Annotated in this window: 51 protein-coding genes and 1 other RNA gene (1 of these 52 running past the window's edge); 30 read left to right on the top strand and 22 right to left on the bottom strand. The window is 48.7% G+C overall.

Translation table 11 applies throughout. From position 1 onward, the window contains the following. The 9 genes from LX59_RS14685 to LX59_RS14645 all read right to left on the bottom strand — a co-directional run. Positions 1-160, bottom strand: the 5' portion of a protein-coding gene (locus LX59_RS14685) for a type I restriction endonuclease subunit R (protein ID WP_144573222.1). Its footprint begins 3,104 nt before the window's first position; only the first 160 of its 3,264 coding nucleotides appear in the window; its start codon is at positions 158-160; its stop codon lies off the left edge, out of view. Between the two features lie 9 nt (positions 161-169). Next, positions 170-1,246, bottom strand: coding sequence for a type II toxin-antitoxin system antitoxin DNA ADP-ribosyl glycohydrolase DarG (gene darG, locus LX59_RS14680; protein WP_144573220.1), 1,077 nt, complete (start codon positions 1,244-1,246; stop codon positions 170-172). Continuing rightward, a complete protein-coding gene (gene darT / locus LX59_RS14675) occupies positions 1,246-1,896 on the bottom strand; it encodes a type II toxin-antitoxin system toxin DNA ADP-ribosyl transferase DarT (protein WP_144573218.1) in 651 nt (216 codons plus the stop codon). The genes darG and darT overlap by 1 nt, the downstream gene beginning before the upstream one ends. Beyond that, the gene (locus LX59_RS14670; protein WP_144573216.1) at positions 1,889-3,157 is read right to left on the bottom strand and encodes a restriction endonuclease subunit S; all 1,269 of its coding nucleotides are present in this window, start codon (positions 3,155-3,157) and stop codon (positions 1,889-1,891) included. The genes darT and LX59_RS14670 overlap by 8 nt, the downstream gene beginning before the upstream one ends. Further along, entirely contained in the window at positions 3,150-5,951 is a 2,802-nt protein-coding gene (locus tag LX59_RS14665; RefSeq protein ID WP_144573215.1) for a type I restriction-modification system subunit M, read from the bottom strand. The genes LX59_RS14670 and LX59_RS14665 overlap by 8 nt, the downstream gene beginning before the upstream one ends. A 184-nt stretch (positions 5,952-6,135) precedes the next feature. Beyond that, positions 6,136-6,515, bottom strand: a transfer-messenger RNA (tmRNA) gene (gene ssrA, locus LX59_RS14660). Positions 6,516-6,658: 143 nt separating this feature from the next. Beyond that, positions 6,659-9,466, bottom strand: coding sequence for an FAD-binding and (Fe-S)-binding domain-containing protein (locus tag LX59_RS14655; protein WP_144573213.1), 2,808 nt, complete (start codon positions 9,464-9,466; stop codon positions 6,659-6,661). Between the two features lie 82 nt (positions 9,467-9,548). Next, the gene (gene lldD / locus LX59_RS14650) at positions 9,549-10,691 is read right to left on the bottom strand and encodes an FMN-dependent L-lactate dehydrogenase LldD (protein ID WP_144573211.1); all 1,143 of its coding nucleotides are present in this window, start codon (positions 10,689-10,691) and stop codon (positions 9,549-9,551) included. A 76-nt stretch (positions 10,692-10,767) separates the two neighbouring features. Next, the gene (locus LX59_RS14645) at positions 10,768-12,435 is read right to left on the bottom strand and encodes a lactate permease LctP family transporter (RefSeq protein ID WP_144573208.1); all 1,668 of its coding nucleotides are present in this window, start codon (positions 12,433-12,435) and stop codon (positions 10,768-10,770) included. A gap of 271 nt (positions 12,436-12,706) precedes the next feature. Here LX59_RS14645 and LX59_RS14640 point away from each other — a divergent pair, with 271 nt between their 5' ends. Continuing rightward, positions 12,707-13,507 (top strand): FCD domain-containing protein, encoded by an 801-nt coding sequence (locus LX59_RS14640; RefSeq protein ID WP_144573206.1) that lies wholly within the window; start codon positions 12,707-12,709, stop codon positions 13,505-13,507. Here the strand turns inward: LX59_RS14640 and smpB are convergent. After that, a complete protein-coding gene (gene smpB, locus LX59_RS14635) occupies positions 13,504-13,986 on the bottom strand; it encodes an SsrA-binding protein SmpB (protein WP_144573204.1) in 483 nt (160 codons plus the stop codon). The genes LX59_RS14640 and smpB overlap by 4 nt on opposite strands. Positions 13,987-14,138: 152 nt before the next feature. On the opposite strand from smpB, the gene LX59_RS14630 reads away from it, so the two are divergent. Genes LX59_RS14630 through sbcB form a run of 3 tightly spaced genes read left to right on the top strand, consistent with a single transcriptional unit; the run spans position 14,139 to position 16,349 of the window. Next, positions 14,139-14,573: a type II toxin-antitoxin system RatA family toxin gene (locus tag LX59_RS14630; RefSeq protein WP_144573202.1), complete on the top strand. Its 435-nt coding sequence runs from the start codon at positions 14,139-14,141 to the stop codon at positions 14,571-14,573. Next, positions 14,566-14,889, top strand: coding sequence for an RnfH family protein (locus LX59_RS14625; protein WP_144573200.1), 324 nt, complete (start codon positions 14,566-14,568; stop codon positions 14,887-14,889). The genes LX59_RS14630 and LX59_RS14625 overlap by 8 nt, the downstream gene beginning before the upstream one ends. Before the next feature lie 11 nt (positions 14,890-14,900). Beyond that, complete coding sequence (sbcB, locus tag LX59_RS14620) at positions 14,901-16,349, top strand: exodeoxyribonuclease I (RefSeq protein WP_144573198.1); 1,449 nt, start codon at positions 14,901-14,903, stop codon at positions 16,347-16,349. A 64-nt stretch (positions 16,350-16,413) separates the two neighbouring features. Here the strand turns inward: sbcB and mvaT are convergent, their stop codons facing one another. Beyond that, on the bottom strand, positions 16,414-16,794 hold the full coding sequence (gene mvaT, locus LX59_RS14615) for a histone-like nucleoid-structuring protein MvaT (RefSeq protein WP_144573196.1): 381 nt from the start codon (positions 16,792-16,794) through the stop codon (positions 16,414-16,416). 286 nt (positions 16,795-17,080) lie between these two features. Between mvaT and purU the strand changes: the two genes are divergently transcribed. Next, the gene (purU, locus tag LX59_RS14610) at positions 17,081-17,932 is read left to right on the top strand and encodes a formyltetrahydrofolate deformylase (protein WP_144573195.1); all 852 of its coding nucleotides are present in this window, start codon (positions 17,081-17,083) and stop codon (positions 17,930-17,932) included. A gap of 109 nt (positions 17,933-18,041) precedes the next feature. Here the strand turns inward: purU and LX59_RS14605 are convergent, their stop codons facing one another. Then, entirely contained in the window at positions 18,042-18,257 is a 216-nt protein-coding gene (locus LX59_RS14605) for a hypothetical protein (protein ID WP_144573193.1), read from the bottom strand. Between the two features lie 485 nt (positions 18,258-18,742). Between LX59_RS14605 and LX59_RS14600 the strand changes: the two genes are divergently transcribed. From LX59_RS14600 to LX59_RS14555, 10 genes are read left to right on the top strand one after another with little or no spacing between them, the layout of a single operon-like run. Beyond that, positions 18,743-19,117 carry a hypothetical protein gene (locus LX59_RS14600; RefSeq protein WP_144573191.1) on the top strand — a complete coding sequence of 125 codons (375 nt, stop codon included), beginning with the start codon at positions 18,743-18,745 and terminating at the stop codon, positions 19,115-19,117. Further along, positions 19,104-19,799, top strand: coding sequence for a ferritin-like domain-containing protein (locus LX59_RS14595; protein ID WP_144573189.1), 696 nt, complete (start codon positions 19,104-19,106; stop codon positions 19,797-19,799). The genes LX59_RS14600 and LX59_RS14595 overlap by 14 nt, the downstream gene beginning before the upstream one ends. A gap of 1 nt (position 19,800) precedes the next feature. Next, positions 19,801-20,091: a hypothetical protein gene (locus LX59_RS14590; RefSeq protein ID WP_144573187.1), complete on the top strand. Its 291-nt coding sequence runs from the start codon at positions 19,801-19,803 to the stop codon at positions 20,089-20,091. A gap of 5 nt (positions 20,092-20,096) precedes the next feature. After that, on the top strand, positions 20,097-20,441 hold the full coding sequence (locus tag LX59_RS14585) for a hypothetical protein (protein ID WP_144573185.1): 345 nt from the start codon (positions 20,097-20,099) through the stop codon (positions 20,439-20,441). Next, positions 20,425-20,958 (top strand): YtxH domain-containing protein, encoded by a 534-nt coding sequence (locus LX59_RS14580; protein ID WP_246118779.1) that lies wholly within the window; start codon positions 20,425-20,427, stop codon positions 20,956-20,958. The genes LX59_RS14585 and LX59_RS14580 overlap by 17 nt, the downstream gene beginning before the upstream one ends. A gap of 2 nt (positions 20,959-20,960) precedes the next feature. Further along, a complete protein-coding gene (locus LX59_RS14575; protein ID WP_144573183.1) occupies positions 20,961-23,075 on the top strand; it encodes a heavy metal translocating P-type ATPase in 2,115 nt (704 codons plus the stop codon). A 19-nt stretch (positions 23,076-23,094) separates the two neighbouring features. Next, entirely contained in the window at positions 23,095-23,343 is a 249-nt protein-coding gene (locus LX59_RS14570; RefSeq protein ID WP_144573181.1) for a FeoA family protein, read from the top strand. Between the two features lie 50 nt (positions 23,344-23,393). Further along, positions 23,394-23,618 (top strand): FeoA family protein, encoded by a 225-nt coding sequence (locus LX59_RS14565; RefSeq protein WP_144573179.1) that lies wholly within the window; start codon positions 23,394-23,396, stop codon positions 23,616-23,618. Next, entirely contained in the window at positions 23,618-25,924 is a 2,307-nt protein-coding gene (gene feoB / locus LX59_RS14560; protein WP_144573177.1) for a Fe(2+) transporter permease subunit FeoB, read from the top strand. The genes LX59_RS14565 and feoB overlap by 1 nt, the downstream gene beginning before the upstream one ends. Continuing rightward, positions 25,924-26,157, top strand: a complete 234-nt coding sequence (locus LX59_RS14555) for a FeoC-like transcriptional regulator (RefSeq protein ID WP_246118778.1) — start codon at positions 25,924-25,926, stop codon at positions 26,155-26,157. The genes feoB and LX59_RS14555 overlap by 1 nt, the downstream gene beginning before the upstream one ends. Before the next feature lie 184 nt (positions 26,158-26,341). Here LX59_RS14555 and LX59_RS14550 read toward each other — a convergent pair whose 3' ends face one another. Beyond that, positions 26,342-26,836 carry an SgcJ/EcaC family oxidoreductase gene (locus tag LX59_RS14550; RefSeq protein ID WP_144573175.1) on the bottom strand — a complete coding sequence of 165 codons (495 nt, stop codon included), beginning with the start codon at positions 26,834-26,836 and terminating at the stop codon, positions 26,342-26,344. Positions 26,837-26,986: 150 nt separating this feature from the next. Continuing rightward, entirely contained in the window at positions 26,987-28,972 is a 1,986-nt protein-coding gene (locus LX59_RS14545; RefSeq protein WP_246118777.1) for a metallophosphoesterase family protein, read from the bottom strand. 144 nt (positions 28,973-29,116) lie between these two features. Between LX59_RS14545 and pbpG the strand changes: the two genes are divergently transcribed. Beyond that, on the top strand, positions 29,117-30,046 hold the full coding sequence (pbpG, locus tag LX59_RS14540) for a D-alanyl-D-alanine endopeptidase (RefSeq protein WP_144573171.1): 930 nt from the start codon (positions 29,117-29,119) through the stop codon (positions 30,044-30,046). Between the two features lie 4 nt (positions 30,047-30,050). Here the strand turns inward: pbpG and LX59_RS14535 are convergent, their stop codons facing one another. Both LX59_RS14535 and LX59_RS14530 read right to left on the bottom strand, forming a co-directional pair. Further along, positions 30,051-32,015, bottom strand: coding sequence for a diguanylate cyclase domain-containing protein (locus LX59_RS14535; protein WP_144573169.1), 1,965 nt, complete (start codon positions 32,013-32,015; stop codon positions 30,051-30,053). Between the two features lie 157 nt (positions 32,016-32,172). After that, positions 32,173-32,733, bottom strand: coding sequence for a peptidylprolyl isomerase (locus tag LX59_RS14530; protein ID WP_144573167.1), 561 nt, complete (start codon positions 32,731-32,733; stop codon positions 32,173-32,175). Between the two features lie 227 nt (positions 32,734-32,960). Here LX59_RS14530 and LX59_RS14525 point away from each other — a divergent pair, with 227 nt between their 5' ends. Then, complete coding sequence (locus LX59_RS14525) at positions 32,961-34,277, top strand: DEAD/DEAH box helicase (protein ID WP_144573165.1); 1,317 nt, start codon at positions 32,961-32,963, stop codon at positions 34,275-34,277. Here the strand turns inward: LX59_RS14525 and LX59_RS14520 are convergent. Next, complete coding sequence (locus tag LX59_RS14520; protein WP_144573163.1) at positions 34,274-35,197, bottom strand: LysR family transcriptional regulator; 924 nt, start codon at positions 35,195-35,197, stop codon at positions 34,274-34,276. The genes LX59_RS14525 and LX59_RS14520 overlap by 4 nt on opposite strands. A gap of 145 nt (positions 35,198-35,342) precedes the next feature. On the opposite strand from LX59_RS14520, the gene LX59_RS14515 reads away from it, so the two are divergent. Continuing rightward, positions 35,343-36,551, top strand: coding sequence for an MFS transporter (locus LX59_RS14515; protein ID WP_144573161.1), 1,209 nt, complete (start codon positions 35,343-35,345; stop codon positions 36,549-36,551). Positions 36,552-36,556: 5 nt separating this feature from the next. Here LX59_RS14515 and yaaA read toward each other — a convergent pair whose 3' ends face one another. After that, on the bottom strand, positions 36,557-37,324 hold the full coding sequence (gene yaaA / locus LX59_RS14510; protein WP_144573159.1) for a peroxide stress protein YaaA: 768 nt from the start codon (positions 37,322-37,324) through the stop codon (positions 36,557-36,559). A gap of 266 nt (positions 37,325-37,590) precedes the next feature. Between yaaA and LX59_RS14505 the strand changes: the two genes are divergently transcribed. The 12 genes from LX59_RS14505 to rfbC all read left to right on the top strand — a co-directional run bounded on the left by LX59_RS14505 (position 37,591) and on the right by rfbC (position 52,447). Continuing rightward, positions 37,591-38,982, top strand: a complete 1,392-nt coding sequence (locus LX59_RS14505) for a PhoH family protein (protein ID WP_144573158.1) — start codon at positions 37,591-37,593, stop codon at positions 38,980-38,982. Between the two features lie 219 nt (positions 38,983-39,201). Then, entirely contained in the window at positions 39,202-40,272 is a 1,071-nt protein-coding gene (locus LX59_RS14500; RefSeq protein WP_144573156.1) for an HAD family hydrolase, read from the top strand. Positions 40,273-40,302: 30 nt separating this feature from the next. Further along, positions 40,303-42,186, top strand: a complete 1,884-nt coding sequence (locus tag LX59_RS14495; protein ID WP_144573154.1) for a rhamnan synthesis F family protein — start codon at positions 40,303-40,305, stop codon at positions 42,184-42,186. A gap of 55 nt (positions 42,187-42,241) precedes the next feature. After that, positions 42,242-44,155 carry a hypothetical protein gene (locus LX59_RS14490; RefSeq protein WP_144573152.1) on the top strand — a complete coding sequence of 638 codons (1,914 nt, stop codon included), beginning with the start codon at positions 42,242-42,244 and terminating at the stop codon, positions 44,153-44,155. 66 nt (positions 44,156-44,221) lie between these two features. Beyond that, the gene (locus tag LX59_RS14485; protein WP_170234388.1) at positions 44,222-44,869 is read left to right on the top strand and encodes an inositol monophosphatase family protein; all 648 of its coding nucleotides are present in this window, start codon (positions 44,222-44,224) and stop codon (positions 44,867-44,869) included. Further along, entirely contained in the window at positions 44,799-46,331 is a 1,533-nt protein-coding gene (locus LX59_RS14480) for an N-acetylneuraminate synthase family protein (protein ID WP_144573148.1), read from the top strand. Before LX59_RS14485 ends, LX59_RS14480 begins: the two co-directional genes overlap by 71 nt. 19 nt (positions 46,332-46,350) lie before the next feature. Next, entirely contained in the window at positions 46,351-47,001 is a 651-nt protein-coding gene (locus LX59_RS14475; protein ID WP_144573146.1) for an acylneuraminate cytidylyltransferase family protein, read from the top strand. Positions 47,002-47,104: 103 nt separating this feature from the next. Then, the gene (locus tag LX59_RS14470) at positions 47,105-49,012 is read left to right on the top strand and encodes a type 1 periplasmic-binding domain-containing protein (protein ID WP_144573144.1); all 1,908 of its coding nucleotides are present in this window, start codon (positions 47,105-47,107) and stop codon (positions 49,010-49,012) included. A gap of 30 nt (positions 49,013-49,042) precedes the next feature. Further along, positions 49,043-50,104 (top strand): dTDP-glucose 4,6-dehydratase, encoded by a 1,062-nt coding sequence (gene rfbB, locus LX59_RS14465; RefSeq protein ID WP_144573142.1) that lies wholly within the window; start codon positions 49,043-49,045, stop codon positions 50,102-50,104. A gap of 3 nt (positions 50,105-50,107) precedes the next feature. Further along, positions 50,108-50,998, top strand: coding sequence for a dTDP-4-dehydrorhamnose reductase (gene rfbD / locus LX59_RS14460; protein WP_144573140.1), 891 nt, complete (start codon positions 50,108-50,110; stop codon positions 50,996-50,998). Between the two features lie 18 nt (positions 50,999-51,016). Further along, the gene (rfbA, locus tag LX59_RS14455) at positions 51,017-51,898 is read left to right on the top strand and encodes a glucose-1-phosphate thymidylyltransferase RfbA (RefSeq protein WP_144573138.1); all 882 of its coding nucleotides are present in this window, start codon (positions 51,017-51,019) and stop codon (positions 51,896-51,898) included. After that, the gene (gene rfbC / locus LX59_RS14450) at positions 51,899-52,447 is read left to right on the top strand and encodes a dTDP-4-dehydrorhamnose 3,5-epimerase (RefSeq protein WP_144573136.1); all 549 of its coding nucleotides are present in this window, start codon (positions 51,899-51,901) and stop codon (positions 52,445-52,447) included. A 355-nt stretch (positions 52,448-52,802) separates the two neighbouring features. On the opposite strand, the gene fdxA is transcribed toward rfbC, so the two are convergent. From fdxA to LX59_RS14430, 4 genes are all read right to left on the bottom strand, one after another. Next, positions 52,803-53,126 carry a ferredoxin FdxA gene (gene fdxA / locus LX59_RS14445; protein WP_144573134.1) on the bottom strand — a complete coding sequence of 108 codons (324 nt, stop codon included), beginning with the start codon at positions 53,124-53,126 and terminating at the stop codon, positions 52,803-52,805. A gap of 127 nt (positions 53,127-53,253) precedes the next feature. Further along, the gene (gene mutS / locus LX59_RS14440; protein WP_144573132.1) at positions 53,254-55,845 is read right to left on the bottom strand and encodes a DNA mismatch repair protein MutS; all 2,592 of its coding nucleotides are present in this window, start codon (positions 55,843-55,845) and stop codon (positions 53,254-53,256) included. A 415-nt stretch (positions 55,846-56,260) separates the two neighbouring features. Continuing rightward, positions 56,261-56,758, bottom strand: coding sequence for a hypothetical protein (locus LX59_RS14435; protein WP_144573130.1), 498 nt, complete (start codon positions 56,756-56,758; stop codon positions 56,261-56,263). A 68-nt stretch (positions 56,759-56,826) separates the two neighbouring features. After that, entirely contained in the window at positions 56,827-57,576 is a 750-nt protein-coding gene (locus tag LX59_RS14430) for an IS5 family transposase (RefSeq protein WP_144571718.1), read from the bottom strand. Positions 57,577-57,671 lie beyond the last annotated feature (95 nt).

The raw sequence follows: 57,671 nt of genomic DNA, 5'->3' as shown, positions 1-57,671 counted from the left end.
CGGCGTTGTCGAATACGTCCGGCAGCAGCCACTGACGAAAGTTGCCGCGCAGACTGGGTGCAGCATCTTGTGGGATACCTGCGCTCTGGTCGATAACCGTCCAGCCCAGCTCGGCCAGTTGTTGCAAAAAGGGGCGCTCGACCTCCGTGTATTCGCTCACATTGCCCTCTTATGCCAGCACTGTGGCTGGCTGTGTCAGGCGCTCCAAGGCAATGCCCAGCGCCCGGTCATCAAACAGGCGATCCTTGCGCGCAGCGGCGTCCGCGCCGCCGCGCCAGTGGCGCAGCCCTTTACGCAAGGCAGGCACGGTGGGCGCTACGCCTTCACGAACCAGCAGCCAATCCACGGTGGCGAGCAGCTCCATGCCGAAGGGCGATTCAAAGCCATCAATGAGCGCGGCGGTGGATTCCAGTGCTTGCGTGTAAGCCTTGGCCTCGCTCTTGAGATAGGTCTGGATGAAAGCCTTACGCTCGTCGTCGAACCAGATTACGTCCAGTGGGTCCGCGTCGCTGATGCGCTTTTCGGAGTGCAGGTAGCTGCCATCCAGATTGTTCAGCAGATGATCGAGCCGGTTGGCGTAGGGGCCGTACTTATGCGGCGCGAACTGTAGATTCAGCGGGTTGTCGCCGGGGTTGTAGCGTTCGATGGCCCGCTCCAGAAACCACGCCAGCTTCTGGATCTCCAGCAGACTGCACTCCATGCCCAACACCCAGTAGCGGCGCACCAGTTCGGCAATCAGCGCACGGGCGGGAGTCAGTTTCTCGACACCACCGCGTTTGGCCACGTTCTGGTACTGCGTGGTGGGCTCGAACACCAGGATGTCGATGTCCAGATCACCCAGAGCCCGCTCGATCTGTTCGCGCACCTCGGCCCATTCCAGGCCACCATTGCCCGCACCAAGCGGCGGGATGGCGATGGACTTGACCTGTTGCTCGATCAGAAAGCGTCGCAAGTCATGCAGGCCCTCGACCACCCATTCCATGCGCGACGGCGAGCGCCAGTGTTGCTTGGTGGGAAAGTTAACGATCCATCGTGGGCCGTCGAGTTCATGCACTGGAGTGACGAACATCTTGCCGGTCTGCATTTCCTTGGCCTTGCAGGCAGCGGCGTAACGGCGGAAGTTTTCGTCGAAGCGTTCTTTGAACATCAGCGCGATGCCTTTGCCCATCACCCCGACGGTGTTGACCGTGTTGACCAGCGCCTCGGCGCGTGCCTCCAGCAAATTGCCTTGAGTGAATGTAATCATCAGAAATACCACCCTGTCCGGGCATAAACCGGCAGACTCAGATTGCGGGCCTGAATCTCCTGTTCAATGCGCTGTTTCAATGCTTCCGTATAGCACACGATGCCGAGAAGTCCGCCGACCGGCAAGTGCTGATGAATCAACGCTTCGGCCTGATAGCGCTCGAATTTTGCCGGGTCTTCCGGGTCCCGCTTGAAGTCCCGAGCTTGCAATAGTGGCCAGTCAATCTTGTCGAGATCGACCAATTCAGCGTAAAAGTCCGCCCACTGGTAATAAGCGTGGCAATCGGTGAACAGAAACGGCAAGCCTAGCCCGGCAATATGGTGCAGGCTGGACACCAGAATCACGATTTCCTCATTCGGCCGCCTCTGAATGCCGCCCCAGCCAGTGTGGATGTTGCGTAGCATTGGAGAAAACGGCGTGAAGTAGAACGGCACATAGTCGTTCAGCAAGCCGCCCGGCGGCAGTGGCACCGGGTGATTGGCCCGCTTGTCGATCAATTCCGGGTTGCCGATGTTTATCCAGTTCGGCGCCTTCACCGCACTGTTGCCGCAGTACAGGCCGTTGTCCAGAATCCATGGCAGATTGTCAAGGTGGACAATACGCCAGATCAGCGCTTTCTCCGGGTTGAGGTTGGGATAGTGGTTAGCCATCGACCACCTCGGGTTCTTCGACCTTGACGGGCACTTTGCCGGTGAGCAGGTCGTGCATCAGGCCGAATTTCTGAGATTTGAGATTTTCAACGATTGATTGTTGCGTTCGAATTGCCGCCTGAGCGGACTCAAACATTGAAATAAAAGCTACTTGCTCAGTCAGTTCTGGAACGCACACAACCAAGCGCTTCAGATTGCCAGTGTTGATTCGTGGTCTGGTAACACCTTGTTCATATCGACGGATTTGCTGGCGAGCCAACTCGCTATTCAGGAAAAGCATCAAAAACTTGTTGTGCATTAGCTCTGCGATGCATCGTGCACGAAAGCAGTCAGCCTTGTTAATTGCGGGAGGCAGATTCTCTGGATATGTGCAAGCGCGGCCAACTGGATAGCGCTCTTCGCCCAAGCCAGCGATCAACACATCGCCACCTACAATCTTGTTTCTGATTAGATAGGCGGCATGCCGATCGGATACGAAGGCTCGATCAGTATCGTTGTACTGGTACTCAGTGACATTCTGTAAACGAACAACGCGAACCCCTGGGTCGACGACGTAGTGCTCGGTCTTTAGATTCGAACCGAACGGCCCGTCTGCAATTGAATCGAGCACAGCCGAACAATCTAGGATGCGCCACTCCCTCGGAATCCACCCAATCGCCGTTTCCTGATACAGCTTAGGGGCCTGATCGCGGGGCGGGCGCAGTTGGCCGTTGGGCAGCACGCCACGGGTGAACAGGTCGTGCATCAGGCCGGCCTTGATCTGCTGGTATTTGGCGATCAGGGCTTCGGTTTTTTCGATGGCGGAGTCGATGCCGGAGAGGATGGTGGCGATTCGCTGTTGATCCGTTCGCTGCTTTGGATAGCGCAGCTTCAGCAGCCGCCCCAGATCCTTTGGAACGTGGGGAACACCGGTGCCTGTACGGCGGTGCTGAATCCAATCGAACCGTTCGGAGAGTGCGTAGTACAGATACTTGGGCTCAACCTTGTCGCTCGGCGAGAGCTTGGAAACCGTCGAGGCCACCACCCCTTGGCGACCATAGCCCACCAAGCCAGAACGCTCACCGTCCCACAGCATCAAGGTGTCAGTGCTTTTTGCGATGACCGCGAGTCGGGTAGCGGCAAAGCCATCGTCACCGCCCTCTAGGCCCGATGCACCCAGGTAAGGGGCGTACCCATCACCATTGAACGGTGATGTGTCAACTTTCCGACCTTTTTGAAAGGTCGCCAGTTGGGATAAGGGCGATTCAACCCACTCACTCATACCCCAACTCCACTAGGAAATCCTGCAACGCCTTGGCCGCGTGATCCCGCGCGGTCTCAATCTGCTTGGCCGTAACGGCGTACTTGCCCCACAGGTTTTCGATGGCGGCGATGCAAGCGCGTTGATCCGCCCGCAGATATTGGCGGTAGCTCTCGAACAGCAGCTTGCCCAAGCGCTCGATGATGACCTGCCGAGCCTCGTCCTTGCTGATCTTGAGGCGGGCCTGCTCCACCAATTCGTCCTTCTTGGCCTCGGTGGACTTGATGGCAGCTCTCAGGGTTTTGGCTTCGTCTTCCAGTGCTTTGTGTGTGGTCAGCTTGGCTTCGATGCGTTCGGCAGTGGCCTTGGCCTGCTGGCCAGCGGCCATGGCGGCTTGGATCACTGACGTGAAAGTGGAGGCGTGGCCCACGGAGGCGGCGAGATCGAGCACGCGCTGGCCGTTGGCGAACTGGGCCTCCTTGGCGGTAAAGCCATCGCTGCAGTGGTGCGCCTTATCCGTGCCCTTGGGCAAACGCCCCGCCACCTTGATCTCGGTGAACAGATCGCCCACAGCGCCTTTGAGCATCTTGAGCTGGGCCTTCCATCCGGCGTTGGCTTCCTTGAGTTCGTCCTTGAGGGTTTTCACCTCATCGGCAGGCAGCACGCCGGTGTCATCGGTATCTTCAAAGTCCTCTTCACTGGCGGCGGCGAACAGGGCTTGCAGCTCGGCGAGGCGGGCGTGCTGTTGTTCCAGTTCTGCCAATACCTCGGGGAACTGGCTTTGCAGAATGTCTTCATCAGGAATCAGCTCCGGCCCCCAGCCGCTGGCAGCGATGGATTTGAAATCAGACGCCAGCCCCTTGTAGTAGTTGGCGAAAGCGCCGCGTACCTGATAGCGGTTCAGCAGATGCTGGCCTGAAAACGTGCGCTCGATACTGTCCAGCAGCGTGGCGCGCACGGCGTACACGTTGCGGCCCACCCCTTGATGGGCTGCGTGCTGGTTGTCGGCATCCGGGGCCAGCGCCTCGATAACAGGCAAGTGCTGTTGCCACCAAGCGGCCAGATCGGCCATGAACTGGGCGTGGCGCTGGGTGACGCTGGCGTGGCTGTTGATGTGCGGGGCAATGTCGCGCTTGTCAATCAGGGTAGCGGCGAAATCGGCATACCAGATGCCATGCGTGGCCGTGGTACGGGGCACAAAGATGCTTTCGCGCAGGCCGGTATAGTTCTGCCAAAAATGGCACAGGGCATCGACCTCGCTGACCGGCACGCCACCGTGCAGATGAGCACGCACGTCGTGCGGCTCCGGCGGCGGAGCGTTGTCCACATAGCGGCGGATGTTGCAGTTGTAGTCTTCAGCCTTGATGTCGGCCACCGGCACGCGCTTGGCGTAGCCGTCGATGTTCTGCCCGGCACGGTAGGCGTGCACGATCTTGTCGATGTCTTCGGGGCGCAAGTGGTTCTGTGCCTTGCCTTCGCGGTATTCGCGGTCGGCATTGATGAACAGCACATGGTCGCGCTTAGTTGTTCCGTCGTCATTTCTTGCGCTGTCTTTGTTCAGCACTAGAATGCAGGCCGGAATGCCTGTGCCGTAGAACAGGTTGCTCGGCAGGCCAATCACGGCCTCTAGGTAGCCGCGCTCAATGAAGTACTGGCGCGCCTCGCGCTCTTCACCGCCCCGGAACAGCACGCCGTGCGGCATCACGGTGGCCATGCGGCCATTGCTCTTGAGCACGGCCAGCATGTGCTGCACAAACATCAGGTCGGCTTTTTTGCCCTTTTCCGGCATCCAGACGTGGAAGCGGCCGGGGTAGGCGATGGGCTCTTTCTTCTTCGCGCCGCTGCCGTCGTCCTTGGATTTGGTCTTGGCGTAGTTCTGGCTGAAGGGCGGATTGGCCAGCACGCGGTCAAAGCGGCGTAGCTCGTTGTTTTCGTCTTTGTGCTGCGGGTCTGCCAGGGTGTCGGCGTTGCGGATATCGGCGTGCGAGATGCCGTGCAGCAGCATGTTCATCTTGCAGATGGACCAGGTGGTGCCCATCTTTTCCTGCCCGTTGAGCGACAACTCGGCCGCATCGGCCCCGCATTCCCGCAGGTAGTCGCGGGCTTGAATCAACATGCCTCCCGAGCCAACGGTGGGGTCGTACACGCTCATGCCCTCCTTGGGGTCGCAGATTTCGACGCAGATGCGCACGACCTCGGCCGGCGTATAGAACTCGCCTGCTTTCTTGCCCGCCGAATCGGCAAAGTGCTTGATCAGCCATTCATAGGCGGCACCGAGCAGATCCGGGAATTCGAAATCGTCGTCCCGCAGCGGGATCTTTTCGAAGTTCTGGATGAAGTCGACCAGGGTGTCGTCATCCAGCGTGTTCTGACCGATCTTGCGGTTGAAGTTGATGGTGCCCTTGAGCACATCCTGCAAGGCATCGGCGTTTTCTTCTTCCAGGGCTTCCAGCGCCTTGTTGAGCGTGGAGCCGACGTTTTCCTTGACGTGCTTGAGCGCAGGCTGCCGGTTGCCTGCATCGTCTACCCACGGGTCATTCCAGCGGGCTCGTGGCGGCACGTAGAAATACTTGCCCGAGTACTGATCCGGGTCTTCGAGGTTGAGGGCGATATCGGCCTCTGACAGACCCGCCGCCTTGCCTTCCCGCTTGATCTCTTCCCGACGCTGATCGAACAGATCGCTGGCGCGCTTGAGGAACAGCATGCCAAAGATGTATTCCTTGTACTCGCTGGCATCCATGTTGCCGCGCAGGTCATCGCATGCCGTGAGCAGCAGGCTTTCCAGACGGGCAAGTGTGAGTTTGGCGGATGGCATCGTTCAGTCTGTTCCTCAGAGGTATGGCAACAACAGCAACACGTTAAAAGTGAAATCCATTTTTAACTACTGAAGCGAGCGGCGTGTGCAAAATATCGCTAAGCAGCCAGAAACAAGAAAGCCCGCACTAGGCGGGCCTCTTGGGGTGTTTCCAGTCATGTGTGAACATGTGGAAACTTGCATTTGGTGGAGCCGGGGGGATTTGAACCCCCGTCCGCCAGCTCTCCGCTATCGGTTCTACATGCGTATCCCAGTCTACTACGTTAACCCGTTGCCGCCCGACGGGCAGGGTGCTCAGGGCGAGCTGTATAAGTTTTAGTCGTTACGTCTACAGCGAACTTGGCGACGATCCTGTTCTATCTGACGGTCATTTCGGGTTTACAGGCATCCCCTAGTGACCGCTGGCGCCGAAGCGACCAGAGTGAAGGTTAGGCGGCTAGCGCGTATCCTTCGAAGTTGTCGTCGTTGGCAACTATAAGTTTGCAACAGTGGATTTACGAGTTCTGTTACCCACTCGGCACGCCCCTCAAGTTTTGTTACCGGCGTCGAATCCTAATCGGCCCCGTCAGCACCCGGGTAAGGGCGCTGAATGGTAGGCAGTGTACGCCAAATGGTGCATGGTGTCATTGCCTTATGTAAGAGATGGGGGATGATCCATGCTCTTTCAAGGGGACAAGTACCTTTTTTAAAGGATGTCCCCAAAAGCCTTAGTTTTTAGGGCGGCTAACGCGATCGACTAAGTACACCAAGCCGTGGTAGTCGATGCCGCTTTCACGGGTCAAACCAATCTCACAGGTACGGCTGGTGGAAATGCCCTCAGTGCAACCCTGTACGCTGTCCTTCAACGTGCGCAGGGCATGGCGGTTCAGCTCTGGTGTGGTGAAGCCCTTGTCACCGGCAAAGCCGCAGCAGTGGATGTTTTCCGGCACGCTGACAGTTTTGGCACAGCGCTTGGCAATCTCGATCAAGGCTTCCGCTTGGCCTAAATGCTGGGTGCTACAGGTGGCATGCACGGCAATCGGGGTTTCTTGCGGCGTAATCTCCAAACGATCCAGAACATGACTGCGGATAAAGCGCACCGGCTCATAGATGTCCAGCGGGCTGTTGCTCAGGTCTTTCACCAAGCGCAGGGTGCAGGGGCTGGTATCGCAGTAGATGGGGTCTTGTCCACCACGGCTGGCTTTAAGCAGGGCTTCCAGCACCTCTTGGCGCTTAAGGTCAGCCTGTTCGGCATAGCCTTTGGAAGCCCAAGGCTGACCGCAGCAGAGTTTGTTCAGGTTATCGGGGAAGACCACTTGATAGCCGGCCTTCTCCAGCAGGGCGCGGGTTTTATCGATCAGCGGCGTTTGCTCTTGATCGGTGGCACTGGGGCCCATGGCGCGGGAAACGCAGGAAGCCAGATAGACGACTCGTGGCTTTTCAGAAGCATTCGTGCTGCTGAGATTGACCACTGAAATGGGCTGCGGCATGGCGCGCGTCCAGCGTGGCAATTTTTCCCGACTGATGCAGCTCAGAATGGCTGAGGTTTTTTCCAGCGCACGCTGGCCGATCAGTTTGCGTGCGGCATTGGTCAAATTGAGCATCAACACCGAACCTTTGAGGGCGGTGTCGAAGTGCTCAGCCAGCCAGCGGGCTAGGCGAGGGCTTTGGGTTTGGGTGCTGCGCAGTTTGCGTACCAGATCGCCGGTATTGATGCCCACGGGACAACGCTGGGCGCACAGTCCGGTAGCGGCACAGCTGTCGATGCCTCGGTATTGATAATCGGCTTTGAGGGCTTGGTTGTCGGTTTGGCTGCGCTCTTTGGCTTGAATATCACGCCACATCACGATGCGTTGGCGCGGGGTGAGGGTCAAACCATTGGACGGGCAAACCGGCTCACAGAAACCACATTCGATGCACTTGTCGACCAGTTCATCGGCGGCAGGCATGGGTTTGAGGTTTTTCAGATGGATTTGCGGGTCTTCAGACAGCACCACATCGGGGTTCAGAATGCCTTTGGGGTCGAGTAGGCGCTTGATCTGCCACATCAGCTGATAGGCGTCTTTGCCCCACTCCAGCTCGACGAAGGGCGCCATGTTGCGGCCGGTACCGTGTTCGGCTTTCAGTGAGCCACCAAACTCCACGGTGACCAGCTGCGCCACGTCCTGCATAAAGGCATCGTAACGCGCCACTTGGGCAGGATCGTCAAAACCTTGGGTGAAGACGAAGTGCAGGTTGCCTTCCAGCGCATGGCCGAAAATGATGGCTTCGTCGTAGCGGTGTTTGTCCAGCAGCTCCAGCAAACGGTTCACGCCTTCGGCTAATTGCTCGACGGGGAAGGTCACGTCTTCGATGATGACTGTCGTGCCTGTGGGACGCACTGCGCCGACGGCGGGGAAGGTGCCTTTACGAATGGCCCAGAGCTGGTTGTAGACCTTGGGGTCTTCGCTGAAGTCCACTTGCTGTTCGACGGGGTATTCCGCCAAAGCCGTGCGGACTTGGCCCAGTTGCTCGTGGAGCAGGCTTTGGGTCGCTGCGCGGGATTCGATCAATAGGGCGCACGCGCCTTCAGAGAGGCCGCGTACCCAATCGGGCATGCCGGGTTTATTTTCTACGGAACGCAAACTGCGGCGATCCAGCAGCTCTACGGCAGAAACGGGCTGGGTTTTCAGCACTGTGACTGCGCGGCAGCAAATATCAACGCTGGGGAAGACGATCAGGGCGCTGGCTTTGTGTGGATGCTCCGGCACGGTGTCGTAGGTCACGGCGCTGATAAAGCCGAGCGTACCTTCGGAGCCGACCATCAGATGGGTCAGGATATCCAGCGGATCGTCGTAGTCCACCAGAGCATTCAGCGACAAGCCGGTGGTGTTTTTCAGCCGGTATTTGTGGCGAATGCGCGCGGCTAATTCAGTATTAGCACGGGTTTGGCTGCCCAGTTCGGCCAGCTGTGCTAACAGAGGGGCTTGGATTTGACGGAAGATGGCCACGCTCTGGGGGTCTTCAGTATCCAATAAAGTACCGTCAGCCAGTACTAAGCGCATACCCGCTAAGGTGTGATAAGTATTGTGCGCCGTACCGCAGCACATGCCGCTGGAGTTGTTGGCGACGATGCCGCCAATTTTGGCCGCGCCAATAGAAGCCGGATCAGGGCCGATCTTGCGGCCTAAGGGAGCCAGTACCGCATTGGCCTGTGCGCCGATTACCCCCGGTTGTAGGCGGATTTGTGCCCCTTTATGCCGAACTTCGCGGCCATTCCAATGCTCGCCAAGGACGATCAATACCGAGTCGGTGACGGCTTGACCGGACAGGCTGGTACCGGCAGCGCGGAAGGTGATGGGCACCTGTTCAGCTTGAGCCAGTTTAATCAGGGCGATTACTTCGGCTTCGGATTCTACTCGGATTACCAGTTTGGGAATCAGGCGGTAGAAGCTGGCATCGGTGCCAAAGGCGAGGGTAGACAGGGGGTCATCAAAGCGGCGCTCGGCAGGAATTAGGCGCTGCACTTCGGTAAGGAACGCGGCGGGCAGGCTCATGGGCAGGCTCCATCATCAGTAGTCGCGGGCTGCCTTGGGACAGCCCGTCAGGTTTTTATGTAAAAACTAAGGGTCGATCAGGTCAGATGCCGGCGCGTACTAATGAGTCGCGGGTAATGTCGCTGATGGTTTTGGCACCGGTCAGCACCATAGCCACACGCATTTCTTTCTCGATCAAATCCAGCAGGTGGCTCACGCCAGCTCCACCGGCGGCGGCCAGTGCGTAGACAAAAGCTCGGCCCAGCATCACGGTATCCGCACCTAGGGCTAACATGCGTACCACGTCTAACCCGTTGCGAATGCCGGAGTCAGCGAGGATTTTCAGGTCGCCTTTTACCGCATCGGCAATGGCGGGCAGGGCACGGGCGCTGGAGAGTACGCCATCTAGCTGGCGGCCGCCGTGGTTAGAAACCACGATGCCATCGGCTCCAAATTTCACCGCATCTTTAGCATCTTCAGGATCAAGGATGCCTTTGATCACCATGGGGCCATCCCAGAAATCACGAATCCACTCCAAATCCTTCCAAGAAATGGAGGGATCGAAGTTATTGGTCAGCCAACCGATGTAGTCCGCCAAGCCGGTGGGATTGCCGCGATAGGTGGAAATATTGCCCAGATCGTGGGGTTTGCCGAGCAGGCCTACATCCCACGCCCAGAAGGGATGGGTCATGGCTTGCAGAATACGCCGCGCCGGTGCGTAAGGGCCGCTCATACCGGAGTGGGCATCCCGATAGCGAGCGCCGGGGGTAGGCATGTCTACGGTGAACACCAGTGTGGTGACACCGGCGGCCTTGGCGCGCTCCAAGGCATTTTTCATAAAACCACGATCTTTCAGCACATACAGCTGAAACCACATGGGGCGGTCGATCGCAGGCGCTACTTCCTCAATCGGACACACGGAAACGGTGGACAGCGTAAAGGGCACGCCTTTAGCCGCTGCTGCTTTGGCTGCCTGTACTTCACCCCGACGCGCATACATGCCAGTCAGACCGACAGGGGCTAAAGCGATAGGTAAGGACAGACGCTCATTAAAGAGCTGGGTTTCCAGATTCAGCTCAGACATATCCCGCAGCACGCGCTGGCGTAGGGCGATTTCGGACAGGTCTTCGACGTTGCGCTTGAGGGTGTATTCGGCGTAAGCGCCGCCGTCGATGTAGTGAAATAGGAAGGGCGGCAGTCGGCGTTGAGCGGCGGCGCGGTAATCAGTAGATGCAGAAATAATCATGGAATTTCAGACCTCGACGGGAGGATGAGGCTGGAAAGGCCCTTAAGAGCCTTCCCATCCAAGACACTTAAAGCGATCAGTGCACCAACATGCCAGTGAACACATAGGCTTGTGCCAAGGTGATCAAGCCGGCCATGGTGGCGAAGATTAGACTGTGCTTCAGGGTGAAGCGGAATAGATCCGACTCTTTACCCACCATACCGGTCGCCGCGCAAGCTACAGCGATGGATTGGGGCGAAATCATCTTGCCGGTCACGCCGCCGCTGGTATTGGCTGCCACCAACAGAGTGTCGCTCACGCCAATTTGATGCGCGGTCGTGGCTTGCAGAGAACCAAAGAGCGCGTTCGCCGAAGTATCGGAACCGGTGAGGAACACACCCAACCAACCCAAGAAGGGCGAGAAGAAGGGGAAAGCCGCGCCCGTACCGGCCAGTACCAGAGCCAGTGTGGTAGACATGCCCGAGTAGTTGGTGACAAAGGCGAAGGCTAACACCATACCAATGGACAGAATCGGCCATCTCAGCTCGATGAATACATCCTTTAAAGTGGTAATACCAGTTTTAAAATTGATGCGCAGTACCATCATGGAAATCAGCGCCGAGATGAAAATCGCGGTGCCAGTCGCTGATAGCGGATCAAATTTAAATACTGCCGAAATAGGCGTTGGATCGGTGACGATAGGTGCGACTTTTACCACCAGTTTATCCAGATTAGGAATTGGAATCTGGAGAACGAGGTCGCTTAAAGCACCGCCTGCAGCAAATAGGGCTTTAAAGGGTTTCAGCGTCCAGATGGTGACCAGTGCAGTCAAAATCAGGAAGGGTGACCAAGCTTTAAAGATTTGACCGGCCGAGTAAGGGCAAGGCTCGGTCGTGCTGGGCTTCAGGCTGGCTGTACCGTCAGCATTGGGCACCAGATCCACTTCGCGGGTAGGTTTCCAGACTTTCAGGAACAGCGTCAGGCAGACCAAGCTGACCAGTGCTGAGGTGATGTCCGGCAGTTCTGGGCCAATGTAGTTAGAGGTGTAGTACTGGGTAATGGCAAAGCTGACACCGGCTACCAGAGCGGCAGGCCAAGTCTCTTTCACACCACGCCAGCCATCCATCATCACTACCAGCCAGAACGGCACGATGACCGATAGGATAGGCAGTTGACGACCGGTCATAGCCCCGATTTTAAAGGCATCAATACCTGTAACCTGTCCAGCGACAATGATCGGGATACCCAGTGCACCGAAGGCTACCGGTGCGGTGTTAGCGATCAAGCACAGGCCAGCGGCATACAGCGGATTAAAGCCCAAACCGACCAGCAGTGCGGCTGTAATAGCCACCGGCGCACCGAAGCCGGCCGCACCTTCCAGAAAGGCTCCAAAGGAGAAGCCAATCAGCAGCACCTGCAAGCGCTGGTCATCGGTAATGGACAGTACCGAGCTGCGAATGACTTCAAACTGACCGCTTTTTACGGTGAGTTTGTAGAGAAATACCGCCGCCACAATGATCCAAGCAATGGGCCACAGGCCATAGGCAAAGCCATAGCCTGCCGCCGCCGCCGCCATTTCCACCGGCATACCAAAAGCCAAGATGGCCACGGCTAGAGACAACGCCAGAGTAATGGTGCCAGCCACATGACCTTTCAGGCGAAATACAGCCAAAGCCAAGAAGAAAAACACAATGGGAATTAAAGCAACTAATGCGGACAGCCAAAGACTGCCGAGCGGGGTATAGAGCTGTTGCCAGGTTTGCATTGGGGTGGCTCCCTGATTGTTGTTGGAGTGAGTAGGCCGGAATTATGGCGGTCTTGAAAAAATTGGTAAGACCAATTTACAATCCGGGTAGCCCAGAGTAAAAGCCTAGAGACTTTTCTGTCAAACCTCTTTTGGCCAGACCTTGGTCGAGTATCCGAAGAAGGAGGAAGTTCATGGCACAATGCAGCGTCCCCATTGTTTCAGGGGAGCGTTCGACAAAAAGGCGTGTTAGACCCTAACAGCAGCCAAAAACTTAAAGAGGATGAACGAAATGGGGTTTGGACAGATCCGGCAGCACCGTTTGTCGGATGATATCGTGGCTCAATTAGAGGCTATGATTTTGGAAGGCTCATTTAAGGCGGGTGATCGCCTGCCCGCCGAGCGCGCCTTGGCCGAACAATTTGGTGTATCTCGCCCCTCATTGCGTGAGGCAATTCAGAAGCTAGTGGCTAAGGGGTTACTGGTCAGCCGTCAAGGGGGCGGTAACTTTGTATCTGAGGTACTGGGCTCGACCTTTAGCGATCCATTGTTGCATCTACTGGAAAAAAACCCCGAGGCCCAGCGTGACCTGTTGGAGTTTCGCCATACTTTAGAGGGCTCTTGTGCCTACTATGCAGCGCAGCGAGCCACCGAGGTGGATCTCCAGCGTCTGACAGAAGCCTTTGAGCGTTTGCAAGATTGTTATGCTCAGCACTTGAACATCTGTCGCACCGAAGAAGGAGCCGCCGATGCTCGCTTTCACTTAGCGATTGCAGAAGCCAGCCATAACGCGGTGTTGCTGCATACGATTCGAGGCTTATTTGACCTATTAAAGCGCAATGTAACCACCAACATCGGAGGGATGTATGCCTTGCGTGAAGAAACTCGGGATATGCTGATGCGACAGCACAAAGCTCTTTATCAGGCCATTATGGAGCGTGATCCAGAGCGGGCGCGGGAGGTTTCCAATCAGCATATTGACTACGTTAAGGAAGTTCTCGCTGAAGGCATTGAAGAAGCGCATCGTTTGGCCCGCGCCCAGCGTCGTCAGACAACGGGAGGGCGCTTAGCCAAAGGAGGGCGGGAGCTTTAGTCTTCCTTTCCCTTATTGCGTATGGCTCGCTGAATCTCACGGGCCGAATCGCGCTCACGCTCAGAGTCACGCTTGTCGAATTCTTTCTTGCCCTTAGCCAGTGCAATTTCGCACTTAATCAGGTGTTTTTTCCAGTACAGGGATAGGGCCACACAGGTGTAGCCCTTTTGTTGTACTGCACCAAACAGCTTACCTAACTCACGTTTATGCAGCAGCAGTTTGCGGGTACGCGTTGGGTCAGCGATCACATGGGTCGAGGCGGTAGTCAGTGGTGTGATATGACTCCCCAGTAGCCAAGCTTCGCCGTCTTTGAGTAAAACGTAAGAGTCTACTAACTGCGCTTTGCCAGCCCTTAGGCTTTTTACTTCCCAGCCAGCCAGTGCAAGACCTGCCTCGAACTTCTGCTCAATGAAGTAATCATGCAGTGCTTTTTTATTGAGAGCGATGGTTCCTGAAGGGTGTTTCTTTTGTTTAGCCATAAAAATCTGTCTTGGAGAATAAAGGGCTTGAGCTACCTAGGCGGAAGGATGCTTGAGAGGCAGGGAAGAATCCCGGACAATATCGGCATCGGGTGCTGATGGCTCTGCCGTGGGTGCTGAGATTAACCGGCCTGCAACAAAGTGATCCATAGATGACAACCCATATTCACCGTTCTGCCTTGCTGCCTTATCCAGCACAAGCTTTGTTTGACATGGTCAATGATGTGGCCAGCTATCCCAAGTTTTTACCTTGGTGTTCTGCCAGTGAAGTTCTTCTGCAAACGCCAACTCAGATGCGTGCCAGTATGACCGTGGGCAAGGCGGGTTTAAGTCAGCGCTTTGTGACCTCTAATACCCTTATCCCCGGTCAACGCATTGAGATGAAGCTTGAGGAAGGGCCCTTCCGTCAGTTACAAGGCATTTGGGAGTTTAAACCCTTAAACGATCAAGCCTGCAAAATTAGCTTGGATTTAACCTTCGATTATGCCGGGCCTTTGGTCAAAGTAACACTAGGGCCTTTATTTAACCATGCGGCCAATACGCTGGTAGATGCTTTTTGTGAGCGGGCCAAGCAGCTCTATGGATAACCCCGTTCACATTGAAGTGGTGTATGCCCTTCCAGAACAGCAATGGCTGTGTGCTTTGCGTCTTTCTTCAGGCACTACGGCTTTGGAGGCTGTGCATCTATCACAGGTGGTGCAACACCTTCCTAATCAAAGTCTGGAGGGCTGTGCTTTTGGGGTCTTTGGTCGTCTGATTAAGCCTGAGCATTATTGCGTTCAAGATGGAGACCGCCTTGAGCTGTATCGCCCGTTACGGGTTGATCCTAAAGAAATTCGTAAGCAGCGAGCAGTTCGTAATCCTATTTTGAAAAAGCGCCCCGTAGGCCCACAAGCTGTGTAGGAAAATCCTCAATGAATACCCTATTTTGGTATGACTTCGAGACTACAGGTATACAACCGAGTCGTGATCGCCCTATGCAGGTTGCAGGCGTGCGCACCAATGAAGCTTTAGAGGAAATAGAGCCTCCTTTAAACCTGTACTGCCAGCTATCAGACGACATCTTACCTCATCCAGCGGCGTGTTTGATTACAGGTATCACGCCCGAACGGCTCAAGACTCAGGGATTGCCTGAGGCTGAGTTTATGGCCCGTTTGCACGATGAGTTAATCAGACCGGGTACCTGTAGCCTGGGCTATAACAGCCTGCGTTTTGATGATGAAGTAGTGCGTTATAGTCTATACCGCAATCTATACGATCCCTATGCCCGTGAGTGGCAAGGAGGTAATAGCCGCTGGGATTTGATTGACTTAGTGCGGGCAGCTTGTGCGCTGCGTCCCGAGGGCATTCAGTGGCCGGAAGTGGAAGGGCGCGTTAGTTTAAAGCTGGAACATCTGAGTGCAGCCAATGGCCTAGAACATGACCAAGCCCATGATGCCTTATCCGATGTGCGTGCTACTTTGGCCTTGGCGCGTTTAATTCGTGCGCGCCAGCCTAAGCTTTATGCCTATTACTACGCTTTACGCCATAAAGCGCAGGTTGCTAAACAGATTAGTCTACTTACGCCGCTAGTACATACATCGGGGCGATTTTCTGCGGAGCGCCGCTACCTGTCCTTAGTGTTACCTTTAGCTTGGCATCCGACGAATCGTAATGCAGTTATTTTGTGCGACTTAATGAAGGATCCCCAGCCTTTATTGGAGGAGTCTGTTGAGGTTTTAAAGCAGCGGTTATACCAACGCTACAGTGATTTAGAGGCAGAAGAGTTACCCGTACCTTTAAAGTTAGCTTACATCAACCGCTGTCCCATGTTAGCCCCCTTATCTGTACTGAGTAACGAGCGCGCTATAGAGTTAGGGGTTGATCTAAAGCTTTGCATGCAGCGAGCGCAGGCCGTGCGAGAGGCTGCTTCGGTATGGCAACCCAAGTTAGCAGAGCTTTATATCGGAGACTCCATCCTAGAGTCTGTTTCCGATCCTGAACAAAAACTTTATTCGGGTTTTTTAGGCTCTGCAGACCGACGGTTATGTGATCAAATCCGTCGGGGAGCCCCGAACAGTCTAATAAGCTCCCAATATGCTTTTGAGGATGCTCGTTTACCCGAATTACTGTTTCGCTATCGAGCCAGAAATCTACCAGACAGCCTTACTAAAGCAGAACATCAGAGGTGGCTGCAGTTTTGCCAAGCGCGCCTGAGTGATCCTAAAGCGGGGGCACCAATAACACTGGATGCTTTTGAGCAAGCTGTTCATGAATTACAGGCTACTGCATTAACAACAACTGAAGCTGAGCTATTAAAACAGTGGAGCAACTATGGGCAGCAGTTACGCGCTGCCTATTTTCCTAAGCCTGATCTGAAATAACTCCAGTGGTAGTGGAACAGCTTAAAGCAATCCAGTGTTTTGCTGGATTGATAAGCCCATAGGGTTAAGCTTCGAGTACCGCAGCCCAACCTTCAACAGTATCGGCACCCCAAGTTGCTTTCCACTCTTTGAGGGTTTTGTGGTTGCCCCCTTTAGTTTCAATCACTTCACCGGTGTGTGGATTTTTGTACTGTTTAACGCGGCGTGCTCGTTTTGTAGTGGTAACTACTTTAGCAACAGCAGGTTGTTTGTTTAGACGAGAATCAGGGTCTAGCAAGGCAATGATGTCACGCAGCGATTTTTGATACTCGCCCATTAGGGTGCGTAGTTTATCTTCAAACTCAAGCTCTTGTTGCAGCTTGCTATCTTGGGATAATTGCTTCAGGCGCTCTTGAAGTTTTTTGATTTCTTCTTCTGTTGAGCGGTATTCATTAACAATAGACATAATTAATCACCTGTGTTTTTAAAGGGGCCGCTAGGCCAGCTACGATAATAAATAGGTCTACAGAATAAGTAAATGTTGGAGCTATATAAAGTTCTTGGTTAAGAAGTTGCCAGAGATTTCTTTATCTAATAACCAAAAATCTTGGATATTTGTAATGCCTAAGCCTGAGCTTTATATACCCTCTAATGGGTGAAAGCAGTTTTTCTAACGCAGTTCTAGGCTACAAATGCCTTATCTGTGAGAGTGCGCTAGAATGGGGCATTTTTATGGGTGAGGTTTCTATTAAATGCGTACTTTCAGGCTGATTATTGCCTGCCCTGACCGAGTAGGTATTGTGGCTAAGGTGAGCAATTTCTTAGCCACTTACAATGGTTGGATTACCGAAGCAAGCCACCATTCAGATACTCAAAGTGGCTGGTTTTTTATGCGCCACGAAATTCGGGCAGATTCATTACCCTTCGATTTAGAGGGGTTTAAGCAAGCCTTTTCTCCCATTGCTCGAGAGTTTTCTATGCAATGGTGGGTTTCCGATTCGGCTCAGCGCAAAAAATTAATTTTGATGGCCAGCCGAGAATCCCATTGTTTAGCCGACTTATTGCACCGTTGGCACAGTGGAGAGTTAGATTGCGATATTCCCTGTGTTATTTCCAATCACGATGATTTGCACAGTATGGTGGCTTGGCATGGCATTCCTTATTTCTATGTTCCTGTCGTGGCTGGGTGTAAAGAGGATGCATTTAACCGCGTGACTCAGTTGGTGCGTGAGCATGATGCAGACTGCATTGTATTGGCGCGTTATATGCAGATTCTACCTTCGGCTTTATGTCAGGAGTTTGCCGAGCGTATTCTCAATATACATCATAGTTTCTTACCCTCCTTTGTGGGTGCTAAACCCTACCATCAAGCAGCTCAGCGGGGTGTTAAGTTGATCGGAGCAACTTGTCACTATGTTACCGAGGAGCTTGATGCAGGCCCCATTATTGAACAGGATGTAGTGCGTATTAGTCATCGTGATAGTGTTGAAGACATGGTGCGCTTAGGTAAGGATGTGGAAAAAATGGTTTTATCGCGCGGGGTGCGTTATCACTTGGAAGATAGGGTACTGGTGCATAGCAATAAAACGGTTGTATTTGACTAAGCTCTATTAGCGCTAGCTTGGATCATTCAACAAGATATGAGGATAAGAATGGCTGGGAGTATTTTGGTCATCGCCATTCTTACCCTAGGTAACGAATAACACCTGATGTTTAATCTTGGTGCGTTTGTGCAGCCGATTTTTCTTTTTCCTTTTCAATTTTCTCCAGCTCCTTCTGGAAGGCTTTATCTAATAAGCTTGCGCGTTTACGCCAAGGTTTACGCTCAGGATCGGGCTGGGCGGCATATAAAGTTACATCACCACCATAAAGGTTTTGATAGCGTTGAGCTTGGCGCTCAAGCTCGTTTCGCAGTTCGTCTTTAGTCACAATTTAACCTATGTTGTGCTTATGGATGTAAAAAGCCTGAGCATTAAGCGGCGACAGACTTTGATTACGGCTATTTTTATATACGCAAAAGGAGAGAAGAGGCATTGGCTAAAAATGCTCATGCATTGTATTGCTGAGGTTGCATATGAGGTGTTTCCTTCTTAATGCGTATTTAAGATGAGCTTCTGACATATGCATGGAAGGATTTTACTACTTTATAAGCTTTTCGTCAGGTAAGAAGATGTAAATTTAATCTTGAATAAAGCTGAACCTTTCAATGGCTTTGGGGTGGGTCATCGCCGTAGCCAAGTCATATTTTTAGTTAAGGGGTTCTTGGGTGAAGAAGATTGAGCAGAATAGGCGCTTATTGAGATGTAGGTCATGTGGCCTTTGTGTCCTTATGGTATATATAAAACCATTATAGAGCGCTGAGTTTTCGGGTGTTACTGAGCATAGTCTGAGGTTGGTTTTAAGGAGGGGGAGCTATGCTAGATAGCAGACTCCTAGCGCTTTGGCAGAGCGGACAATGGCAGGCAGGCTTGGCTGCCGTGCGGATTGCTCATCAAGTGCCGGGTAGGGTTCGTTTAAAACTGGATACCACTCTTTCATTAGCGGGCTTATCCTCCGATGAGTGGCTAGAGTGCATTAATCTGTTGACGCAGTTATTAGAGCGCACCCTTGGAGTGCGTTCTGTACGGGTAAATCCCTTAGCGCGATCCTGCGTACTGGAGTACGACCCTAAGATAATTCCTTCTGAGGCATGGGGGGATTTATTGGCTAGTAAGGACTCTACAGCAGCTCAGCTTCTAATAACTCATTTGTACGACAGCTATCAGGAGGTTGTACATGCAAAATTATGATGAACAAATTTTGCGAAGCCGGATGCTAAACCCGCAAGCTCCTTATCCGCTCGTACATCAAGCGGTGCGTATTGCTCTGTTTGATGAGTATGCTGCGCGTAGTTTTTATGCTCGGGTAGTGGAGGGGTTTGGTGCTCGTGCTCCTTTTTCTAACATATTGGCTTCAGAAGAGCGCCATATAGAGGCTTTGTCTAATCTCTGTACGCGGTTAGGGATTGCACGTCCTTTAGATCCTTTTCCCGCAGAAACTACCCTTGAGCCCACATGGCTAGCGAACTGTAATAGGGCTATAGCCGGTGAGATAGCTAATATACGTCTGTATGGGCAGTTATTGACAACAGTAGCAGAGCCAGATGTTCGGCAGGTTTTTCTGAATTTGCAGGCGGCCTCGTATGAGCAGCATTTACCTGCATTTCGCGAAGCGGCCCTCAGTGCTTTAGAGCAGGAGCGTTACCATGCGGCTATGGGAATTCCGCCTCAGCAAGCCTATGTAAAGCATGGGCCTTTTTCTGATTTATTGGAGCGCGCTTTGGCCCAGATGGTTGGACGAGGCGGGGTATTGGGTTTGGTCAGTCCCTTGTTGCGCAATAGCCATCCCGCTCTATTGAGTGGACTGGTAGTAGGCGGAGCTGGTGTCTATCTGCTCAAGAAAAAAACCGGGTTAGGCCGGAAGGAGTCGTAACATGTTACCGCTTATCCCTTTTGTTTTAGGTATTGCAACGGGTGTTGTGGCTGTGCGTTTGTTTAAAACTAAAACCTCTCAAGAGGCTTTAGATAAGGTTCAAGATCAGTTACGGGAGGCTACACGCTCTGGTTTAGAGGGTGTGTCTAAGGTGTCCGATAAAATAAGGGCTCGCTTAGAGCCAGATCCCGTCATAGATGCTGGTGAGCCTATGGAAAAGGATTTGGCCGTACCCGCTTCGGTTCAGCCAGCGCTGATACCGCCCACTGCTGAGCCTAAGACTAAGGAGTAAAAGCGATGTATGTTCCAAACTCTGCCTATCCTGCGCGTTCTAAAGTCCAAGGCCTTGAGAGCGATGGCAGCTTTACGCGTGGCTTTATCGCTACTGCTTGTTTATCGGCCTTTCAAGAGCAGAGGGTGCCTAGCTCACCCAAGCAATTTAAACGTGTGTTACGCCATGCCTTACAAGGTGGTGCTGCTCTAGCAGCCGGTACTCATGCAGCCATTGCCGTGAAGCAAGGCAACTACTTGGGCGCAGTACTGGCTACCGCGTTAGGCGCGGCTAGTGTATTGGCCGTCGAGCGTTTATTACAGGAATCTTCTACCTCTGCTCCGGAGTTGATCAATGGCCAAGAAGCGTAAAAAGAACCCGCCCCCCGCCGCTGCGTACATGGGACAGGGAATCCCTGCCGGTACTCCCTATACAGCCTATGGTTATCCACCAGCAGACTTAGCTGCATCCCAACAGCCCAGTATGGCGACTCCAAATCCGGCTGCAACAGGCTACGGCTATGCCGGTGCGCCTGCTGGAGCAGGCCCTGCTTTTAATCAGCCGGGTATGGCTGGCCTAAACGCTGGATTAGGTGGGGCGCAAAATCCTGATCCTACGGCCGCTTACTTGAATGCAGCGGGTTTGGATGCAGGCCTACTACAGGGATTGCCAAATCTACTGCGGTCTCGACATACCGAGCAATTCTTACTGGGCTTGGTGATTGGTGGTGCCGCTGCTTGGGTTTTAACCGATGAAGAGTTGCGCAATAAGTTATTAAAAACAGGCTTAAAGCTTTATTCGGGCCTGATGGGTGGCTTAGAAGAGTTAAAGGAGCAAGTGGCTGACGTTCGTGCCGAATTGGATGCCGAGCAGAACGGAGGTATTTGATTATGGCGGTCTGGTTCTCCCGACTTGAGCGAAAACACGCTACCGGCCAGCGCATCCGTTACAGCTATCAATGTGGTGCTCCTCGGACGGCGGTGGCTATTCAACAGGCGATTGGTGCTTTAAAGGGTGTTCGTTCGGTACGGGTGAACTCGGCCATCCATATGCTGGTTGTTGAGTTTGAGCCTGAGCAAACCACAGTAGAACAACTGGGCGCTGCCATTTTGGCACTTAAGCCACCTGTTCGTACCCAGCATGCGCCTAAGGCAGAAACGGAGGATGCTTTGTTGGGTGGAGTGGCTTTAAGTGCAGCGACACTTTTAGCTACCCGTAGTATTCAACCTTCTTTACGCGCACCCTTAGCGCTGCTAACCGCGATACCGCTGTTTAGTGAGGCAACGGAAAACTTCATCAATAAAGGCATTACCTCCCATGTGTTAGAGGCTTTGGCCGTTGCTATCTCTATCGGACGTAAAGACTTTCTAGCGGCGAATACCACCTCGTTTTTACTGGCCTTGGGCGAGTATTTGGAGCATTCCATTGAGCGACGTTCGGATAATTTGCTCAAGCAACTGCTGCGCCCCGATACCGGAGAGGTTTGGGTTGAGCGCGATGGCCAAGAGGTGACTGTAGAAGCTCGCGATCTTCAAGTAGGTGATATCGTTATTGCATCGACGGGAAAAGTAATCCCCGTGGATGGCACGGTTTTGGGCGGTGAGGCTTTGGTCAATGAAGCGACCATGACCGGCGAAAGTGTGCCTGTTGTTCGCCGCCGCAAAAACCGTGTCTTGGCGGGAACCTTAGTCGAGGAAGGACGTATTCGGATTTATGCCGAGCAAGTGGGGAGCCACGCAGCGGCGGCTCGAATTGCCGATTTCGTCGAGCAATCGCTGGATGCTAAAAGCACTACGCAACTTCAGGCTGCTCAGTTAGCTGACCGTTTAGTGCCTATGGTGCTGGGATTAGCCGGAGTGACTTGGTTATTCTCCCGAGACTGGGAGCGAACCAGCGCGGTATTGCAAGCGGATTATTCCTGTGCGCTGAAGTTGGCTACGCCGGTAGCCTTCAAATCTGCCATGTATCAGGGAGGACAGGCGGGTATTCTGGTTAAGAGCGCAACGGCTTTAGAGCGTTTAGCCGCCGCTGATACCTTTGTGTTCGATAAGACCGGCACCTTAACCAGCGGCTTGTTGCAGGTCACGGACTCCATCACCTTTTCCACCCGCTACAGCTCAGAAGATTTGATCAATCTGGCTGCTTCTGTGGAGGAACATTATTTTCATCCGCTCGCGTTGGCTGTGGTGGAGGCGGCGAGACAGCTTAAGCATCATCAACATTTCAATCACAAAGAGGTGGAGTTCATTGTTGCCCACGGTGTGGCCAGCGTCATTGATGGTCAGCGTATTTTGGTGGGCTCACGGCATTTTATTGAGGATGATGAAGGCATCTCCACTAAAGCCCATGCTGAAGTGATTAATCGGCTAAATCAGGAAGGGAAAACGCTGCTGTACATCGGCTTTGGTGGCGAACTGATTGGTGTATTGGCTCTAAAAGACACCCAGCGTCCCAATGCAGCGGCAACTCTGAAGCGTTTACGCACCTTGGGCGTTAAGCGCCTCATCATGTTGACGGGCGATCATCCCGAGCGGGCTAAAGCCCTAGCCGAGGATTTGGGCTTGGATGATTTCAAAGCCGGTTTGTTGCCCCATGAAAAGGCCGGTGTGTTACAAGAACTTGCCGCTCAGGGGGCACAGATTGCTTTTATCGGCGATGGCGTTAATGATGCACCGGCCCTTTCAGGTGCTCAAGTGGGCATCTCCATGCATAATGGGGCAGATATTGCGCGTCTGGCTTCGGATGTCACCCTGCTGGAAGATGATCTTTCTTTGGTGGCTGAGGCCAGAGCCTTGGCTTTATCGACTCAGCGTTTGATAAACACCAATTTCAATCTGACTCTGGGATTGAATACCAGCATATTAACAGCGGCTGCTTTCGGATTATTAAAACCCGTTTCCGCCTCTATGCTGCATAATGGAACCACCATTGCCATCCTACTTAGGGCTTTGGTGGGAGCCGGATTGCCTCGGTACTCCAGAAAGACTAAAGAAATCGCCCATTAGAACTGTGAGGTTCCACTACATGAGCACGACATCCCAGACGTCGGGTTTTCCCCTAGCTATGGCTAGCGAAGATACCGCAGTGCGTATCATTTCCCTACAGGGAGGTGCTAGTTTAACCAAACGCCTGACTGAAATGGGTCTCAATGTGGGTAGTGAAATCTGGGTTCGCCAGCGCCAAGGAGCCGGTGGGCTGGTGATTTCGCGGGGAGAAACCCGTTTTGCCCTAGGTTTTGGTATGGCAAGTAAGATTCTGGTTTGTCCAGTGTGAAAATCACCGGGGCTTTTTGGTAGCCCATCCGTTGCAAGTGAGGAACACCAATGTTGAAAAACCTGTCGGTGGGTGATCGTGCCCGGGTTGTCGGTTTTAGTGAGGGCAGTAGTGCTTACCGGCGCAAACTTCTGTCTATGGGATTAACCCCGGGTGTTGAGCTGAGTGTAACCCGTGTCGCCCCTATGGGAGATCCGATTGAAATTAAAGTGCGTGGCTTTGCGCTTTCGTTACGCAAGGCAGAGGCTGAGGCCTTGACAGTGGAGCGGCTGTAATGACACGGCGTTATACTATAGGGCTTGTAGGCAATCCGAACTGTGGAAAAACCACCCTTTTTAATGCGCTGACCGGTTCAAAACAGCAAGTAGGTAATTGGCCCGGCGTAACCGTAGAGCGCAAAAGTGGCGAATACCACCGGGGTGATGTTTTAGTCGAAGTTATTGATCTACCCGGCACCTATTCATTAGATGTGGTGGAGCATGAGGTCTCTTTGGATGAGCGAGTCGCCCGCGACTATGTGCACGAAAATGAAGCAGACCTTATCGTCAACATCGTAGACGCAGCTAACCTAGAACGTAACCTGTATTTGACCACCCAGTTGTGTGAAATGCAGGTACCTCTACTAGTCGTAATGAATATGGTGGACGTGGCCGATGCCAAAGGCATGAAGGTCGAGCCTGCTCAGTTGTCGGCCCAGTTGGGCTGTCCGGTGGTTCCGATCGTGGCATCGGTAGGTAAAGGGATAGAGGATCTAAAAGGTTTTATTCAACAAGCCTTAGAACAGCCTGTACGTTCCAGCTTGACCATTACCTACGAAGACTCATTAGAACAAGCTGTCACCCAATTAGCGCCCAAACTTCCCACCGAAAAACTCTCCTCACGCTGGTTAGCGGTGCGTTTACTGGAGGGGGATGATCTGGCCCGTACAGTTGCCAGCGCAGAGGCTCAAGACTTAGCCATTAAGCTAAAAGCCGAATTAGGCGATGACTTGGATATTATGGTGGCCGATGCCCGTTACGGCTTTGCCAACCGTATGGCGGGTGCTACGGTAACTCACTCAGGGCGTGTGACTCGGGACATTTCTGATTTACTGGATCGTGTAGTTCTCAATCGGATATTGGGTATCCCGATTTTCTTCTTAATGATGTACCTAATGTTTATGTTCACCATCAATATTGGTGGGGCATTTATCGACTTTTTTGATCTAGCCGCAGCTGCTTTATTAGTAGATGGTTTTGGTGAGTTACTGACGGGGTTAGGTGCTCCCGATTGGCTAACCGCTTTGCTGGCACAGGGCATTGGCGGTGGTATTCAGGTTATTTTGACCTTTGTTCCTGTAATTGGCTTTTTGTATTTATTTTTGTCCATGCTAGAGGACTCGGGTTATATGGCCCGAGCTGCCTTTGTGATGGATCGTTTTATGCGCTGGGTCGGTTTGCCGGGGAAATCCTTTGTACCGCTGATTGTGGGCTTTGGATGTAACGTCCCAGCAGTTATGGCAACCCGAACTTTAGAGCATCGGCGCGATCGTTTAATGACGATTGCCATGACCCCCTTTATGTCCTGCGGTGCACGTCTGCCGGTTTATGTGCTCTTTGTGGCCGCGTTTTTCCCTGAGAGTGGGCAAAACATCATTTTCGGTCTGTATCTGATCGGTATTCTGATCGCCATTCTGACCGGTCTGGTGCTGAAGCAGACGCTGTTAGAGGGTGATGCCACTCCGTTCATCATGGAGTTACCGCCTTATCACCTCCCGACCTTGAAAGGGGTATTGATCCATACGTGGTCGCGCCTGAAGGGGTTCATCTTCCGTGCAGGGCGCGTCATTGTGCCGATGGTATTGGTGCTGAACGTATTAGGCTCCATTGGAACGGACGGCACCTTTGGTCATGAAGATACCGAAAGCTCCGTATTAGCAGCAACGGGGCGAGTACTGGCCCCAGCGTTTTCTCCTTTTGGCTTAGATGCTGAAAATTGGCCCGCAGCGGTGGGTATCTTTACCGGCATCTTGGCTAAAGAGGTAGTAGTGGGAACCCTGAGTGCTACCTACGGTGCTATGGCAGCTCAAGAGACTGGCAATGCGTCAGAGGAAACACCTTTTGCGTTAGGTGCTGCCTTAGCGGAGGCTTTTGCTACGATTCCTGCGAATTTAGTGGATGCTTTAGGGCATTGGGCTGATCCCCTAGGACTTACCGATGATCAGTCGGAAACCCTAGGCGATGAAGTGACTTCAGGCACCTTCGGGGCGATGGTAGAGCGTTTTGACGGTATGGCGGGGGCCTTTGCTTATCTGCTGTTTATCTTGCTTTACTTTCCCTGTACCGCAGCTACTGCGGCTATCTATCAGGAAGCCGGTGGACGTTGGACTGCTTTTGTGGCTGCTTGGACCACTGGGGTGGCTTATGGCTTGGCAACACTCTTTTATCAGATCGCTACCTGGGCCAAGCATCCCTTTAGCTCACTGTTGTGGACGTTAGGCATGTCAGCGGGCTTTGTATTAGCCTTTGTTATGCTTTGGTTTGCAGGGCATCGGGAAGCTCAAAATATTTTGAGCTTCAATAAAGTGAAAGGGGAAATCTAATGAGCATGCTTTCAGCGCTGAATGAGACCTTACGTCAACAAGGCCGAGCCAGTTTAGTGGATCTTGCCCATGCGCTGAACAGCACGCCCGAAGCCGTTGAGCCCATGTTGCAGCATCTGGAGCGTAAAGGCAGAGCCCGCAAGCTTCCAGAGGGTACAAGTTGTAATAAACCCTGTTGTAGCTGCAATCCAGCGACGTTAGTGATTTACGAGTGGGTAGATTCAGCACCCTAATTTAAAAAAGGCCGGAATTTCCGGCCTTTTTTAATGGGCGCAGCTTGTCGGTATAAAAATACATTGTTGGGCCGAATATCTAATTCCAATGTTAAGTTTGAGTTAAGGGAGGAGCATTAGCATAAAAAAACCGCCCTACAAGAGAGCGGCTTTGAGTGTTTCTAGTGCTAAAAAAGAATTTATATCAATGGCTTGGAGTGACAGACGAGTGATGGCTGATGATGTACCAGTCTTTGCCGTTCCATTGATAAGCGTAACTGTAGCGAGCGGCGACCTCTTGGGTTTTATCACCATCTTTTAGGGTGAAGGTGTAGTGCCCGGTATCCACAGCCGTGTTGCAGCTCACTTGGATTTGGCGGTGGTCGATTTTACCTACGGGTTTTTTAGCCAAAAAGTGCTCGAAATAATCCTTTTTCTCCGCCGGAGTTAGGCGTGCTTTACCGGATACAGTAGGTAATAAAATGGACTGTTCTGCATAGCGTTCTACAACAGTATCTGGGTTGCCTGTTTGTAGTGCCGCATTCCAGCGGTCAAACAGTTGGGCGATCTCTTCCTGAGAGGCTTGCTTGCATTGAGGCACAGTGTTTTGTTGGTTTGTTTCTGCGGATAGCTGTGCAGAAAAAACTAAGGAAAAACTGAGGCCAGTCAAAAGAGCTGCAAGTTGCTTCGATTTTTTCATGTCTTTCTCATGAGGAGGGCGTGTTTCTTGCTGATGCTATCGAGCCCACCTTCTTGCTACGAAGAATAATTCTTTTCAATTCTTTTCTGCTTAGTACATAAACTTATTCCCTATGCGAAAAAGCCCTATGCATAGGGCCTTTTCGTTATTCTAATGACATTTTTTTGAAATATTTTGTATGAAACTGGTTTTGGTGCCGTCCGTGTTGCACTGGTGTATCTGGATAGGGCAACCTTCAGTATCAAGGTGTACTTGGCCTATACCTGCTTGGTTCCATAATCGCCGCCCTGAGGGGGCTGAGTCTGGGGGGCATGGGTTTACTTCTAAACGTCTGCGCTTAGTAAACCAGTTGAGTGGCGAGCGGGGAGAGTAGAGCCAGCGGTTTAGATGATCGAAGCAGGCCAATAATCGGGTTGGGAATTCATTTTTGATTCCGCTGCTGGTCACTTGCCAAATATGCGGGCCTTCCAGATCACGCCGTCGGATCAGTACTTGGTATGTAAAAGAATAATGCACATCTCCAGAGAGGATCAGGTAATTAGCTGGGGTGCGTGAGTGGCAAAAAATGTTGAGCATCACCTTAGCGGCCCCAGAATGAGCCATCCAGTTTTCGGCATCAACCAGTAGGGGATAGCCTGCCCAGGTGAAAATCTTTTGTACCGCTTCAATCAGCTTGACCCCAAACATGGGAGCCGCGGAAATGATAATGGCGTTGGGTTGATCCAAGAGTTCATTTTGTAGTTCGCACAGGGCTTCCCAGTCCATCAGTCCGGAAGGGCGTGAAAGATAGTCGTCGTCGTGCCAACGTCGGGTGCGGGTATCTAAGACGATGATCGGAGGTTGAGTGGGAAGGCTGTAATGCCAGTGTTTAACCTTCAGTAAACGATCCACTAATTGATCCTGTGCGGACTGATTTAAATACCCATCTTGGGTAGAAAACAGTGTTTTGACGGCTTTAAGGTCTGATGTGAAGTGCTCAGGAGCATTACCCCAGCCTTGACACAGCAGATACCCCAGCAAGGCATTGCCCACAATTCGTCGGGAAAAGGCGTGTTGGTACGCCGTTTGTTCCCAACTGGCGGAAAGATTCCAATCATCAGTGACATCGTGGTCGTCAAAAATCATTAAGCAGGGAATATGTGCCAAGGCTCTAGCCACTTGAGGCAGGCCGGATACAAAACGCTGTATCTCTTGTTGTTCTTGTTGATATTGGTGCTGCAATTTTTTAGGTAATTGAGGGGGGCGTTGTGAAATCAATTGCCAAGGTATGGGAGACCATACCAGCAAGTACATGGCAATGACTTCGGCAAGGCTAATCAAGTGGTTATGGGCGTTAGCGGTGGTGAAAATAGGTTTGCGTACACCGCCGAAAAATCGCTCTCGGACTTCCTCGCTGGATTGATAAGCCGGTAGTAAATCTTCCCGCCGATAGTAGCTGGCCGGATGTTGGTACAGTGCTTGACTGGTATGGATGCAGGCACCCTCTAGATACTCATCGTATAAGCCCAGTACGGCGATTAATTCGTGAATGGCTGCCAGCAGAGGGCCTGCTACATCGTCGGCGTAAATTTGATCACCACTCATCATCAATAAAGCGGGGCGTGTTTGGGGATGGTGCTGGTGCTCAAATAAGATGCGGTCTACCTGAAGTAAGCCATCCCCACTGGGATGATGTGGTTTGCGGCAAGACCCGTGAAGCAGGTGATCGACGCGACTTCTAAGGCAAAAATTTGGGCGCTGTTGGCCGGGGTAAAGAAGATGAGGAGCCCATTGGGCGATGAGGCTATGAGGTTCTGAGTCAAGAATTTCTAAGTCGTATTCAATAACCTCATCCTGAGGTAAAGGACGCTCTAAGTGAACCTCAATTAGATGCAACCAAGCGTGCTGTCCCAGCGGAATTTGCTGGCAACGGTCAGTATCCAGCGTAAGCTGGTACTCCACGCGATCTTGAAAGTGTTGCTTGTAGCTAAGGTGTAATTGCAGGGAGAGGGGGCGACTGGCTAAAAGCCATAATACCAAGCGCTTCGGCTCTGAGCGTCTGAGTATGGGCCCAGCTAAAACTGGGGGAAGATCCTTGCATTCCTGTGTGGATGTATCAGAGCTCACAGGCGGCCTCGAATGCTGGTTATCCGTCATGGTGTCCTTAGTGTTGGATGTATTGATTTAAGGTAGGAATAAGGGATGTAGATTCGCTGGTAATCTGGATTAGGCAACTTTATCCCTTTGAATACTTTGAATTAAAATATAACTTTATATTTCACATTGGCGTGAGTCTGTTACATGCGCTCTCAAATATCCGTTGTCTTTGGCAGTCTACTGGTTGGGCTGCTGATGGTGGTTCGAATCTCTGATGTACAGGCTCAAAGCATACCCCCTTCCGTAGAGCTGGCCTCGGTCAGTGCTTTGGTGGTGGATCTGGCCAGCGGGCGAGAGGTTTTTTCCAGTTACCCTGATGTCGTGCTACCCATTGCGTCCATTACTAAGCTGATGACAGCCATGGTGGTACTGGATGCTCAGTTACCGATGAATCAGCAACTCCCGGTACAAATCAAGGACACTCAGGAGTTAAAGGGGGTGTTTTCCCGCGTTAGGGTAAACAGTGAAGTAACTCGGCTGGAAATGCTGCGTTTGGCCTTGATGTCTTCAGAGAATCGGGCAGCTTCCAGTTTGGCCCACCATTATCCGGGAGGACATAAAGCGTTTGTGGCGGCTATGAATGCTAAGGCAAGGGCGCTGGGTATGCGCAAAAGTCGTTTCGTTGAGCCTACGGGGTTGTCTGCTAAAAATACCTCGACGGCCCGCGATTTAGTGTCGATGTTGAGGGCAGCACGCCAATATCCACTGATTCGTGAGCTTAGTACCACGGTAACGGATGACGTACATTTCCGCTCCCCTAATTACAGCCAGAGTTTTTTCAACACCAATCCTTTGGTGCGTAATGGTGATTGGCAAATTCAAGTAAGCAAAACAGGATTTACCGATGATGCCGGTCATTGTCTGGTGATGGTTGCTGAGATAGGGCGTAGCCCCATGGCCATTGTGTTGTTGGACTCTTTAGGGAAGTCCAGTCGTTTTGCCGATGCGAACCGCTTAAGACGTTGGGTAGAAACAGGGAAAATTTCGACTCTAAGCCCCGAGTTACGCAGCTACCGTCAACAAAAGCTGAAGCGTTTGTACCCTATGACCGCTCGACGGGTCAGTGAGCGCTAAGGGGTTACATGGGCTGGGAGGGAACATCAGTCCGATCGCGTTTTTTTTGGTACATAGCTTGATCTGCGTACCGGCAAAGATCGAGCTCGTTGCAGCCATGCTCAGGATACAATGCAATACCGATACTGCATGAAGTCTTTAACACATGGCCTTGGAGAAAAAAGGGCGTCGCCAAGGTTAAGTGGAGTTTTTGCGCGGTTTGATGGGCTTTTTGCTCATCTTCAACTTCAGTAAGCAGGATGACGAATTCATCACCGCCGATGCGGGACAGAGTGTCCGGGGCGATGAGGCAGTTTTGCATGCGTTTGGCTGCTTCTTTTAAAAGCAGGTCGCCTATCTCGTGTCCATAGTTGTCGTTAATGGGCTTAAAGTGATTGAAGTCGAGAAACAGAACGGCCAGCGCATGTTGCCTTTGATGGGCTTGGGTTAAGGCTTGCTGTAAATGTTCGCTAAAAAACGCTCGGTTGGGTAAGCCGGTTAATTGATCATGGCGTGCCATATGACGAAGTTGAGCCTCTATATGGCGACGCTCGGTGATGTTACGGGTGATACAGAGTAGACCAACGGGTTGGCCTGTCTGGTTGAACATATTAGAGCAGGTGGTCTCTGTCCAAATACTATTACCATCTTGGCAGATTTGCCGTAATTCCAGACGCAGATTATCGCCGCCTTGACCTGCATTCAGTTGGGCTAAGGCTTGGTTTAGCATTATCCGGCTTGGGCTTTGGGGATCGGAGCAGAGTAGAAGGTCAAGCTGCTGTTGCAATGCCTCAGTGGCTGTGTAGCCGCGCAGTTTTAAAATTGAAGGGCTGACGTAAGTACAGTGGCCCGCTAGGTTCAGCGTCCAAATAACGTCTCCCGCATTGTCGGCTACCAGTCGGTAGCGTTCTTCGCTTAAACGTAATGCGCGTTCAGCCTCAATACTGTGCTCTAAGCTGCTTTTTAACTGACGATTGATGTTCCAAGTGTAGAGTGCCAAGCCATAGGCTAAAAGGGCCAAGGGGGTGCCAAGGTAAATCCAAGTAGGATCGGGGGATAGGATTTTCGATTCGTAGAGGAAGCCGTCCAAATCAAAATTTTGGGGCAGTAGGCCTAAATCAGCATAAACTTGGGCTATGTGTTGCCAGCGACCTGCATGCATGTAGCCTAAACCAATCAACTCAGATTGCAGTAAAAAGCCCATTTGGAAGGCTTGGTAGCGGTAAAAATCAAGGCTGTGTTCTTGAGTGTATTTATCCTGAATCAGTTGTGCTATCTCTTCAGGATGCTGCAACGCGTATTGCCAACCCTTTAAGCTGGCCTCACGAAAGGCGTGTACCCGATCTGGGTAGTTATGCAATTCATGTTCGCTGGTAAATAGGTTATCCCCATAAAAGTCAATTCCGCTGGCTCTGGGGGTGTAGATTTGTATGGGTAAACCCGCTTGAGTGAGGTAATAGGGCTCGTGGCTGATGTAGGCTGAGATAGCATCGGTATGCCCCTCCACCAAGTCTGTGGTATTAAAACTGTGGGGAAGCACTGTTAACTGCTCGGGTGAAATCCCAGATAAGCGCAGATAAGCCAATAGCTCATCCGCATGGGGTTCCAGCATCAAGCGTTTGCCTGCCAACGAATGGATGGATTGGTTGGCTGAGTCTTGGCGACTGATCAGCACCAAGGGCGAGTGTTGAAAAATAACGGCTAAAGCGACAACGGGCTTTCCGGCATGACGGGATAACAGCAAGCTACTAGAGCCCACTCCGTATTGGGCTTTATTGCTGATTACCTGTTCGACAGGATCAGTATTTTGGTTGGGATAGGCTTCTAGGATTTCTACATCCAGCCCTAGCTGTCGATAAAATCCTAATTCTTTAGCGGCGTAGTAGCCTGCAAATTGAAACGAGTGTGTCCATTTCAGTTGCAGGCTAACCCGTCCTAGCTCCAGCGGTGGCTCTACGGCCCAAACTAGGGGCGAGTGGCTGAGCAACATCAAAAGGATGTAGTAATAGTAAGCGGATCGGCAGAGCCAAAGTGGGCATTTCTTCAAAGTATGTCCTTTGATAGGGCCGTAGTATTGAATTTTTACCCGAAAATATGCCTTGATGCATGAAGATAAGGGAGTTTTTTCTGAGTTTGCCAGAATATTTTTAGCGTCGGCGGGCAGAAATAAGCCGTATCGGATCGCGGGGGATATTTTGCAGTTGAATGCTGCGCCGCTCCGTAGGCGCTTGGGCAATTTGGTCTACTACGGTCATACCGCGCACTACACGTCCGAACACGGCATAACCTGGGCCACGTGGGCCTTGGTCGAGAAAGTTGTTGTCCCGATGATTGATGAAAAACTGGCTAGTGGCCGAGTCCGCTGCCTGAGTGCGCGCCATCGCTACCGTGCCTCGCACGTTATGCAAACCATTGTTGGCTTCGTTTTTGATCGGTGCGCTGGGAGTTTTTAGTTCTAGTTGTTCGTTATAGCCGCCTCCTTGCACCATAAATCCGGGAATCACACGGTGAAATAGGGTGTTATCGTAAAAGCCGCTATCTACATACTGAAGGAAGTTTTTGACGCTGATGGGCGCTCGTTTTGCGTCCAGTTCAATCTCAATTTCCCCTAAGTCGGTTTTTAGGATGACGTGTGGATTTGGGGATTCTGCCCATAATTGAGTACTGAGTAATAAGCTGCACAGGCTAATAAAAAGGGTTTTGAGCATGACCAAGAGTGTATCTCCACGAACCTAACGGCTGAGATAAGAAGGAGCTTTGGGACTTAAAGTTCCAAATTTTTATCGGATGGTTTATAGCCAGCATTGGCCTATTTTACCCGAATCTAGCCCCTTCAGAGGCATCAGCTTAAGGCTGGCTGAGTGAATGCTAGGGTGTCTTCCCCAGACAGGTTAAGCTATGCCACCTTGCGTCCTATCCTGTTTGAGGTGTTCCCTTGTTCACTGCCTTTGCCTTACACGAACGTCTGCTCAAAGCGCTGGCGGAGTTGAATTTAACCGAGCCCACACCCGTTCAACAGGCTGCTATTCCCCTCGTATTGGCAGGAAAGGATGTGCGAGCCACAGCACGTACTGGCAGTGGTAAAACGGCGGCTTTTTTACTACCCACTCTGCAACGACTGCTAGAAAATCCAACAAAAGACACTGATGTACGGGTTCTGATTTTGCTTCCGACTCGTGAATTGGCACGTCAAACCCTCGTCGAGGTTGAGCGCTTTGCACGCTACACCTTTTTGAAGGCTACCCTAGTGACAGGTGGTGAAGACTTCAAAGTACAAGCGGCTCAACTGCGTAAAGTGCCCGATATTCTGATTGGAACACCGGGCCGCTTGCTGGAGCATCTGGAGGCCGGACACTTGGTATTGCGTGATGTGACCACGCTGGTGCTGGACGAAGCCGATCGTATGCTGGATATGGGCTTGGGCGAGTCGGTATTGCGCTTAGTGGCTGAGTGTCCTGCTGAGCGGCAAACCCTCTTGTTTTCTGCTACAACCGGCGGAGCCGCGCTGCGTGAAGTGGCGCTCAAAGTGCTTAAAGAGCCACAACATTTAATGTTGAACTCCGTCAGTGAGCTGAGTGAGCAACTGCGGCAAGAAATCATTACCGCTGATGATCCTGCACATAAAGAAGAATTGGTCTTTTGGTTGTTGGCCCATGAGACTTATCAGCGTGCCATCATCTTTACCAATACCCGTGTCCAAGCTGATCGTTTATATGGACATCTAGTGGCGCGTGACTTAAAGGCCTTTGTACTGCACGGTGAAAAGGATCAAAAAGACCGCAAGCAAGCCTTGGAGCGCTTTCGGCAAGGCAGTTCTAAGGTACTGGTGGCCACCGATGTGGCGGCGCGTGGTTTAGATATTGATGGCCTAGATTTAGTGATTAACTTTGATATGCCCCACTCGGGGGATGAGTATGTGCATCGAGTGGGACGTACAGGGCGTGCCGGTGCGGAAGGCTTGGCTATTTCCCTCATTTGCCATAACGATTGGAATCTAATGTCCAGTATTGAGCGCTATTTAAAGCAGCGTTTTGAACAGCGGCTAATTCCCGGACTCAAAGGCCACTATCGTGGGCCGAAAAACCTTAAAGCCTCAGGAAAGGCGGTAGGCAGTAAAAAGAAAAAACCAGACACTAAAAAAGCCTCCACAGGCAAGTCGGTGGCCAAAAAAACGCGCCCAGCCAAGCCATTAGCCAGTCAGGACGGTATGGCTCCTTTAAAACGCCGTAAGCCAACCCCTGAGTCAAATTAGTTAACGGGGTTAAGAGCTCTTTCAGTCTGTTGTTGGGTCTCGTACTGTAGGAGCTTCATAAAACGCTGCACTAAGGGAGACTGCTCATCTCGGCGGCGTACCAGACAGATGGCCGTTGTCGCTCCGGCATCCTGTAAGGGGCGACATACCACCCCGTCAATGTGCATGCGCCCGAAGGATGAAGGCAGTACCGTAACACCAAGTCCTGTAGCAACTAAGCCAATCAAGGTCATAGCCTCACTGGCTTCTTGTACGATGTGTGGAACAAAGCCTACGGCCCGACTCAAGTTTTGGAGTTGATCATAGAGCCCTGTACCGTAGGTGCGTGGAAAGAATACAAAGGATTCCCCAGCCAGCATGGATAGGGATATCGGCCCTGTGTATTGGGCTAAAAGGTGTCCTGTAGGTAAGAGAGCGCTCAGGGGCTCACTAAACAGCTCCAAGGTTTCCAGCTCATCAGAAAGATCACCCAGTGGGCGGAGCAACCCCACATGCAATTGGCGTTCGTAGACCGCTTGGGCCACGTTGCGGCTGCAAAACTCGCGTAGTTCTAAATGTACTTCTGGGCAGGCTCTGCGAAAGGCCAAAATGGCTCGTGGAATGGTGGGGGTGAAAGGCGCAGAAGAAGTAAAGCCCACTCTGAGTTCACCTAATTCTCCACGTTGAGCGCGCTGAGCTACCCCAATGGCCTGATTCAGTTGGGTTAATACTTGGCGTGCTTCAGGCAAGAATAATTGACCGGCTCGGCTGAGGCTGACTTTGCGGTTGGTGCGTTCAAATAGGGTAACGCCAAGTTCCTCTTCTAAAGCCTGTATTTGTTGGCTCAAAGGCGGTTGAGAAATCCCCAATTGAATAGCCGCACGGCCAAAATGCAGGGTTTCAGCAACAGCGATGAAGTAACGCAAATGCCGTAACTCCACGTTTATTCGCTCCTATTGGGTAATAATCTGTTTTACCTATTAAATAAGATGAATAATATATTGGAAAGAATAATAAAGCCTCCCTATGCTGCCCTCAAAGCATCAGGGGCTGCGGCAAAATGCCTCGTCCTGTTTGGGGGAAGTAATGGAGCAGACACACGAGTTTTTGCAAAAAGGCACCTTAGCCTTTCAGCGCACCAATCAAGCTTTATTTTTGGGCGGATTTGCCAGTTTCAGTTTGCTGTATGTGGTGCAGCCCTTATTGCCCCTGTTTTCCCAAGACTTTGGGATTACCGCTACTCAAAGCAGTTTGGCGCTCTCAGTCTCAACCTTAACTTTAGCCTTGGGGATGTTGGTGACTGGGCCTTTATCCGATGCCCTAGGCCGTAAACCGATGATGCTGGTTGCTCTGTGGAGTGCCACCCTGTTTAGCTTGCTGGCTCCCCTAATGCCCACTTGGGAGGGCTTGCTGCTGATGCGCGCCTTAAGTGGCTTAGCACTGAGTGGCCTGGTTGCGGTAGCCATGTCTTATCTGGGGGAGGAAATGGAGCCCAGTCATTTGGGACTGGCGATGGGGTTGTATATTTCCGGTAATTCTTTAGGTGGAATGAGTGGCCGTTTGTTAAGCGGTTTTGTGGTTGAGGTATCTTCTTGGATGTGGGCTTTGGCGATTCAGGCACTACTGGCCGGATTAGCCACCCTATTGTTTTGGTGTTGGCTACCTTCTTCCAAACATTTTCACGCACGCCCTTGGAGCATAGCTAATGTGTTGGGCGGATTGCGTCTGCATCTTCGTGATGCAGGTCTACCTTGGCTATTTGCCGAAGCTTTTTTACTGATGGGGAGTTTTGTCGCCCTATTTAATTACATTGGCTATCGACTGTTGCAACCGCCCTATGACTGGAGCCCGGCTTGGATAGGTTTACTGTCATTGGCTTACTTATCCGGAACCTACAGCGCCACTAAAGCCGGCGCTATGGCCGATCGTTGGGGGCGGCAGCGCGTATTTTGGCCCTCTATCCTCATCATGTTATTGGGATTAGGGCTGACCTTATCGAGCCAGTTGTGGGCGATTTTGTTGGGGCTCTTGCTGTATTCGTACGGATTTTTTGCTGGACACTCCTTAGCCAGTAGCTGGGTCAGTAGCCGTGCCCATCAAGCGCGTGGCCAAGCTTCTGCTTTGTATCTGTTCAGTTATTACTTGGGCTCCAGTGTGGCGGGGACGCTGGCTGGCCTGTTTTGGCAAGCAGGGCACTGGAAGGGCGTGGTGTTGTTTATTGCCGTACTTTTGATTGCAGCCCTTTTGATTGCACTACGTTTATCGACATTACCGCAGCCCCAGCCAAATCGCTGAACTTCTCAATCTCGTAAAAACACCATGCGTTCGGTTGAGGAGTGTTTAGCGCTGTAGTAGTAGCCTTCGCTGTCAAACGAGCACAAATCATCGGGGTGGGTGAGCTGGTGCTCGATGACATATCGAGCCATCAAGCCGCGGGCTCGTTTGGCGTACAGGCTGATGATTTTGTACTGGCCATCTTTCTGGTCGCGAAATTCAGTATCTATAATTTGCGCCCGCACCAGAGGCCGCTTAATGACTTTGAAGTATTCATTAGAGGCCAAATTAAGCAAGAACGGCTCATTTTGAGCCTCTAATTCCTCGTTAATCCATTGAGTAATGCGCTCTCCCCAAAATGCATACAGATCCTTGCCCAAGAGCCTTGTGAGGGGTGTCCCCATTTCCAAACGGTAGGCTTGCATCAGATCTAATGGGCGCAAAATCCCGTATAAGCCGGACAGTATCCGCAGGTGCTGTTGGGCAAACTCAAAATGCTCTGGGCTAAAGTCTTCGGCCTGTAATCCGATGTACACATCGCCCTTAAAGGCCAAAATGGCTTGCCGTGCGTTATCTGGAGTGAAAGGGCGGCTCCAACTGGCGTATCGGGCTAAGTTTAAGGCGGCTAATTTGTCTGAAAGCTTCATCAACTGAGCCAGTTGATTTGGTGACAAGCCTTGTAGCTGACGAACCAATATCTCGGCTTCATCTAAGTACTGAGGCTGAGTGTACTCGTGGGTGCTCACTTCGGTTTGGTAGTCGAGTGTTTTAGCGGGGGAAAGTAGCATCAGCATTCAAGAGTGTCCTAAAAGTGTTTGTGGCCAATAGGCTTGGTTGTAGTAGTTTCTCTGGCCTATTTGCAATTATGAGCAAGGAGGATCACCTTAGTGTCATAATTTATAGAGTATTACCAAGAGACCGCCGAGCCCTGCTGCACAGGTGGCGGTTCTAAAAAGTTCATTGCTCTGGGCTTTTTGATCCGGCACTAACCTTGGGGTAGTACGGCGAAGGTAAGGCTGTTTTAGACCCGCAGTCTTGATGCTCGCATAAGGTGATCGCTATGGATAATTATGGCACTGCTGGCCATCGGCCAACTCTGTATGTTCTTGACACCAATGTCCTGATACACGATCCCAACGCGTTACTTAATTTTCAGGAACACCACGTCATCATCCCCATGACCGTATTGGAGGAGTTAGATCGACTGAAAACTAGCAAGCAAGGAGTGGCTGCGGAGAGTCGCCAAGCTATTCGCTTGATCGATACGGTTTTAGGAGAGGCTAGCCCAGAGCAAGTAGAACAGGGTGTGCCCATAGCGCGTGGTAAAAATCCCCCCTGTGGTTGGCTGTCTATTCTGATGAGTCAACGGACAGAGGTTTTGACCTATTTACCCCAAGACTCTAACGACAATCGCATCATTAATCAGTTGATGCAGTTAAAAGCCCGTCACCTGAATACCCCTGTTGTACTGGTCAGTAAAGACATCAATATGCGCCTCAAAGCGCGGGCCTGTGGCATAGCTGCCGAGGATTATCAAACCGATCAGCTACTGGATGATATTGGCCTGTTGACTCAGGGCTACCATAGGATACATGGCTCGTTTTGGGATCAAGTAGCGCGTGTAGAAACACAACAAGGCCAAGGTCAAACACTGCATAAAGTCTGGATGCAGGACGAAATAGGCCTCTCTGTACACCTCAACGAGTTCATTTTAGATGATACGGGCTTTGTGGGATGGATTCAGGCTGTAGAGGTCGATAGCCTATTAGTGCTCGATTTGCACCAAGAGCCTTTGATGCATCGCGAGGCTTGGGGGCTGGTGCCCCGGGATATCTACCAAGCCTTGGCGCTGCATGCACTCTTAGATCCAGAGATTCATTTGGTAAGCTTATGTGGTGCGGCAGGCTCAGGTAAGACTATTCTGGCGCTAGCGGCAGCCATTGAACAAACTATGGTAAGTAAGGGGTATCGGCGGATTATCGTAACCCGTAGTATTCAGGGGTTAGATGAAGACATCGGTTTTTTACCAGGCACGGAGGCAGAAAAAATGGAGCCTTGGCTCGGCGCTATAACGGACAACTTGGAGGCTCTGCATTCGGAAGATGAGCATGTGCCTAGTAGCATTGACTACATCTTACAAAAGGTGCCTTTGCAGTTTAAATCCCTGAACTATATCCGTGGCCGAAGCTTCCAACACAGCTTCATCATTATTGATGAATGCCAAAATCTAACGCCGCACCAGATAAAAACCATCATTACTCGGGCCGGCACTGGCTCTAAAGTGGTTTGTTTAGGGAACTTAGCGCAAATTGATACGCCTTACTTATCAGCAACAAGTTCGGGCCTAACCTACTTAACAGAGCGTTTTAAAGATTTTCCACAAGGAGTGCATTTGACTTTACAGGGAGTACCACGATCAGTCTTGGCTGAGTATGCAGAAAGATTTTTGTAAAATGGCATTAAATGGCTCGAAAAGGCTTCTCTTGTATTTTTTTTTAGATAGAATCACATCGAAAATTCAAGCTGTTATTCGCAATATGTATTTGAATAGAGAAAATTATTTTGCCATCACTGGGATGGCTTTATGGAATTGTTTTATTTTGAGTCTTTTGGACTCTTTATTTTAGAGTCGTTTTTTTTCGTAAAGCTTATTTGATCGAAGGAAGTTATTTTGAAAAGCTCTTATTGCTCTTTATATGAATTTGGACATAGCTTTTTATCTCCAATGCTAAATTATTATGTAAGAGCTTTGGAGACTAAGTTAAACGAAGGCGAGCGTAGACCGGTTTGTTTAGCACGAGAGGGTTGGTTTTTTTATGTGTTACTCAATGCCTTAATTGAAGATGATTTGTTAAAGGTAAAACATAAGCCTGTATACTTAAAAGTGTCCAGAACCTTATTGTTTAAAACTCTTTTAGGGAATCCAGATGCTTTAGATGTTGCATTAAAAAATAAGTTTCAAGGAACTGTATTAGAGTTATTAATGAAACGCTTCGGTTTACAATTACATGAAGCTTATCAGATATTACCTTCTGAGCTGCTTGGGTTTAAAGCCTCTTTACCAGAGGATGCTGGAAAAGTTAAGCAGTGGTTTGAGCCTCACCAAAAGCGCTTACTTGATTATCTTGAAGAAACTAGATCCAGTTTTTACGACTATCTGAAAGCTGAACTGTTACTGGATCAAAATGTTACCCCTGTTATGTTAGATCTTGGGTATGCAGGGACGATACAAAAATTACTGACACTCATATTAGAAGTCGATACAGAGGGGCTGTACTTTATCACCACACAATCAGGAGATACTCTTGTTAAAGGAAAAAATGCGCATATGACAGGAGTATTTCATGAGAATGTCAGTTGGTCTGGAAGTCCTGACTGGACTCAAGGGTGCTTGATGCTAGAGCGCTCCTTATTACTTGAGACTTTGATGACTGCACCCCACGGGCAAGTTGTTGATATTAGAAAATGTTCGGATGGAAAGTTTGAGTTTTTATATGGTCGAGAAACAGCCACCCAGCGCTACTATCAGGATTTAGAGGTAATCATTAAGGGGGCATTGGATGGTGTTAAGGAAGGGCTAAAAAATAATGTCAAATACGAACATGGAGAGATTTGTAAGATTTATGAAGCCTTTGCTGTTTCGCCCAGTGCCATTCCAAAATCTGCTTATTATTTATTTAATATGGACGATGATTTTTCTGGGAACGGAGTAATCAATCCATTACAACTATTCGGACTTTAATTAAGCAAATTTTGGTGAAAGAAAAGTAAAATGAATATGAAAATTGAAGATCTCTTTGTTTTAGCAAAAAATAAGGGATTATTTTCACATAATTGGTATGTTAATACCTATGGTGGAAAATTTAAGAATGATTTTGAGTCATTCAGCGATTATGTGAAGAAATCAAATTTTTCGCCTGTGAATCCATCACCAAAGTTTGATAATGAAAGTTATCATCGGATGTATGTTGATGTATATCACTCTCAACAAAGCCCTCTAGTTCATTTTTTAAGTCATGGGGAAAAAGAGGGGAGAGGTTACACCGCGGTTTCTCATAAGTGGTCGCCAAGCGATAATCTTAATTATGAAAATTCTTTACCTCTTAAAGCTTACTTATTAAAAATCGCGGTATGTTTGCACATCTATTATGCCGATTACATTGACAGATTTTATGAAGCCTTAGAGCAGTTGCCTGTCAAGGTAGATGTGTTTATCACTTTAGCTGATGAAAAAAATAAAAAGAAGGCTATAGAGAGATTTTCTAAACATCCGAAAGTTAATAATGTTTTTTTAAAGTGTGTTCCTAACAAAGGAAGAAATTTTGGGCCATTATTGGTCGAGTTTGCGAATCGCTTATCAGATTATGATCTGTTTTGCCATTTACACTCTAAAAAGTCCCTATATTCGGGAAGAGAGCAGACCCAGTGGAGCGACTACCTGACGGAGTATTTGCTTAGAGACCCCGCAGTAGTTACAAAAATATTAAATGCGTTTTTAAAAGATCCAGATATAGGTATTTATTATCCGACCACGTTTTGGATGATGCCTTCTTGGGTTAATCATGTGACCTGTAATAAGGGTTATATGAAAAGTTGGTACGAAAAGTTAGGCTTGCCTGAAAGTACTGATTTTTTAAGTTACCCTGCTGGTGGCATGTTCTGGGCTCGACCTAAAGCTTTAAAAGGTATTTTGGATAAAACCTATACTTACGAAAACTTTCCAGACGAGCCTCTTCCTAATGATGGATCTATGCTTCATGCATTGGAGCGGGTTTTAGGGTTGTTAGCGGAGCATAATGGATACAGCCAGTTATTTTATCATCCGGCCTCTGGACGTTTTACGAAGGATCAAAGCTATGTAGTGGCTAACTATCAAAATAGCCTTGATAAGATGTTACCGCATCTTGAGCGTATCCATCTATTAAGCTTTGATGTTTTTGATACTTTGGTAAGACGGAAATTTACTGTACCTGATTATGCCAAGTTAAAGTTAGGGCAAGAATTAGTGAAACAAGGAGTTATCGCTAATCCGAAGGATTTCGTTAGCACTCGTAATACTGCAGAGTTTTCTTTAAGAGAAAAAGCTAAATTTCAGGGTGATGTTCGTATTGAGGATATTTATGTCGAGCTTGCAGAGCGACTAAATTTATCTAAAGAGCAGGGTCAACTGCTTATGAATAGGGAGTTTGAGCTCGATTTTGAAATGATTCAGCCAAAGCAAGAAATGGTTGATTTATTCAATTATTTAGGAGCCAAAGGGCATATCTTGTGGGTAATTTCGGATACCTATTACAATTGTAAGCAAGTGGGTCTTATGCTGCGTAAAGTAGGCATATCTGTACCTTATCGCTTATTGGTTTCCAGCGCTGAGCAAAAGCGTAAAGACAATGGAAGTATGTGGCAAATGGTCAAAGAGGATTTGAAGCGCGAAGGTATTACCTCTTACCTGCATATAGGTGATAATGTCGTAGCCGATGCCCAACTTCCTGGAGATCTTGGTTTGGCCACTATGCATATTTTACATCCTATTGATAAGTGGCAGGCACTAGGGTTCCCAGTAGTTTTGAAGGGGGATTCAGCTTTAGATGAAGCAGAGATTCTTAAATGGGGTGGTTTGATCAGTAATATTGGTCGTACGCCATTTTTAGGAGATTAGCTCTCTAAAGGGGGGTGAGGTGCCAATTGAACAAGCGTAGTAAATAGGTAGATAGATGGTATTCGAAGCCGACAGTAATACTTTAATTGTTTCAGCAATAGTTGATACAGCTAGCTTAGCTACATCATCTAAGGTTTTGGCTTCTTGCCTAGACACTCCAAGTGTAGGCACAGCAAAAGAAGACAGGATTGCTATCTCTGGTTGGGTCATTCTGAAGGCTTATCATCCCAATACTAAGATTCTGGTAGGAAATAAAAGTTTTGAACTTAACAGAAATAGGCCAGATGTAATTTCTACCATTTTAAGCACGTCACCCGAAGACTCTAGTCAGTTGATGTGTGGTTTTTTATTCGAGGTCAGTGTTCAAAGTGGAGATACAGAGTTTGATTTGAATTTCGCAGTAGGAGAGGAAATAGTTCCTTGGAAACGCATTAAGTTAATTGATGCCAAAGATGATAAATATAAAGCCGGTTTTATTTTTGATAAGTATATAAAAAATAATCTTGATCAAATTTCTTCCGATGAAGCGTTGTTTGTGGAGACTATTGCACATCAGGGACATGGATTTACTATTGAGGCTCCTGATATAGTATATTTCAATATTGAGCAAGCCTCAGAAAAGCCATCTATTAAGCCAGCAGAGAAAAGTTATTTTAAGATATTTTTAGACTTGCTTTGCTCTAGGGTTTTTCCAGATGCTCTAGTATCTTCGGCAATAGACCATGGGGCTTGTATAATACCTGATCCTTTTAGTGATGGGATTTCTAGGTGTTTGGAGAGTTTTAATTTAACAAACTTGACGATTCTCAGGTTTACCACGAATTCAAATGAAGCTTTTTTTATCATTCAGCAAGCAACTTCTGCTGATTTAGTATATTTTCCCAACAGAAAGCTTGCGGTAGTCTTGATGCATGCATCTTTTGAGTTGCTCAGAAATGCATTTTTTGAGTTGGCTAAAAATTTTTCTAGCGTATTAAGGTATTCTAAAAATTCATTTTTGAATACCTTTAGAGGAGTTATTGCTTCATTCCCTAGGCCGCACCATTTTTATTATGAAATAATCCATGGCATGGATGTACTGAACACGTCTGGAGCCTTAACTAATATAGAAGAAATTATTTATGGACTTGGGGCTGATTTTTACTCTTTTAAAAATTTGTATGAATTAAACTGTACTGAAACAGTAATTGATTTAAAAATGCTTAGTAAGGAGGTTTTGGAGAAAAGAGAGTTTGTCATTCACGTAGGAGTTGGCCACAAGCTAGAATACGATGATTTTCTATTGGAAATAGACGCACATTTGGTTAATCATAGTTTAAAGTCTATAAATGTTGAAACAAAAGCTGAGATTGATATAGCGAGATCTTGTTTTCCGCTGATTTTGCTAGGTGTCACTGTTGAGAAGCGTAAGTGGGTAGAGCAAGTGGATGGCCTAGCAGAGATTATCAATAGAGTATCAAATGTATTTCCTGGTGCAGGCTTTATATTTGATGGTTGGACTTCACCAATTACTCCAACAAAGTATGATGAAAATCAAATTAAACAGCATAATGAGGTTATTGACTCCATAAAAGAAAAAATTTCTTGTGAGTCGGTTAAGTTTTTTAATATCGTGGGTGCGGATAGTATTAAAAAAATTGCTTTTTCACGAGCTGCTGATTGCTTTATAGCAAATTCGGTGACCGGATCCCTACATGTTGCTCGTTTTGCTAAAAGGCCCGGTATTGGCCATAATTGTAAGGCGATGAAAAAAATATTAGAGCATCCATATATGCGCCCTCACATTAATTTTGTGTCAGATGACTATATTATAGATATCGAGGATAAGCCTGTTAATATGGGCAGTGTTTCTAGTGAGTTTGTTAGTTATTCCATTGATCCAGAAATTATCATCGTAATGCTGTTTGATCTATTGAAATGTTGTAGTGTAAAAAATAGACTTGAGGCCGCTGATTTATTTAACTGCTAAAGCTCGAGGGCATCAATGAATACTGTAGAGGCACGATCTACTCTAGCATCCATTCGTGAGCTAGTTATGAATAATTTGGAGTATATACAAAAGCTGCGTTACAACATTGAGTATAAAGAGGATGGAAGTCCAGTAACTGAGGCAGATAAGTTTTTAGAAAAAGCAATCTTAGATTTTTTGCGTGAGCAAGATCCAGAAATTCAGTTTGTTGGGGAGGAGTCTTTTGATGCAGTTGCTTGGCAGGAAAGGCCAGGAATGCTGGCTGTGTTGGACCCAATTGATGGTACCGAAAATTTCTGTTCTGGCTTGAAAGAATGGGGGGTTTCTGTTGGACTGTGGTGTAACGGCCAATTTTTAGGCAGTATGTTATTGATGCCAGAGTTGGGCGAGTGTTTGATTACTGGTGATTCGCTTGTGAAATTAGAGTCGCGTATTACGGGGTTCTCATCATCCTATGACCCAGCTATTGCTCAAGGCCTTAGTGAGGCTATTGAATATAGGGTTACTGGTTGTGCTGTGTATAATCTTTATAACGTAATTCGCGGATCTTTTACTCGTTTTGTGAATCCTAAGGGAGCTTATATCTGGGATTTATTGCCTGGAATAATGTTAGCTTTGGAATATAAGTGTGAGGTAATTCTAGATGACAAACCCTATGATGGAAAACTTCTCGACCCAACTCGAAAATATCGCGTCGATATACGGAACAGATAATATATTTATTGTGGGGAAGGGGCCGAGTATAGATGAAATTAATCCAAAGGTATTTAGTGGGTCTTTAGTTATAGGTATCAATGATGCGGAGCGAATCGCACCCGTTGATATTTCAGTATTGCATGCTCCATGGGTTCCTCAGGCTTTAGCTGAGTCTGGGTTTCGCTCTCAGCTTTACGTTTCTGCTTTTCCCTTTGATGCCAAAGGAAAAGCGGTTTCTGTAGCGCCCTATGTACCCTTAACTCAGTCCTCATCCGATTTGATTATGCAACGTTTCATGTCTGATGAGATTGTTGTTGAGGATATTTTATTTTTAACAGCGCTGAAGATTGCTAAGAAAGTAGCCGCTTTTCGTAAGCGTCCTCAAACTGTTTATATGGTTGGCTTCGATTTTGATCCGAGCCGTGGGCAAAGTATCCAGATTAAACGTTCTTTTAGTAACGAAAGCTCTGAAGAAGCAGCTATTAGGATATCGATTCAAGAGTTTTACTTTTTAAATACTCTGTATTTTTTACAAGGTAGTTCACTAAATGTAAAACATGTTGGTGGTAGAAATTTTAGCTTATTAACTGTACAAGAGTTAAATGACTCTTTGGTTCAACACCATCATTTAAGTAGCTCGGATACTGAAAGAGTAAAGGTAGTTGCAGAGCTTACAACGAATCACTTTGGTGATCGCTCTCGTTTAGAGCGAATGATTCGAGCTAGTAAAGCAGCAGGTGCCGATATGGTTAAGCTGCAAAAGCGAGATGTAAAAGAGTTTTATACTGTGGAGCAATTATCTGCTCCTTATGTATCTCCTTTTGGTACGACATTTGCCGATTACCGATATCAGTTAGAGTTGTCTGCAGATGATTTTGAGTTTGTTGATCGTCTCTGTAATGAACTGGGTATAACTTGGTTTGCTTCTGTATTAGATCAAGCTTCATATATGTTTATGCAAGAGGTTGGCTTGGGCTTAGTGAAGCTGCCATCGACTATTTCTGAACATACTGATTATCTAAAATATGTAGCTAATAATCATAAGGGTGGAGTTGTTTTATCTACTGGAATGACAGATGCTCAGTATGAGAAGTTTGTTTTAGAGAACTTTTCTGCTTGCTCAGAGCTTTATTTATTACAGTGCAATTCTGCTTATCCAACACCTCTGCACGATTGTAATATTGCAGTAGTGCGTCACTATTATGAGCTATCTAAAAAACATTCAAATATAGTCCCTGGTTATTCTAGCCATGATTTTGGTTGGAAAGCTTCTGCTTTAGCCGTAGCCGCTGGAGCAAAAATGCTTGAAAAGCATGTCAAGTTAGGAAATACAGACTGGGCTCACTTTGACGCAGTTGCCGTAGATTTGACGACTTCAGCCTTTAAGGAATATGTTGACCAGATTAGAGATACTGAAATTATTTTAGGTAGTGAAGAAAAGAAAGTGAACTCCAGTGAGCATCATAAGTATTTTAAATAATTTTTAGTTTAGGTGAGCTATGAAAGTGGTTGCTTATGTTCCAATGAAATTGAATAACGAGCGATTGCCGGGGAAAAATACTAAGAGATTTGATTCAGGTAAGCCGTTATTTAATTATATTCTTGAGTCTCTTTTAAAAGTTTCTCAAATTGATGAAGTGTATGTTTATTGTAGTAGTCCGGAAATAGTAGAAGATATTCCAGATGGTATAAAGTATCTGTCTCGCGATAAATTACTTGATAGGTCAGAAACGAAAATAAACGAAGTAATGCTATCTTTTGCTAAAGATGTTGATGCGGATATATATGTGCTGGCCCATGCAACAGCTCCTTTTATATCCCACACATCCATCGCTAAAGCTGTATCTGATGTTTGCTCTGGTGATTATGATTCGGCACTTTCTGTGGTTAAGTTGCAAGAGTTTCTTTGGAAAAATAAAGAGCCATTTAATTATGATCCATCCAGTATTCCAAGAACCCAAGACTTAGATCCACTTTACGCTGAAACGACTGGGTTATATGTGTATACAAAGGATGTTTTTTTAAATAAAAATAGAAGGATTGGGTTGAAACCATCTCTAGTTGAAGTTTCAAAAATAGAAGCTATAGATATAAATGAGTCAATAGATTTTGTTATTGCTAATGCTGTTTATAAAAATCTATTTAAGTAAAATATATTTTATATTTTTTAATTGTAAGTATTTGCTTTTAAAGTCTGCTCTAGTAGAGTCGATTTTTCTGTTAATGTGTTTACTATGAAATAGGTTTTATTTTATGCGTCCTCCTCTTAGGAAAGAAAGTCACAGTCTGTTTAGAGTAGCTACTCTGATTTCAGAAAAAGGAAATATTAGTAGTAAAATAAAAAGACTTTGTCTTGATAGTCCTAAGTTAGGAGGGGTTTCAAAAAAAAACATTCGGATTTCAGGCTGGGTTTTAGCTAAAAATCCCTTGGACTTATCCAATATAAAAATTTTAGTAAATGGAGGCGGTGGGTTTTCTTTAAATAAGGATCGTAGGGATGTTGTTAATAAAATAATTAATGATGATGCTGAAAGGGTTAAACAATTAAGGTGCGGTTTTTCTTTTGATTTTGATGTTTCTAAGAGCATTAATAAGCCTTTAGAGTTGAGTTTATCCATTGATGGGAAAACTACGCCTTGGCAGACTTTTGTTATTGAGCCTGTTGAGGTTGAGTCTGATCATGACCCTGTGAGAGTGACTTGGGAGCGCTATTCAACTAATGAGTTAGATAATATATCAACTACTGATGCAGCTTTGTTGGAGAAGTTAAAAAAAGAGGAAGTTGAAAAATTACTTTTTATTAAGAGCTCTTTAGTTTCTATTAAGGATGCCCTGCTTAGCAAAGCGATAGGAAAGGAAAAGTCGGAGTTTAAATTTTTTTTAGAGTTATTAGGCTCTCGTGAGTTTCCTCATGTGCTGGTTTCATCTGCCTTGAGCCAAGGAACTTGCCATATACCTAGTCCGTTCAATAGAAATGAATGGTCAGTTTGCTCCGAAAGTTTTAATTTGCCAAATTTAACAGTGTTAAGATTTGTTGATTCATCAAAAGAAGTGTTTTTTGTCATTCAGCAAGTTACTTCTGCTGATTTGGTTTACTTTCCAAAAAGAAAGCTTGCTGTACGTATAAAACATGCATCTGAAGATATACTTTTGAATGTTTTACATTTGATCTTTAGCAAGTTTTCTAAGTTTTTATCTTACTCAAGAAGTGCTAGCGAAAATAAATTTCGAGGCATAGTGGCCTCTTTTCCACGTCCGTACCATTTTTATTATGAAATACTCCATGGTATGGATCTACTTCAAAAAAAATGTGTATTAGATCGAGTGCCTGAAATAATTTATAGCCCAGGATCAGCTTTTTATTCATTTAAAGAGTTATATAGCTTAACTTCTAAAGAAAATACTTCTGATCTTAGGCTTATCAGGGATGAAAACATCCTATCAAAAAAATTTGTCGTTCAGATTGGTGTTGGTTTTTCTTTAGCAAATACGAGCCATGTAAAGGAAATTGATCAGTTTTTAGTAAGTCATGCTATTCGCTCTATTGGGCTTAAAGAAAGCTTAGGGTTAGCTGAGGCTAAAAAATGTTTTCCCTTAATTTCTTTTGGCATCACTATAGAAAAAAGATCTTGGCTTGAGCAAGCCGATGCTATTTCCTCGGTTATTAGTTTTATTGCACAAAAATTTCCGGGAGCGGGGGTTGTTTTTGATGGTTGGACTATGCCAATTAACCCCACTGAAAAAGATTTTGCCAGAGTAAAAGAGTTTGAAGAGTTTGTAAGCCTCATAGAAAAAACTATTCCTGATCAGGTGCGTGTATTTAGTACAATTGGTGCAAGCTCAAAGCGTAAGATAGCTTTTGCAATGCTTGCAGATTGTTTCGTAGCAAACTCAGGTACCGATGTTTTACATATAGCACGTTTTGCTAAGAAGCCGGGCGTAGGGCATAACTGTAAGGGAATGAAGTCACTTCCAGAGCATTTTGCTATGTGTCCAAACTTAAGACATGTAGATGATGAGTATATTACTGATATTCCTGACGAAAAAAGTGATACAAGAGGAGTAGGTTTTCTTAGTTATTCGATAAAGTCAGAAGTTATCCAAGAAATGCTTTTGGATATTCTTGCTGAAGATGTTGTAAAAAATAGATTAAATGCCTAACTTTGTTTATTGGTTAATAATAAGGAGTTTATGATGATTTTAGTCACCGGCGGGGCCGGGTTTATCGGTTCAAATTTTGTGCTCCAGTGGTGCCTGAATAGCGATGAGCCAGTTATCAATTTAGATGCTTTAACCTATGCAGGAAACCTAGAAAATCTCCAATCATTAAAAGATACAGCTCAGCATACTTTTGTACACGGTGATATTACCGATGCAGATTTATTATCATCACTGTTTAGCAAGTATCAACCTAGAGCAGTAGTACACTTTGCTGCTGAGTCTCACGTGGATCGTTCAATTCACGGTCCAGAAGCCTTTGTGCATACCAATGTAAATGGAACCTTCCGGCTGTTAGAGGCGGCTCGTGCTTACTGGGGGAGTCTGAGTGATGCGGAAAAAGCGGCTTTTCGCTTTTTGCACGTTTCCACCGATGAGGTATACGGCACTTTAGAGCCTGAAGATCCACCCTTTACCGAAACAACGCCCTATGCGCCTAACAGTCCTTACTCGGCGAGTAAAGCGGCTAGTGATCATTTAGTCCGTGCCTATCACCATACTTATGGTTTTCCCACGCTCACCACTAACTGCTCCAATAATTACGGCCCCTACCATTTCCCAGAAAAACTAATTCCTCTGTGCATCCATAATGCATTGGCGGGTAAGCCTTTACCGATTTACGGTGATGGACAGCAAATTCGTGATTGGCTGTTTGTAGAAGATCACTGCTCAGCGATTCGTCGCGTGTTAGAGGCAGGGCGTTTGGGAGAAACCTATAACGTGGGCGGTTGGAATGAAAAAGCCAATCTTGACGTAGTTCAAACCCTATGTCGTATTTTGGATGAAGAACAACCACGTGCCGATGGGCATTCTTATTCCGAGCAAGTTACCTTTGTCAAAGATCGTCCAGGCCACGATCGTCGTTATGCCATTGATGCACGGAAAATTGAACGTGAGCTGGGGTGGAAGCCGGCGGAAACCTTTGATACAGGGATTAGAAAAACCGTGCGCTGGTACTTAGATCATCAAGACTGGGTAACTAATGTCACCACAGGCGCTTATAGGGATTGGCTGGGTAAACAATACGGAAACTAAGGGATGAAAATTCTTCTAACCGGAAAAAATGGGCAAGTAGGCTTTGAGTTGCAACGAGCCTTGGCTCCGCTGGGGGAGGTCATTGCTGTTGGACAAGCGGAGTGCGATTTAGCCAATCCTGATGCTCTGCGCTCGCTCGTCCGTAGTGTTAATCCAGAGGTTATTGTCAATCCTGCAGCTTATACAGCGGTGGACAAAGCGGAGTCAGATCAAGAGCGCGCTTTTCTGATTAACGCCCAAGCACCCGAGATACTGGGGGTTGAGGCCGCGCGTTTAAACGCTTTGGTGGTGCATTACTCCACAGACTATGTGTTTAATGGTCGCCAAGAGCGAGCTTATGTGGAAGAAGATGAGGTTGATCCTCAAAGTGTGTACGGACAAACCAAACTGGCGGGTGAGCAAGCTCTAGCGCAAACAGGAGCTCGGCACTTAATTTTTCGTACCAGTTGGGTTGTTGGGGCTCATGGGCATAACTTTGCCAAAACAATTTTGCGTTTGGCCGCCGAGCGCGAATCGCTGAATGTAGTGGCCGATCAGTTTGGAGCTCCGACTTCTGCGGCCTTAATTGCAGATGTGACGGCCCAGATTTTGGGGCAGTATCAAAGACTGGATGATCCAAAAGCTTTTCCCTTTGGACTTTATCATTTGACGGCCTCGGGCGTGACGCACTGGTGTGATTACGCAAAAACTTTAGTGGCTGCGGCTCAAGCTGCTGGAAAACCCCTAAAGCTAACACCAGAGGCGATCAAGGCGATTTCAACGGCCGAATATCCGGTTCCGGCTGCTCGACCCGCTAATTCCCGACTGAATACTCAAAAGCTGCGTTCTACCTTTGGACTGCATCTGCCCGATTGGCAGCATGGGGTAGCGCATATTTTATCGCAGATTCTTTAAGACAGGTTTTATAAGCACATGATGCGCAAAGGAATTATTTTGGCTGGTGGAGCCGGTACTCGCTTACATCCCGCTACTTTATCCGTTTCCAAGCAGCTATTGCCCGTTTTCGATAAGCCCATGATCTATTATCCGCTGAGCACTTTGATGCTGGCGGGGATTCGGGATATTTTGATTATTTCTACTCCTCAGGATACGCCGCGCTTTGAGCAACTATTAGGCGATGGCAGCCAATGGGGATTACGTTTGACTTATACCGTTCAACCTAGTCCTGATGGGTTAGCTCAGGCTTTTATCCTCGGAGAGGATTTTTTAGCGGGTGCGCCCAGTGCTTTGGTGTTGGGGGATAATATTTTTTACGGCCATGACTTCCAACGGTTATTGGAGAGTGCTCAGTCTCGCTCTGAAGGTGCGACGGTATTTGCCTATCATGTCCATGATCCTGAACGCTATGGTGTCGCTGAGTTTGATCATTCAGGCAAGGTTTTATCCTTGGAAGAAAAGCCCGATCAGCCTAAATCCAGCTATGCTGTAACCGGATTGTATTTTTACGACGAACAAGTCGTGGATTTGGCCAAGAGTTTGAAACCTTCACCCCGTGGAGAGTTGGAAATTACTGACTTGAACCAGCTCTATTTGCAAAAAGGCCAACTGCAAGTTGAGATCATGGGACGTGGTTATGCTTGGTTGGATACTGGAACCCATGAGTCTTTATTAGAGGCTGGCCAGTACATTGCGACCATTGAGAAGCGCCAAGGCTTAAAAGTGGCCTGTCCTGAAGAAATTGCCTTCCGTCAGCATTGGATTGATCGTGAACAACTTGCTGCCTTGGCAAAACCTTTGAGCAAAAACGGTTATGGCCAATATTTATTAAGCCTTCTACGACATGAGGTGTTTTAAATGCAGGCTCAGCCTTTAGCGATTCCTGAGGTTGTCTTGTTCACGCCTAAGGTTTTTGGTGATGAGCGTGGTTTCTTCTTTGAAAGCTTTAGTGAGCGAGCTTTTCAAGAGGCTACAGGATTGTCGGTTGCTTTTGTGCAGGACAATCACTCGAAATCGAGCTATGGCGTATTGCGCGGTTTACATTATCAGCTAGCACCAAAAGCCCAGGGTAAGTTGGTGCGGGTAGTGCAGGGCGCGGTGTTTGATGTAGCCGTTGATATTCGGCGCTCATCGCCAACCTTTGGTCAGTGGGTTGGGGCATTATTGTCTGCGGATAATAAGCAGCAGTTGTGGGTTCCGCCCGGATTTGCCCATGGTTTTGTGACTTTGAGTGATACGGCCGAGTTTTTATATAAAACGACGGATTTTTATTCACCAGAGCATGAGCGTTGCATTCTGTGGGATGACCCACAGATTGGTGTGGACTGGCATTTTGCTGATCAGCCGACGCTATCGGCTAAGGATCGGTTGGGAATCCCGCTGTGTAACGCTGAGGTTTTTGCCTGATTTGAGTATAGGCAGCCTCTATGGAGTAAGTGGCTCACCTTACTCCATACCTTACGCACCAAAGCGTAGCGATGAGCTAGGATTTAGCACTACTTAGGTGCCTAGGTTTTTAGATTTCCTACGCTAATGCTGTGTTTCCTATGCCTAATGGGCTTTTTGGCGACTGGCATACTTTATGAATATCATCAGATAGCTCAAAGCCCAGAACTAGAGTGACTGGGTGAAGAAGTACTAGGTTCATTTCAGCGATTTGTTTTTGCACAGACCCCGGGGGTTCCCCTCCCTCCTTGCTACCCTTGGCTGTGTCTGTGCCTTTATTTTGCGATGCCTTCTTCCATAAGGCATCGCTGGGCGCTTAGCGCTCTAAATGTTGGATTTTCCCGGTAACACCGTCCCATTCTTCAGCATCGGATAGCGCTTCTTTGCGCTCAGTGATGCTGGGCCAGACTTCGGCTAACTCGGCGTTTAGTGCAATGAACTCTTGCATATCCTCTGGGACTTCATCGTCAGAGAAGATGGCTTGGGCAGGGCATTCGGGCTCACATAAGGCGCAATCAATACACTCATCGGGGTGAATGACCAAAAAGTTGGGGCCTTCGTGGAAGCAGTCCACAGGGCATACTTCAACGCAGTCGGTGTATTTGCATTTGATGCAATTGTCGGTGACAACGAAACTCATGATGATCTCCTCGGTATTGGGAGGGGCGCGATTTTACAGGGCTCTCCGTTAACCGTTATATATTTTACAAGGCTAAAAAATAGGTTTATCAAGAACCTAAAATTATAACAGATTTTATCTGGGCTGCTTAAAGCTGAGCTTTCAAATTATAGAGCAGCTCTAAGGCTGCCCGTGGACTGAGCATATCAGGGTCTGTTTGCCCCAAAATATCAAGAACTGGGTGGGGTAAGCTGGCGAAAAGATCCGCTTGCTGAGGTTGGGGCGGTTGTTTTTTTCCAGCCGAGTGGCTTAGGCTGCTGGTTTCTAAGCGCTCTAAGTGTGCTTGAGCCCGCACAATAACCTCAGAAGGAACTCCAGCCAACTGCGCCACGGCCAGTCCGTAACTTTGATTAGCGGGGCCGGACATGACGTGGTGTAAAAAAATAATGCGTTCTTGGTGTTCTGCGGCCGTTAAGTGGACATTAGCCACCTTGGGTTGGCTTTCTGGCAGGACGGTGAGCTCAAAATAATGGGTGGCGAATAGAGTAAAAGCCTGTAAGTGTGCCAAATGTTCCGCAGCAGCCCAAGCTAGCGATAAGCCATCAAAGGTGCTGGTTCCTCGTCCTACTTCATCCATGAGTACAAGGCTATGTTCTGTGGCGTTGTGTAGGATGTTGGCAGTTTCGCTCATTTCGACCATGAAGGTGGAGCGTCCACCGGCTAAATCATCGCTGGAGCCAATGCGGGTAAAAATGCGATCTACCAGTGAAAGTTCGCAGCGGCTAGCCGGCACGAAGCTACCAATTTGAGCCAGTAGCACAATCAGAGCTGTTTGGCGCATATAGGTAGACTTACCCCCCATATTAGGCCCAGTAATAATCAGCATCCGGGTCTGTTCATCAAGGATGAGATCGTTGGCAACAAAGGGGGCATCCAGCACCTGTTCAACTACCGGATGGCGGCCATTTTGGATGCGTAAGCAGGGAGCCTTAACGAACTCAGGACAGTGCAGGTCTAAACTTAGGGCTCGTTCGGATAGGTTAGCCAGTACATCTAATTCTGCTAGCGCGGCGGCGGTTTCTTGTAAGGGAGCTAACTCGGCAATCAGTAGATCCAACAGCGTTTCGTATAGATACTTTTCCCGTGCTAAGGCGCGGCTTTTAGCCGACAGGGCTTTATCTTCAAAGGCTTTGAGCTCTGGAGTGATAAAACGCTCCGCTCCCTTTAGGGTTTGACGGCGTTGGTAATGGATGGGGGCTTGTTCCGCTTGGGCGCGGGGTAATTCAATAAAGTAGCCGTGAATGCGGTTATAACCCACCTTGAGGTTAGGTAGACCCGTGCGGGCTTTTTCTTTGGCTTCCAGATCCAGTAGAAATTGGCCGGCGTTTTCGCTTAAGTTGAGCAGTTCATCCAACTCTGCGTCATAGCCCATTTTCAGCACGCCACCTTCGCGGATCACCGCGGGTGGGTTATCGACAATGGCTCGCTCCAGCAGCTCAGCCAATTGCGGGTAGGTGCAGATGCTATTGGCCAGAGTTTTGAGGTGTGTAGCGCTAATGCCTTGTAGGGCGCTTTGTAGGCTGGGTAAAGCTTTTAAAGCATCTCGCAGCCGTGCTAAATCGCGGGGACGAGCATTGCGTAGGCCAATGCGCGCCAAAATACGTTCGATGTCGCCAATTTCTTTAAGTAGCGGTTGAATATGCTCAAACTGATAGTGTTCCAATAGGCAGTGGATAGCCTGTTGGCGGGCTTCGAGGACTTTACGATCTCTTAGGGGGCGATTAAGCCAACGGTTGAGTAAGCGACTACCCATCGCGGTTTGGCAGCGATCAATAACGGATTGCAGGGTGTTTTCCCGACCGCCAGATAGGTTGGTATCCAGCTCTAAATTACGGCGACTGGCTCCGTCTAAAATAACCGTATCGTCCAGACGCTCGTGGCGTAGGCTGCGCAAGTGGGGCAGAGCCGTGCGTTGAGTTTCTTTGGCGTATCCCAGTAAGCAACCGGCAGCCCCAATAGCTAGGCTGAGTTTGGTACAACCAAAGCCTCTGAGGTCTTGAGTACCAAACTGTTGGCAGAGGTTTTTGTAGGCCGTTTCTGGATCAAAGTCCCAAGGGACGCGACGACGTACTCCGGGCCGTTTTTCTAAGGGGACACCTAAAGGCCAGTTGTCGGGAATCAGTAGTTCCGCCGGATTCAGGCGCTCTAGCTCGGCTAATAGGTTTTCCCAGCCTTTTAGCTCTTGCACGCTAAAGCGTCCGCCTGTGATGTCCAGCACCGATAGCCCGAACAGCTTGTCATCACCCACCACCGCAGCGATAAGATTGTCACGACGCTCATCCAGTAAGGCTTCGTCACTGACGGTGCCGGGCGTAATGATGCGCACCACTTGCCGCTCTACGGGCCCTTTGCTAGTGGCCGGATCTCCTACTTGCTCACAGATAACAACCGACTCTCCGCATTTCACCAGACGGGCCAGATAGGTTTCGACCGAATGAAAGGGAATGCCCGCCATTGGAATGGGTTGTCCAGCAGACTGACCTCGAGCGGTTAGCGTGATATCCAATAATTGAGCGGCTCGTTTGGCATCTTCGTAGAACAGCTCATAAAAGTCGCCCATGCGGTAAAACATCAGCTGATCTGGATGCTGCTTTTTCAGGCTCCAGTATTGCTGCATCATTGGAGTGTGCGCTAACAGATTGTTATTGCTGTGAATTTTTTCGGGTTGTCTTTTTGACATTGAGATTTATCTAATAGTATTTCTGTTATCCGGGGTACTTGGGAAGCAGAGGTATGAATGATTTTCCTTAGATGTGGTGCGGCAGAAATTCTGCACCTATCGGTATACCCATCTGATTTTGAGTTCCTTTCCTCTGCGGTATGGGTTCCCGTCAAAAATTTGGTTCGTAGCTGGGCTTGGGCTCTCTATCTTGGCTGCAATTCATGCTTTTGCAAAGCGAGCCTTAAGGGGCTAATGATACCTGCTTAGCCGCCTTCTGACTGCAAAGGCGTGTCATGTTGCGCGTTTTTCTAGGGAGGATTTTAGCTCCCTTGATGAACAATCTCAGTGCTACCTATGCGTTATTTTAACCTGATGACAATGTTCAGATTTCTTGGAGATCCAATGAATCTGGATAGAATATTTAAAAGCGCTGTTAAAAAATATGCCCCATTATAATATTGCAGTTAGCTCCTGGATTAACGGAAATAATTATAGAAGTGTCTAATTTAGTGTTTGCTGTGAGTTGCTGGGTACAATTCTTATGTGCTCTTACGTTAGAGTTCAGTGGGGTATTAAGTTTTTCCTGCTCCGTCGTTATGAGTTCGATTATTTTATCCGTATGACTGATTCCTAAGTAATTCAGTAAATTGCTGGTATTTTGTATGGCTGCTGTATTTGTGGCTAATGTATTCTTATCGTAGTTTAGAATCAGCATATTTCCACTGTGTTCAGAAAGCACTTTCAAACTTATGGCTGTGCCTTCGTTTAGTTGTAGATCGCACTTTTTTATTGCTTCATTGCAGCTTGTTGTTTTTGGGTATGATGAAATGAGTTGATATAAGTTGTTTGGGTCTTTTAATGCGCTTGGTTTATAAGATAAACAAGCCGTAAGGGATAGGGATAATACGGCAATATATAGGGTGTTTTTCAATTCTAAACTTATCTCTTTATGTTGGGTTGAGTTATGATTTTAACTCATATCTAGGGCCTGTTGACGTTTTACATGGGTAGCCATTGAACGGCACAGGCCATGGCAACCACTGCCTCATAATTGCATTTCAGTTTGTCGTATCGAAAAGCCACCGCTCGGTAGTGTTTAAGCCGTGCAAAGGCATTCTCAACCAAATGCCGGTAGCGGTATAAACCTCTGTCCAGATCCGCATTACCCTTAATTGAGTTGCGCTTTCGGGGAATAACAGGACGTCCTCCCTGCTGCCTGATCTGATCTCGAATGCATTCACTGTCATAACCTTTATCCGCGACAATCACTTCAGCACAGGGCAGCTGCATGATCAGTTTGGAAGCGACGCAGCTGTCGTGAACATCGCCTCCTGTCACTTCAAAGGCCACTGGCAGGCCTTGTGCGTCAACAGCCAAATGAATCTTGCTTGTCAGCCCAGCGCGACTTTTACCCAGCCCCTCAGTATGACCACTGGCCGCTCCGGTACTGTGTTGATGGGCTTTTACATAACTGCCGTCGATAAACAACCACTCAAAGTCAGGTTCCTCAAGCAAGGCTTGAAAGACTTTGAACCACTTACCCGTAGCTGACCAAGCGTTGAAGCGCTTGTAGATCGAGTTCCAGTCTCCAAAGAGGTCAGGCAAATCTCGCCAAGGGCAGCCGACACGCATCCGGTAAAGCATGCCTTCGACGGTCATTCGGAGATTGGGCTTGTGGTAAATGGCGTGCTGAAGCAGAATTTTTTCCAGCTTCGACCAAAGCTCGTCGCTGAGCAGTAATCGGGGCATTGCAAATCCGCAGGGTTATGGGTGTAGGAACCTCAATTCTGCGGGTTTGCTTTTGTTTCTCAATACCTTCATGACGAAACGTCAACAGGCCCTAG

The sequence above is a fragment of the Azomonas agilis genome (genome assembly GCF_007830255.1).
Lineage (GTDB): Bacteria > Pseudomonadota > Gammaproteobacteria > Pseudomonadales > Pseudomonadaceae > Azomonas > Azomonas agilis.
The sequence above is the reverse complement of the archived record's forward strand: the minus strand, read 5'-3'. Positions and strand labels throughout refer to the sequence as shown.

Coding starts and splice junctions, on each gene's coding strand:
- darG (WP_144573220.1), bottom strand. CDS start 1,246: ATGATTACATTCACTCAAGGCAATTTGCTGGAGGCACGCGCCGAGGCG.
- darT (WP_144573218.1), bottom strand. CDS start 1,896: ATGGCTAACCACTATCCCAACCTCAACCCGGAGAAAGCGCTGATCTGG.
- LX59_RS14670 (WP_144573216.1), bottom strand. CDS start 3,157: ATGAGTGAGTGGGTTGAATCGCCCTTATCCCAACTGGCGACCTTTCAA.
- LX59_RS14665 (WP_144573215.1), bottom strand. CDS start 5,951: ATGCCATCCGCCAAACTCACACTTGCCCGTCTGGAAAGCCTGCTGCTC.
- LX59_RS14655 (WP_144573213.1), bottom strand. CDS start 9,466: ATGAGCCTGCCCGCCGCGTTCCTTACCGAAGTGCAGCGCCTAATTCCT.
- lldD (WP_144573211.1), bottom strand. CDS start 10,691: ATGATTATTTCTGCATCTACTGATTACCGCGCCGCCGCTCAACGCCGA.
- LX59_RS14645 (WP_144573208.1), bottom strand. CDS start 12,435: ATGCAAACCTGGCAACAGCTCTATACCCCGCTCGGCAGTCTTTGGCTG.
- LX59_RS14640 (WP_144573206.1), top strand. CDS start 12,707: ATGGGGTTTGGACAGATCCGGCAGCACCGTTTGTCGGATGATATCGTG.
- smpB (WP_144573204.1), bottom strand. CDS start 13,986: ATGGCTAAACAAAAGAAACACCCTTCAGGAACCATCGCTCTCAATAAA.
- LX59_RS14630 (WP_144573202.1), top strand. CDS start 14,139: ATGACAACCCATATTCACCGTTCTGCCTTGCTGCCTTATCCAGCACAA.
- LX59_RS14625 (WP_144573200.1), top strand. CDS start 14,566: ATGGATAACCCCGTTCACATTGAAGTGGTGTATGCCCTTCCAGAACAG.
- sbcB (WP_144573198.1), top strand. CDS start 14,901: ATGAATACCCTATTTTGGTATGACTTCGAGACTACAGGTATACAACCG.
- mvaT (WP_144573196.1), bottom strand. CDS start 16,794: ATGTCTATTGTTAATGAATACCGCTCAACAGAAGAAGAAATCAAAAAA.
- purU (WP_144573195.1), top strand. CDS start 17,081: ATGCGTACTTTCAGGCTGATTATTGCCTGCCCTGACCGAGTAGGTATT.
- LX59_RS14600 (WP_144573191.1), top strand. CDS start 18,743: ATGCTAGATAGCAGACTCCTAGCGCTTTGGCAGAGCGGACAATGGCAG.
- LX59_RS14595 (WP_144573189.1), top strand. CDS start 19,104: ATGCAAAATTATGATGAACAAATTTTGCGAAGCCGGATGCTAAACCCG.
- LX59_RS14590 (WP_144573187.1), top strand. CDS start 19,801: ATGTTACCGCTTATCCCTTTTGTTTTAGGTATTGCAACGGGTGTTGTG.
- LX59_RS14585 (WP_144573185.1), top strand. CDS start 20,097: ATGTATGTTCCAAACTCTGCCTATCCTGCGCGTTCTAAAGTCCAAGGC.
- LX59_RS14580 (WP_246118779.1), top strand. CDS start 20,425: ATGGCCAAGAAGCGTAAAAAGAACCCGCCCCCCGCCGCTGCGTACATG.
- LX59_RS14575 (WP_144573183.1), top strand. CDS start 20,961: ATGGCGGTCTGGTTCTCCCGACTTGAGCGAAAACACGCTACCGGCCAG.
- LX59_RS14570 (WP_144573181.1), top strand. CDS start 23,095: ATGAGCACGACATCCCAGACGTCGGGTTTTCCCCTAGCTATGGCTAGC.
- LX59_RS14565 (WP_144573179.1), top strand. CDS start 23,394: ATGTTGAAAAACCTGTCGGTGGGTGATCGTGCCCGGGTTGTCGGTTTT.
- feoB (WP_144573177.1), top strand. CDS start 23,618: ATGACACGGCGTTATACTATAGGGCTTGTAGGCAATCCGAACTGTGGA.
- LX59_RS14555 (WP_246118778.1), top strand. CDS start 25,924: ATGAGCATGCTTTCAGCGCTGAATGAGACCTTACGTCAACAAGGCCGA.
- LX59_RS14550 (WP_144573175.1), bottom strand. CDS start 26,836: ATGAAAAAATCGAAGCAACTTGCAGCTCTTTTGACTGGCCTCAGTTTT.
- LX59_RS14545 (WP_246118777.1), bottom strand. CDS start 28,972: ATGACGGATAACCAGCATTCGAGGCCGCCTGTGAGCTCTGATACATCC.
- pbpG (WP_144573171.1), top strand. CDS start 29,117: ATGCGCTCTCAAATATCCGTTGTCTTTGGCAGTCTACTGGTTGGGCTG.
- LX59_RS14535 (WP_144573169.1), bottom strand. CDS start 32,015: ATGTTGCTCAGCCACTCGCCCCTAGTTTGGGCCGTAGAGCCACCGCTG.
- LX59_RS14530 (WP_144573167.1), bottom strand. CDS start 32,733: ATGCTCAAAACCCTTTTTATTAGCCTGTGCAGCTTATTACTCAGTACT.
- LX59_RS14515 (WP_144573161.1), top strand. CDS start 35,343: ATGGAGCAGACACACGAGTTTTTGCAAAAAGGCACCTTAGCCTTTCAG.
- yaaA (WP_144573159.1), bottom strand. CDS start 37,324: ATGCTGATGCTACTTTCCCCCGCTAAAACACTCGACTACCAAACCGAA.
- LX59_RS14505 (WP_144573158.1), top strand. CDS start 37,591: ATGGATAATTATGGCACTGCTGGCCATCGGCCAACTCTGTATGTTCTT.
- LX59_RS14495 (WP_144573154.1), top strand. CDS start 40,303: ATGAATATGAAAATTGAAGATCTCTTTGTTTTAGCAAAAAATAAGGGA.
- LX59_RS14490 (WP_144573152.1), top strand. CDS start 42,242: ATGGTATTCGAAGCCGACAGTAATACTTTAATTGTTTCAGCAATAGTT.
- LX59_RS14485 (WP_170234388.1), top strand. CDS start 44,222: ATGAATAATTTGGAGTATATACAAAAGCTGCGTTACAACATTGAGTAT.
- LX59_RS14480 (WP_144573148.1), top strand. CDS start 44,799: ATGACAAACCCTATGATGGAAAACTTCTCGACCCAACTCGAAAATATC.
- LX59_RS14475 (WP_144573146.1), top strand. CDS start 46,351: ATGAAAGTGGTTGCTTATGTTCCAATGAAATTGAATAACGAGCGATTG.
- LX59_RS14470 (WP_144573144.1), top strand. CDS start 47,105: ATGCGTCCTCCTCTTAGGAAAGAAAGTCACAGTCTGTTTAGAGTAGCT.
- rfbB (WP_144573142.1), top strand. CDS start 49,043: ATGATGATTTTAGTCACCGGCGGGGCCGGGTTTATCGGTTCAAATTTT.
- rfbD (WP_144573140.1), top strand. CDS start 50,108: ATGAAAATTCTTCTAACCGGAAAAAATGGGCAAGTAGGCTTTGAGTTG.
- rfbA (WP_144573138.1), top strand. CDS start 51,017: ATGATGCGCAAAGGAATTATTTTGGCTGGTGGAGCCGGTACTCGCTTA.
- rfbC (WP_144573136.1), top strand. CDS start 51,899: ATGCAGGCTCAGCCTTTAGCGATTCCTGAGGTTGTCTTGTTCACGCCT.
- fdxA (WP_144573134.1), bottom strand. CDS start 53,126: ATGAGTTTCGTTGTCACCGACAATTGCATCAAATGCAAATACACCGAC.
- mutS (WP_144573132.1), bottom strand. CDS start 55,845: ATGTCAAAAAGACAACCCGAAAAAATTCACAGCAATAACAATCTGTTA.
- LX59_RS14430 (WP_144571718.1), bottom strand. CDS start 57,576: ATGCCCCGATTACTGCTCAGCGACGAGCTTTGGTCGAAGCTGGAAAAA.